Source organism: Floricoccus tropicus, assembly GCF_001832905.1.
Lineage (GTDB): Bacteria > Bacillota > Bacilli > Lactobacillales > Streptococcaceae > Floricoccus > Floricoccus tropicus.
This window is the reverse complement of the sequence record NZ_MKIR01000020.1, coordinates 1-57,671: the sequence shown is the minus strand read 5'-3', so window position 1 is coordinate 57,671 and position 57,671 is coordinate 1. Positions and strand designations below refer to the sequence as shown.

The window sequence follows — 57,671 nt, the reverse complement described above, 5'->3', positions numbered from 1 at the left end:
TTCAGCAAGTCATTCAGAAACTGGTCCGAGTATGTATGAGCCAATTCACGGAAGTGCACCTGATATTGCTGGCTTAGGCATTGCAAATCCTGTTAGCATGATTTTATCAGTTGCCATGATGTTTAAAGAATCATTTAATCTATCAGAAGCTGCTCAGATTATTGAGAATGCAGTTGAAAAGACTTTTGAAAATGGTATTTTTACCAAAGATTTAGGTGGACAAGCTACGACAAAGGAAATGACTCAAGCGATAATTAGTAATTTGTAGGTGAGAAGGAGAAGATATGGGACAAGCGATATTTGATAAACTTTGGGATAGACATGTAATTGAAGGAGAAATTGGTGAGCCACAGCTTCTTTATGTCGATCAACATTATATACATGAAGTGACCAGTCCGCAGGCATTTTCAGGACTTAGGGAAGCAGGACGTAAGGTGAGAAGACCAGATTTGACTTTTGGTACTACTGACCATAACGTACCAACTGTTGATATTTTTAATATTCAAGACTTGATTTCGAAAAATCAAATTGAGACTTTTGCAGCTAATGTAAAGGAATTCGGTATTGATGCGGCAGTTCATGGAAGTGATAAGCAAGGAATTGTCCATATGGTGGGGCCAGAGACAGGAAGAAGTCAACCAGGCAAACTTATTGTCTGTGGAGACTCACATACTGCGACTCATGGAGCTTTTGGGGCAATTGCTTTTGGTATTGGGACAAGTGAAGTAGAACATGTTTTTGCTACACAAACTATCTGGCAGGTTAAACCAAAAAAAATGAAGATTGATTTTACAGGTGTCGCCCCTCAAGGTATTTATGCTAAAGATTATATTCTTGCATTGATTGCTAAGTATGGAGTTGATGCAGGAGTTGGATATGCAGTTGAATTTGCAGGAGAGGCTATTGATGCGCTTGAAATGGAAGAGCGTATGAGTATTTGTAACATGGCTATTGAGTTTGGTGCAAAAATTGGACTGATGAATCCAGATAGTAAAACTTATGAGTATGTTCGTGGACGTGGAAAGGCACCTAGTGACATGGAATCAGCAATTGCTGACTGGGAAACACTTGTAAGCGATGAGGATGCTCAGTACGATAAGATAATTACGATTGAAGTCGATAAACTTGCACCTATGGTCACTTGGGGAACTAATCCAGAAATGGGTGTTGAGTTTACAGAAGAGTTTCCTGAGATTGAAGACTTCAATGACGAAAGAGCTTATTCATATATGGATCTTAAACCAGGCCAAAAGGTGAGTGATATTGACCTAGGTTATGTCTTTATCGGATCTTGTACTAATGCTCGGCTTTCTGACCTTATTCTTGTAGCAGATATTGTAAAGGGAAAGAAAATTGCTTCTTCACTAACAGCAATTGTTGTTCCTGGAAGTAGACCTGTTAAGAAAGCTGCAGAAAAAATGGGTTTGGATAAAATATTTATTGATGCTGGATTTGAATGGCGTGAACCAGGTTGCTCGATGTGTCTTGGTATGAATCCCGACCACGTTCCAGAAGGTGTTCATTGTGCATCTACAAGTAATCGAAATTTTGAAGGGCGCCAAGGACATGGTGCAAGAACACATCTTTGTAGTCCGGCTATGGCTGCACTTGCCGCTATAAATGGAAAATTTGTTGATGCAAGAGAGGTAATATAATGGAAAAGTTTACAGTTTATGAAGGTACAACCGTACCTCTAATGAATGATAATATTGATACTGACCAAATTATTCCCAAGCAATTTTTAAAGGCCACAGACAAAATTGGTTTTGGGAAAAATATGTTTTTTGAATGGCGCTATTTAGAAAATGGCAAGGAAGAAAATCCTGATTTTGTACTTAACAAGCCTCAGTACCGAGGTGCAACTATCTTAATCAGTGGTGATAATTTTGGTTCGGGTTCAAGTCGTGAACATGCTGCATGGGCAATCAAAGATTATGGATTTAAGGTAATCATTGCAGGATCATATTCAGATATTTTCTATAATAATGCTCTTAAGAATGGTCTTTTGCCAATCGTTCTTGCTGAGGAAAGTCGTGAGGAACTGGCTAATCTTTTACCAGACCAAGAAATCATTGTAGATCTTCCGAACCAAACTATTGAAACATCAGAAAAATCATATTTATTTGATATAGATGCAGAGTGGAAAAGGAAGTTAGTTAATGGACTAGATGACATTGGACTTACAATGGAATTTGATGATTTAATTAGTAGATATGAGGAAAATCGTCCAAGCTACTTAAGAGAAGTGGGAATCTAAAAAACAAGCCAATTTGGCTTGTTTTTTTGCTTAAATATTTTGTTGAAGCTTAATAGGTAATATTATTTCAAGTTCAGTTTCCTTACCGTTAATCTTATCAATAATAACATCGACTAGAACTTGTGCAAGCTCCTCAATCGGTTGAACGATGGTTAGAAGTTCAGGATGTAGAGCTTGAATTAATTCTGTCCCGTCATAACCAATAATTGGGCAATTTGTATATTCTTCACAGTAGATTGCTGTTAGATCATCAGTACAGGCTATACCATCAAAATTATTTTCTTCAATAAATTTCTTAATTTTATTTTTCTTGATGCTAATAATTGTCCCTGATGGAATCTCTAAGTGTTTACAAGGAAGGTCAAAAGTAGTCGCCACCTCCATAAATCCTTGGGTTCTATAATCAGAGGGACTACCTGACTGACTAGCACCGGAGATGATGGCTAAATTCTTTGCTCCACGTTCAATTAAAGCATGGGCTGATAGTTTACCTCCCGCTAGATTGTCGCTTGATACAGTAGTGATTTTAGGACTTAGCAGTCTGTCAAAACTTACGATTGGCAAGTTTAGCCTTTCGTACTCATCTATGCCCAAGTTATGACTACTAGAGATAATTCCATCCACCTGATTAGCAGCAAGCATTTGAAGGTAGTATTTTTCCTTCTCAGGATTATTTTCACTATTGCAAAAGATAACCTTGTATTCTCTATCAAATAATTTTTTTTCGAGATATTCGATTAACTCAGCATAAAATGGATTTTTTAGAGAGGGAAAGATTAAGCCAATTAATTGAGTTTTCTTTCCTTGTAGACTTCTGGCAAGATTATTTGGTTGGTAATTGAGCTCTTGCATTGCAGCATGGACCTTATCAATCGTTTTTTGACTCAGATATCCATAGTTGTTGATAACCCGACTGACAGTAGTCGGACTAACGCCTGCAAGTTTAGCAACATCAGTTAGTTTGGCCATTAGAATTCATGTAAGACTGCAGGAGCAGTACCTTTCACTTGGAATATTGTATTACCAGCTTCTGGATAAACCCGACTTGAAGATGCATATTGACCATCATTGAAGAAAATTTCAATAACGCTTGCATCAACGAAGGCATTGATTTTAAGGTCTTTACTATTATCATATTCGAATGTTCTTACATTATCATACTCAAGGGCAAACTGAATACCACATTTAGATCTATCTAGAATAGCTTTTCCATTTTCAAGAATCAGCTTCAATCCTTGTTTATTATCATCTGAACCGTAGAAAGTGATTTCAGCATTTGAAAGGGCTTTTACGATAATTTCAGTTTCATAGGCATTTTTTTCAAATTTAAATTTCTCAGCTTGAAAAGTATTTTTTCTTAATGATTCCACAGATTTAACTGGATATTGATATAAATTACCATCTTTAATAGTTAACTCTTTGACTAGACTCATAGCACCTTGATGTCCTAATTCATCTGTTGGATAGCTAATGTCGGGCAATCCTAGCCATGATGTCATAAGTGCCATACCGTTTGGAGCATTGAATGCTTGGCTGGCATAAACATCAAAACCATAGTCAAGAATTTTCATATCATGTGGATTAACAATTTCAGCAGTTTGTGGATTGAAATTTTCTCCAATCACGTATGCTTGTGGATAAATATTTTTACTATCAATTTTATCCATCCCCTGTGGACAAAGTAGAAGAACTGGTTTTTTATCAACAAATACGAGATTTGGACATTCTACCATGTAGCCAAGATCGAGATCCGTAAATTTTAATTCCTCTACTTTTCTCCAATTTTCAATCTTATTGTCAATAGCTTCATAAAGAACAACTGTGCCAGTTTTGTCTTTTCTCTGAGCACCAAGGATCATGTAGAGCTTGTCTTCGTATTCAAAAATCATTGGATCACGAAAATGATCAGTGTAGTTGTCATCAGGATTTATAAGTGGTTGATCGAACTTTTTGATATCGCCATTAGAATCCATTAATGCCCCTACTTGGTAGGGATGTCGAGTCCAATTTTGATCGCGATGGTTTCCAGTATAGAATAGAAAAAGTTTACCATCTATTTCATATGCACTTCCTGAATACGCACCATGGCTATCAAATTTTGTATCCGGTAAAACCTGTATGTCATCAAGTTGCCAATTAATAAGGTCGTCAGAAGTTACGTGTGACCAAGATTTTAATCCATGAGAAGCACCGTATGGAAAATGTTGATAAAACAGATGCCATTTACCATTGAAATAAGAAAATCCGTTTGGATCATTTAAAAGTCCAGACTGGGGTTCAATGTGAAAACTATTTTTCCACACGGAATTTTCAGCCTTCTTTAAGATATCATCAATATATTCTTGAGGCCATTCATTATAATTTTTATAGCGTAATTCACGCGTCCATTCCATATTATGTTTCCTCCATTTTTTCTTTAATATTATGATAAATGACATGAAATGTCAAACGCTTCCTCCTTGCTATTAAAGCATTTTTAAAAATTTTTATATAAATTTGTGATAAACGTTTGACAGAAAAATAAAATAATTTATAATAGAACTATAAACCGCTTACAAAACAAAAGGAGAATAGGAGAGTTTATGGAAAACAGAGAAATAGCCAAAGCAGTAATTGAAGCTGTTGGTGGGGACTCAAACATTCGTAGCGTTGCACACTGTGCTACACGTTTAAGGATTATGGTTAATGATGAAGCAAAAATAAATCATGATCGTGTTGATGAAATTGACAAGGTTAAAGGATCGTTCTTTACTTCAGGTCAGTTTCAAATTATCTTTGGTACAGGTACGGTAAATAAGATTTATGATGAAGTTGTAAAACTTGGTCTAGCTACTGAATCTGTTTCTGAAATGAAGGAAGAAGCGAAAAAATCAGGTAATCCATTGCAACGATTGATTAGAACTTTCGGTGATGTGTTTGTACCAATTATTCCAGTTTTAGTTGCTACTGGTCTGTTTATGGGACTAAGAGGACTTATAACTCAGCCAGAAATTCTTAAAGTATTTGGAACAACCCCTGAATCAATTGATCCAAACTTCCTAATGTACACACAAATATTAACAGATACTGCCTTCGCTTTTTTACCAGCATTGGTATGTTGGTCAAGTTTTAAGGTATTTGGTGGTAGTCCTGTAATTGGTATTGTTCTTGGTCTTATGATGGTAAGTCCAAATCTTCCAAATGCCTATGCAGTAGCAAGTGGAGATGCGCATGCAATTATGTTATTTGATTTCATTCCAGTTGTTGGTTATCAAGGGACAGTTTTACCAGCCTTTATAGTTGGATTCCTTGGTTCAAAACTTGAACAAAAATTGAGGAAATCAATTCCAGATGCTTTGGACTTACTAGTGACTCCATTTGTAACTATGTTTGTTATGAGTTTAGCAGGTCTATTAGTAATCGGACCAGTTTTCCATTCTCTAGAAACAGTTGTACTTAATGCCACTGAATGGATTTTAGCTTTACCTTTTGGTCTAGCAGGTCTAATTTTAGGATTCTTCCATCAATTAATCGTGGTTACAGGTATCCATCACATCTTCAATTTCTTAGAAGTTCAGTTGCTAGCTAATACAGGTAAAAATGCCTTCAACGCTATTATCACATGTGCAATTGCAGCTCAAGGCGGAGCAACACTTGCTGTTGGTATGAAGACAAAATCTAAAAAAATGAAAGCTTTAGCTTTCCCATCAGCACTTTCAGCTTTTCTAGGTATTACAGAACCTGCAATTTTTGGGGTGAACTTACGTTTTGTTAAACCGTTTGCCTTTGGTCTTGTTGGAGGAGCAGTTGGTGGATGGCTAGCTAGTATCATGCATTTAGCGGGTACAGGTATGGCAGTAACAGTGATTCCAGGAACTCTTTTATATTTAAATGGTCAAGTAGTCAGATATCTTCTTGTTAATATTGTTTCAGTTGCAATTGCCTTTGTATTGACTTATATGTTTGGATATGAAGATAAAGAAATAGTTGATGAAACAGTGGCAAATGTTACTGATGAAGCACCATCTGATGAAGTTATTTTTGCTCCAATCTCTGGTCAGTTAACTCCTCTTAATAAAGTTGATGATCAAGTATTTTCAAGTGGTATGATGGGACAAGGAGTTGCTATTAAGCCTACTGACGATAAAGTATATGCTCCAGCAGATGGAATTATCAGTGTAGCCTTTGAAACTGGTCATGCATATGGAATTAAAACAGAACATGCTGCTGAGATTTTAATCCACATTGGTATTGATACAGTAAGTATGGCAGGTGATGGTTTTGAAGCGAATGTTAAAGAAGGCGATATTGTTAAAAAAGGACAATTGTTAGGTAGCTTTAATCGTGGTAAAATAGAAGCGAAAGGGCTTTCAGACATGACGATGGTTATTGTCACAAATACTAGTGACTATGCGGGTGTAGATACTATCACTGATCGAGATATTGTTACTCATGGTGATGAAATCTTAAGTTTGTCTCAACCATATGAAGCTGAAGCAGCTATTAAAGCATAAATTATATTTATTAAAGGAGTAGACAAATGAGACTATTTGGTAGTATTGAAGCTGGTGGAACTAAATTCATCTGTGCAATAGGTGATGAGGATTACCGTGTTAAGGATCAAGTTTCTATACCAACAACAACACCTGAAGAAACACTAGGTAAGGTTGTGGAATATTTTAAACAACATGACGTTGAAGCTATCGGGATTGCATCTTTTGGACCGATTGAAATTCGTAAAAGTTCTCCTAAGTATGGTTACATCACTAAGACACCGAAGCCAGGCTGGCAAGATACTGATGTTGTTGGAGTTATTAAAGAAGCATTCAATGTACCTATTTCATGGACAACAGATGTTAATGGTTCGGCTTACGGCGAATATATTATGTCTACACTTTCAAATGAAAAAATCGAATCACTTGTATACTACACAGTAGGTACAGGTGTAGGTGGTGGAGCAGTTATTGATGGCGAGTTCCTAGGAGGTATGGGACACACAGAAATGGGTCATACATATCTAAGAAGACACCCAGATGACTTAGAGTTTCCGGGTAGCTGTCCATTTCACGGGGACTGTCTAGAAGGTCTTGTAGCTGGACCAACCTTTGAAGCTCGTTTGGGTATCAAAGGGGAAAATGTTCCACGAACTGACCCTGTATTTGACGTACTAGCATATTATTTAGCACAAGCTGTAATTCAAGTTACTCTGATTACTCGTCCAGAAAAGGTTGTTTTTGGTGGAAGTGTAGTTGACGAAGATTTATTAGTCAAAGTGCGCCAACAATTCAAAGAGTTATTCGATGACTATGTTGAATTACCACCTCTTGAAAAATATATTACTAGACCACTAATTGCCAATAATGGTTCAGCAACCCTTGGAAATTTTGCTCTAGCCTTGAAACAATTAAATGAATAGTGATATTGGTTTAACAGATAACCAATATAAAAAGACCAAAAATCATTCCTAAGATTTTTGGTCTTTTGCTCTATAATTCTTTTTTGAAACAAATGATTCTATTCACTTCCATAAACCCCATTTTAATATGAAAGGCTAAACTGTCAAGATTATCAAGTTCACAATCGCTGGCAAATTCTAAACAGTCAGATTCGCAAGCCCACTCTTGACATGCTCTAAGCAAGTCATGTGCAAAGCCTTGTCTCCGGCGATTTTCTTTAATGTAAATTCCTTCAAGGTAACCAACTGGAGAGGAGTCACAACCTTCAACATAGTCATGTCTAAGTTGACATTGGGCGAAGCCGATAAATTCTCCATTATCTTCTTGGAGGAAAATTGCTGCTTCTTTATCATTTAAAATACCAGTAAATTCTTCTCTTAAGTCATCAAGGTTATTATCTGGCCACAGGGATTTTGCTAGGCTGCTGACAATTTCTAAATTTTCTATATTTGCTTTTTTTATCATGGGAACCTCCTATCTTTATTTTAAACTAGTAAGAAAAAGATGCAATGGAAATATTCTTTTAGTAATTTTAAGTAAAATATTGTAAAATTAGGGGAATACTTTAAAGGAGGCATACATATAATGCAATGGTCTTTGAACGAGATTAGAAAAAGAGAAACAATAAATTTTGATGAGGTGTTAGACTTAGAAAAAAACTTGAAGGAGCGTTATCCGGAGGTAATTTCTTTGACTCCAGTTCATGTTGCAGGATCAGTGAGCTATGAGGATGGTTTATATCTTCTAGACTACCAAGCTGATTATACTTTATCACTTCCGTCAACAAGAAGTTTGGAGCAGGTCGATTTAGTTAATGATATTCCTGTCAATGAGACTTTTGTCACTGAGGATTATCTTAAGGAAGAAAAAAATCTTTTAGAAGATGAAAATGTTTTGATTTTAGAACGCGATGCCATTAGTTTAGATGAGTCGGTTGCTGATAATATTATTTTAGAAATTCCTTTGCGCGTGCTGACACCTGCGGAAGAGGAAAATGATAATTTACCAAGTGGTAATGATTGGGAAATTTTATCAGAGGAAGATTATGCTCTTAAACAAGAGGAAAAGGAAAGCGAAAAAAAATCTCCTTTTGCAAGTCTTGATGGCTTATTTGACTAGTCTGAACTGTGATATTAAATTGATTTTTGGACTAAAAATGTTATAATTTAAAGAATAATGTAAAAATTTTACTTAATGAAATAGGAGAATATAGATGACACAAGCGAATTTTGGTGTAGTTGGTATGGCCGTAATGGGTCGTAATCTTGCTCTAAATATTGAATCAAGAGGGTATACAGTTGCAATTTTCAACCGTAGCCGCGAAAAAACTGAGGACGTAGTTGCTAGTCACCCAGATAAAAATTTTGTACCTAGCTATGATATTGAAACATTTGTAAATTCTATTGAAAAACCACGTCGTATTATGCTTATGGTTCAAGCAGGACCTGGAACTGACGCTACAATCCAAAACTTACTTCCATACTTAGACAAAGGTGATATCCTAATCGATGGTGGTAATACTTTCTACAAAGATACAATTCGTCGTAATAATGAGCTTGCTGATTCTGGTATTAATTTCATTGGTACTGGTGTATCAGGTGGAGAAAAAGGAGCTCTTGAAGGTCCTTCAATCATGCCAGGAGGACAACGCGAAGCTTATGATCTGATTGCACCTGTATTTGAAGAAATTTCAGCTAAAGCTCCGGAAGATGGAAAACCTTGTGTTACTTATATTGGCCCTGATGGTGCTGGTCACTATGTTAAAATGGTTCACAATGGTATCGAATATGGTGACATGCAATTAATCGCTGAATCATATGACCTTATGAAACACTTACTAGGAATGACTGCTGATGAGATGGCTGATGTCTTTACTGAATGGAACAAAGGTGAATTGGATAGTTACCTAATTGAAATTACTTCAGATATCTTGACTCGTAAAGATGATCTTGGAACTGGTAAACCGATAGTAGACGTTATCCTTGATGCTGCAGGAAATAAAGGGACAGGTAAATGGACTAGCCAATCTGCATTAGATTCAGGTGTTCCACTTCCTCTTATCACTGAGTCTGTATTTGCTCGTTACATTTCAACTTATAAAGATGAACGTGTGAAGGCTAGTGAAGTTTTACCAAAAGCAAGCCTAGTTGCAGCTGAAATTAATAAGGAAGAACTAATTGAAAAAATTCGACAAGCTTTATATTTCTCAAAAATTATGAGCTACGCTCAAGGTTTTGCTCAACTTCGTGTTGCAAGTAAAGAAAATAATTGGGATCTACCATTTGCTGACATTGCAAGCATCTGGCGTGCGGGATGTATTATCCGTGCTCGTTTCCTACAAAAAATTACTGATGCTTATGATCGTGATGCTGACCTTGAAAACTTGCTATTAGATGATTACTTTGTTGAAATAACTGAGAAGTATCAACAATCAGTTCGTGATGTAGTTGGCCTAGCTGTTCAAGCAGGTGTTCCAGTGCCAACATTCTCTTCTGCAATTGCATACTTTGATAGCTACCGTTCAGAAGTATTACCAGCTAATCTAATCCAAGCACAACGTGATTACTTTGGTGCCCACACATATGAAAGAACAGATCGTCCAGGTACATTCCATTATAACTGGTATGATGAAAAATAATTTAAAAAGAGTCTCTTAGGAGATTCTTTTTAAATTTCAGTCTTAAGTCTGATGTTCTTAAATATCATTTATATTATTATATATACATAGACAGGTGATAAACCTTCTATAAAAAATGAATTTTAGAGATTATCCAGTGTAAGCAATTAGATAACTCAAAACTTTTTTTCATAAAACTCCGCAAGTCTTATTATTAATAAAACTTGCAAACTCCTTAAAATAAAACTCCAAAAAAAATTCCTACAAGAAAAACGAGCATGCCCGCTCGTTTTTCTTTTGTTGTTTTTAAATATATCATTGAAAATACGAATTAAATCGTATATAATTTAGGTAAATTAAATATAGTTGATTAGAATAGAAATACCTTCGTTTTACTAGGCTGTCGATTACACTTTAATAAGCAAGCTTATTAGTGTGAGTCGCAAGACAAGGAACTCCGCTCCGCTGCCGATTATACTTGAATAAACAAGCTTATTAGTTGATGTATTAATCTATTTTTAAGTGACTATAAATCTTATTGAGGAGTGAAGTTATGATAGAACCAGATTTTGATTACTCACTGGAACAGCAAAGCGATATAGCATTTATTGATATGAAGTCTTTTTATGCAAGCGTTGAATGTGTTGATTTAGGGCTCAATCCACTGGGATCTTCTCTATGCGTAATGAGTCATGCTGGAAATTCAGCTGGCCTAATATTGGCTAGCTCTCCCACTTTTAAACAAATATTTGGCAATCTAAACGTTAGTAGAAGCCGTGAATTACCCTTTCATTTACATAATAGAAAATTTAATTACAATAAGTATTATAAAAGTTGTGAACGAGATTGGAATGGAAGAGCTCTGCCTCCAACTGAAGATTATATTCAACATATCGAAGCTTGGGCGAAGCAAACACATATTGTACCACCGAGAATGAATCGCTATATAGCAGTAAACATGGAAATTCAGCATCTAATCGAGCGTTTTGCTCCTCGAGATGAGATATTTTGGTATTCAATTGATGAAGGTTTTGTTGATTTAACAGGCTCTTTAAATTACTTTTATCCTGATTCAAAGCTTTCAAGGAAAGAAAAATTAGACTTGGTTTCTCGTGATATTCAAGAATTAATACTTAAAGAAACAGGTATCTATTCAACTGTGGGAATGTCAAATTGTAATCCTATGCTAGCTAAGGTAGCTTTAGACCATTATGCTAAACATAATAAAACAATGAGGGCATCAATCAATTATGAAGATGTTCCTGAAAAACTTTGGACGATTGAAGATATTACAGAATTTTGGGGTATTAATCGTAGAACTAAAAAACGATTGGAGAAACTTGGAATTCATACAATATATGATTTAGCTCACACAGATCCGAAAATTTTAAAAGATGAATTTGGTGTAATAGGTGTCCAACTTTTTTTTCATGCAAATGGAATAGACGAAAGCAATGTTAAGAAACCATACCATACTAAATCAAGAGTAATAGGCAATTCTCAAACCTTACCACGTGATTATTATGATAAGGATGAAATAGAGATAGTTATTAAGGAAATGGCGGAACAAGTTGGTGTTAGGCTTCGACGTGATAAGAAAAAAACAACCTGCATTTTTTTATATGTTGGTTTCGCCATGGCTGAAGATAGAAAATCGATTCATAGTCAAGTTAAGATAGAGCCAACTAACCGTACTGATCTTCTAACAGAACATATAATTAGATTGTTTAGAAGTAAATATAAAAGAGGAGCAGTTAGAAGAGTTGGCGTAAGTTACTCAGGATTAACTGATGAATCGTATTCTCTGGTTTCTCTTTTTGATGATTATGAAATTGAAGAAAAAAAAGATAAACTTCAAGAAAGCATCGATCTGATTAGAGATAAATATGGTTATATATCAGTACAAAAAGCTACAGCCCTATCTAAAGGATCAAGAGTAATTGAACGCACTAAATTAGTTGGAGGACACTCAGGTGGTGGAGCGGGAGGACTAGACGGCTTGAGTAAAGATGAAAAATGGTAGATAGATCCTATAGTAAGTTTCCAGAGATTCGTGATTATAAAGATAGAGGTATGAAAAAATGGATGGGTTTTTATTTATCAGAGCATGGGAGTGCCATGAAACGAGATGCCCTCATAGCTAGACAAGAAAAAGTTGATAAAATAGATCTTGAAGAGAAGATACAACTACTTAACCAAGCATATTTGAACAAGCTTTCAGTGGAAATTATCATTTCTGTTGATGATATTATGAGTAAAATGTATGGAACAGTCGTTGAATTTACATCAACAGACTTTGTCTTCTTTAAAGTAGGTGAAGTAAGAAAAATAGATATAAAAAATATATTATCAGTTAAATATCAAGAAGGAGAGGATATGTGGCCTTCTCTCTGTTGTTAAACAAAAGAACTACCAAAAATGGTAGTTCTTTTGATTGTTATTTTAAAGTTCCGATGTTTTTGAATGGCCAAATTCTAAATACAGCTTTGCCCATAATATCTTCTTTTTCAAAAGTTCCGACCTCTCTGCTATCTTTTGAAATGACTCGGTTATCTCCGAGAAGTAAATATTGATTTTCAGGGACGACTATTTTAAATGTTGGACTATCATTTGAATCTACAGTGAAGGCAGGGACTTCAGCAGCTTTTTCTTGGAAAAATTGATCATAAGAATATGTTTCCTTAAGTCTATCTTTCTTAAATTCCTTCTTATATTCATCAAGATAAGGCTCTTCATGAGTTTTACCATTGATTGTAAGTGTATCATTATTGAATTCAACAGAATCTCCTGGAAGACCAATAACTCTTTTAATTATTTTTTTATTTTCTCCGTCTTCAGTTTCGTTGGCAACAACTATATCAGAATAGTTGAGATTTTTACTGTTGATCATAATTAGTCTTTGTCCGTCAGCTAAATTAGGATCCATTGAATGTCCTTTAACATCAACTGGAGCCCAAATAAATACGCGTGTCAGGATGAACAATAAGCTGATGACTATAAATAGTCCCCATTCGCGAATAAACTTCATATATATTTTATACCTTTCTAGTAATTACTTTATTCCAGCAAGCTTTTTAGCTTTCTCAGTATTTTTAAAGTGTAACTTTGCAGTGGTCTGGAGGCCTGTCATACCTTTTATTTTAAGTATGGAAGCAGCTACCTTATCACTTTTACTTCCGGCACCACTAGGTAAACTGAATCCAATTTCTTTAGATAAATTACTCAAATTTTCAAGGAACAAATTACGTGCTATGATTGAGCTTACAGCAACAGCCAAGAATTGACTCTCTGCCTTTTGAATTAATGTCACCTCATTTTGAGGATGATTGCGTTCCTTAGAAACGTATTTTTGATAATTAGCTGGACTAGTAAATGCATCAATGATAACTTTCTCGACCTTATCATTTGAATCTAACTTTTTCTCAAGCAAAAAGATGACTTGATTATGTAGTGCGACTTTAATGCTAACAGCATTGTAGTCTGTTTCAATAACTTCATTGTATTTTGTAGGATTAACAAGTAAAGATACGTGCTTGATTTTTTTCTCAAGAATAGGTGCTATCTGACGAATCTTGGCATCATTTAAGTTCTTTGAGTCATCGACTCCCAAGTCCTTAAGAAATTCAATATCCTGGTTAGACACGTATGACGCTACAACAGCAAGGCCACCAAAAAAACTACCATTTCCAACTTCATCAGTTCCTATAGTATTCTCCTGTTTATCGGAAGTTTTTGTGTCTTCTTTGGAGTAACCAAATTCACTGGCAGCACTTTCTGACTTCTCTCCTTGAAACATTACTTTACCAGAATTGTAAACAGTGATAACGAGTCCTGGTGTTTTAACCATAAATTTAACATATGGACTTTTGGCAGGGACAAAATAACTTTTATACTTATTTTCTATTTTTTTAATTTCTTGCATATTTAATTCTAATACAATATTCATAGCATAATTTTACCATAAAAAAGAAGAAAAGTTTTAAAAAAGGGAGTTTTAGGGTATAATATCAATAAAGTCTATGATATATTTAAGACATTTAAACTATAAGAAATGGGTGTAACATGCTTTCTATTATAATTTTATTATTACTTGCCTGGGCCTTTTATGTAGGATACTCAAGGGGATTAGCTCTTCAAACTTTCTACAGTGTTGGAATGATTGTGGCAGTCGTTTTTGCCATAACTAATTATGAAACTTTAGCAGCGAAAATTTCAATGTGGATACCGTTTGCTAATGCAACACCACAAAGCAAATTACAATTTTATAACCAAAACATAATTTTTCAACTGGATAAGACATTTTATTCAGGTGTGGCCTTTCTGCTAATTGTGATGGCAGTTTACTTGATATTTAGATTTGTAGGTATCTTTTTAGGATTCCTATCAAATATGCAACCATTTGGAAACATTGGTTCTCTAGCTTCAGCTCTGTTAGCTGTGATGGTGACCTACTTTATATTAGAGACAATCTTCACTGTCTTAGCTATGGTTCCGATAAACGCTATTCAAAATAGACTATATGGAAGTGGATTAATTAGGTTTATGGTACTTGATTCACCATTCTATGCAAAATTTTTAATGAAAATTTTATTTGAAAATGTGATACATTTAAGTCCTATTAAATAAAGTGTTTGGTTTATTTATAAGAATGTAATGATTGATATCCTTGGAATAATAGGAAAATCTATCAATTAGGCAGAGTGGAACAACTCATTGATTTGTAAAATCACAATTGAGTTCCACTCTTTTTTAGATATAAAGGAAAAATAATGAACGAAAAAATATTAAATACCTTAGAGTTTAATAAGGTGAAAGAACAGTTCGTGCCCTTCTTAAGAACGGCACAAGGAATAAACGAGTTAAGGGAACTTTTACCAACTGATAAAAAAGAAAAGATTGAAGAACTATTCCTGGAACTTAAAGATTTTGGGAAGGTTGTCCAAGAAAATGGTAGTCTTAACCTAGGTGAAACAAGCGATTTAAGGGAAACTTTGAGACGGCTTGAATTACAAGCTAACTTAAATGGACCTGAATTAGCAAAGATTAAACGTTTTATTCGTGTAATTGCAGAAGTAGAAGATTATTTTGAGAATACTCAAAATGTTGAATTTGAAAACCTTCAAAATTTAATTGATAAATTTGTAGATACACCAAAATTACAAGGTCTTTTACAAGTGGTTGACGATACTGGTCATATCCAAGACAATGCAAGCAATCGATTGTTTGAACTTCGAACTTCAATAAAAAAACTTGAATCAGATGTTCGTACAGTGATGCAAGAATCAATGGTTAATAATGCATCATATTTAAGTGAAAATATTATTACAATTAGAAATGATCGCCAAGTATTGGCTGTTAAGGTTGAAAGTAGAAGTAAGGTACCAGGGATTGTCCATGATATGAGTGCAAGTGGTCAAACAATTTATATTGAACCAAGACAAGCTGTTTCAGTAAATAATAATTTAGCACAAAAGAAAGTTGAAGAACGTCATGAGGTTGAGAGAATTCTTGCCTTAGTATCTGACGAATTGCGTCCATATGTTGATGATATTAGACAAAATGCTTGGCTTTTAGGTCATTTAGACTTAATTAATGCAAAGTATGCATATCAACTAGAACGTAAAGCCATTATTCCAGATTTATCAGATGACAAAAATATAATTTTGTATGGAGTACGCCATCCATTAATAGATGATAAAGTATCTGTTGCAAACGATTTGAAATTTGATTCAACTATAAATACTATTGTAATTACTGGACCAAATACTGGTGGTAAAACTATTAGTTTAAAGACTTTAGGGCTCAGTCAATTAATGGCTCAATCGGGATTACCTATTCTTGCGGAAGATTTTTCTAGTGTAGGTATTTTTAGAGAAATATATGCTGATATTGGAGATGAACAATCTATAGAACAAAGTCTTTCAACATTCTCAAGTCACATGACTAATATTGTCGAAATATTAAATAATGTTGATAGCGAAAGTCTTGTCTTGCTTGATGAACTTGGAGCAGGAACTGACCCTAAAGAAGGTGCAGCACTTGCTATATCAATTCTAGATTTTTTACGTTTATCAAATACAAAAACAATGGCTACAACTCACTATCCAGAACTTAAGGCTTACGGGGTGGAAAATCCTGGTGTGACCAATGCCAGTATGGAATTTGATATTGAGAACCTGAAACCGACTTATAGACTAATAATGGGTGTTCCGGGTCGTTCAAATGCCTTAGAAATTTCTAAGCGCTTGGGTCTCTTTGATAAAATAATTGAACGTGCAGAGGAGCTGACTTCTGACAATGACCATGATGTAAATCTGATGATAGCAAGTCTTGAGCAGAAAAATCACGAGTTGATCGATAGTGTTGCTAATATTAAGAAGTTGGAGCGTGAAAACGTTACTCTTCATAATGATTTAGAGAAGATGTATAAGTCCTTTAATCGCGAACGTGAAGGTGAGTTGAACAAGGCACGTATTGAGGCACAGGATATCGTTAAAATGGCTACTGAAGAAGCAGATATCATTCTTAAGAATTTGCATGAACAGTCTTTATTGAAGCCACATGAGGTTATTGATGCTAAAGCACAACTTGATAAATTGGCACCACAGACTGTTGACTTATCAAAGAATAAGGTACTCAAGAAAGCTAAGAAAGCACGTGGTCTTAAACCAGGAGCCGAAGTCATTGTTAGCGAATATGGACAAAAAGGTACTTTGGTTAAACTTGAAAAGGATGGCCGTTGGCAAGTGCAGATGGGATTAATTTCTACCAAACTTACTGAAGATGAATTTGAAGTTGTCAAAGATGAGGAAAAAACTCCTACTAAAAAAGTAAATATCGTCAAAAAGGCAGGTAATAAGACCCTAAAAAGTCAACTGGATCTTCGTGGTATGCGCTATGAAGAAGCACAACTCGAACTTGAAGAATATATTGATCAAGCCTTGTTGAATAATATGGGACAAATAACAATTGTTCACGGTATTGGAACCGGTGTTATAAGAGAGATGGTTCAAAATTATCTTAAACGTAATAAACAAGTTAAATCATTTGAATATGCACCACAAAATGCAGGTGGAAGTGGAGCAACCATTGCAACATTGAAATAAACAACAATTCAATTTCAAGCATTTTTTTAATAAATTTAGTAGAATAAACGTAGGTCAAAACCTATAAGAATAATATTAACGGAGGAATAATAATATGGTATTAGAAGTTACTGATGCAAATTTCGTAGAAGAAACAAAAGAAGGTTTAGTAATTGTTGACTTTTGGGCAACATGGTGTGGACCTTGTCGTATGCAAGCGCCAATCTTGGAACAATTATCCGAAGAAGTTGATGAAACTGTTCTTAAAATCGTAAAAATGGATGTCGATGAAAATCCAGAAACACCTTCAGAATTTGGAGTTATGAGTATTCCTACCCTATTATTTAAAAAAGATGGTGAAGCTGTCAAACAAGTAGCAGGTGTTCATACAAAAGATCAAATTTTATCAATTCTTAAAGAAGTCTCAGGTGAAAGCATTCTTTAATCTGTGTTTGTTGGAAATCTTGCAAAAAAAAAAAAAATTTGGTAAACTATCAATGAAATGAGGTAGTTATGGCATATCAAGAACGAAACAAACCTAAAAGCTCTTTCCAAAAAATGGTTATAGCAGTTGCATGGGTTATGCTTATCCTAACAGTAGTAGCTGCTGTAGGTGCTGCAATATCAGCATTTATTTAAAACTCGCTTAAAAGCGGGTTTTTCTTTTTGTCTAAATTAAAATATTGTTTATCTTGTATAATAACCATATAAAAAAACTTCTCCAATAGGAGAAGTTAAGTATTAAAAATTATTTTACGAATTCATTGATTTCTTCTTCAATGCTTTCAATTTTTTTAGTTGCTTCTTCATCAGTATCACCAATTACAGCAAGATAGAATTTAATTTTTGGTTCAGTACCACTTGGTCGTACTGCAATCCAGCTGCCATCTTCAAGATGATATTTAAGTACATCACTTGGAGGAGTTGTAAGTTTTTCAACTTTTCCAGTATGAGATGTTGCCGTTTGTTCCTTAAAGTCCTCAGTGAGTAATACTTCTAGACCGGCAAATTTACCTGGAGCATTATCTCTGAAATTAGTCATAATCTCTTTGATTTGTGCGCTTCCGTCAATTCCTTCTAAAGTAAGTGAAATTGTTTTTTCTTTGAAATGACCATATTCAGCATAGATATCTTGGATTCCATCGTAAAGAGTTTTTCCAAGTGATTTATAGTAAGCCGCCACTTCACAAACAAGAAGTAGGGCTTGAATGGCATCTTTATCACGAACAAAAGGTTTGATTAGGTAACCAAAGCTCTCTTCGAAACCAAACATGTAAGTATGACTACCAGTATCTTCAAATTCTTGAATTTTTTCAGCAATGAACTTGAAACCAGTTAGAACGTTGAACATTTCAACATCATAACTTTCAGCAATATGAGCTACTAAATCAGTAGATACGATAGATTTTAAGATAGCAGCATTTTCTGGAAGAGTTCCTGCAGATTTATGTGCTTCTAAAATATATTTAGCAAGGATAGCACCGATTTGATTACCAGAAAGAGGTTGGTAATTTCCATTTGGAAGGAGTACTTCCACACCGATACGATCAGCATCAGGGTCAGTAGCTACAAGCATTTCTGCTCCGACTTCACGACCAAGCTCTTCAGCAAGTTTGAAGGCAGCTTGACTTTCAGGATTTGGTGATTTAACAGTTGGGAAATCACCATCAGGAATTGCTTGTTCTTCGACAACTGCAATTTTTTCAAATCCAGCTTGAGCAAGTCCAGCACGTCCTAGCATTTCACCAGTACCATGAAGAGGAGTATAAACAATATTTAAGTCACGACCAAATCTATCAATTAGATCTTGGTTAATCGTTACAGTTTTAAGGAGTTCAAGATATTTATCATCAATTTCTTTACCAATGATTGTTATCAATCCCTCTTCAATATATTTATCACTAAGTTCTGGATTGATTGAAAAAATATCATCAATCGCTTCAACATATTTTGTTAATGCATCAGCATCATGTGGAGGCATTTGTCCACCATCTTCACCATAAACCTTGTATCCATTATAAGGAGCAGGATTATGGCTAGCAGTAATCATTATACCATTAAGAGCGTTCAGTTCACGAACAGCAAAAGATAATTCTGGAGTTGGTCGCAAAGATTCAAAAACAAAACTAGGAATTCCGTGACTAGCTAAAACAGACGCAGCTTCCATAGCAAATTCTGGTGAAAAATGACGAGAATCGTAGGCAATTGCAACACCACGTTTTTTTTCTTCTTCCCCTTTGCTATCCATTAGACGTGCAAGTCCTTCAGTAGTTAAGCGAACTGTATATTTGTTCATACGGTTAGTACCAACACCAATTAATCCACGTTGTCCTGCAGTACCAAACTCTAAACTTGTATAAAAAGCATCTTCAATTTGTTCCTCAGTTAAATGATTTAATTCTTCAACAAGATGTGCATCAAGATCCTTGTTATCAACCCAAGATTGATATGTTTCTTTGTAACTCATAAGCTTCTCCTTTTTATTATATATGTAAGCAATTACATTTTATCATAAATTAGTAATTTTTTCACTTGTTTTTAGTGAAATGTTACAACAAAGATTACTTGTATTTTAATAGATATTGAGAAAATTAAAATGATTGCTGTCATAGTAAGCTTCTTGGTTTCTTTATATTGAAACAGAGGTATGAAAATGAATGAATTTGAATGAAAATTGTTGAAAATGGTTTCTTTGTTTTTGAAATTATATAAAGAAAAAGACGTGAGCAACGTCTTTTGTATTCTTACTTTTTAATCTCTGATTTTTAATAATGCTGGTACTATAGCAGCTGTTAAAATAGCAGAGATAATAGCTTCAGCTATTGAGTTTGTACCTACAACAGAGGCAAGCACGGTCTTAACTGACCATTTTAGGACATCACCGAAAATTAAATAAATTGCAGAAAGAACTAAAATAGTATTTGTTGCACTTCCAGCAAAACCAGCAATTCCTGCACCGATTTTAGTATTCTTCTTTAAGAGTTGAAATACAAAATAAGGTACAATACCTATAAGGATACGAGGCACAAAAGCAATGAGAATAGCACGCCAGTCACCAGAATTTGTTCCAGGAACAGGTTGTAGTGGGCTAAATAAGAAACTTGTTGGTGTAGTAATAATAGTAGCTGTAACTGTACTGATTACACCCATTATAAATCCTAGGAATGCTCCAATTTTAGGACCTAAAATAATTGAACCAATTATTACTGGTACATGAACTAAAGTTGGCCTAATTGGAAATGGCCAAATAGTAAAAATTACTTGAGTTAAAACGTTGATAACAATCATAATGGCAATGAAAATAGAAATAATAGCTGTATTTGATGCCTTAGATTTTCTCATAAGATAGGGTCTCCTCTATTTTTGTTTTTATATAATCAAGATCTGCTAAAGCTCCACGTCCATAGTCACCGCAAGCAAGCAAAGCTACTTTGGGTTCGATTTCTGTGAAACCAACAGATTTTAAAATATCAATATTATTTTGAGTCAATTTATTTTCATACATATTTGTATTCATAGCAGGGGCTATTATTTTTTTGACTTCTGGTGGTAGTGCGAGTGCTACTGATGTTACTATATCATTTGCTGCACCATGTGCTAATCTACTAATTGTATCAGCGCTAGCAGGGGCAACAATATATAAATCGGTATTTTTTGCTATTTCAATGTGATTAACTACTTTCGGTAAATCCTCATTCATAACATCAAGATGAACGGTATTTTTAGATAGAACCTGCAAGGTTAGAGGCGTGATGAATTGTTGAGCTGCTTTAGTCATTAAAACAGTGATTTTATGACCATCTTTAGTCAGTGAGGATACTAAATCGGCCGCTTTATATGCAGAGATACTTCCAGTAACTGCGAGAGTTATATTAGCCATTAGCTTCTCCTTTTAACTTTTGAAGTGTTGTAGTAAAAATTAAATCAGCAATTTCACTCTTAGTATGAGCGATTTTTTCCCCATTTTCATCAACTAAGTATCCAATGTGTTGGCCATCAAAAATATCTTCTAGGTCATTGGCGAAAATATAATCTGCTTTATTCTTGTTCAAACTAGTTCTTGCTACAGAAAATAATTCTTTTTTAGAAACACCAACCAAAAGTTTAAAACCAACTAGAATCACATCCTGATTGTATTCTTTGATCTTACTAATAATTTTAGGATTTTTTTTCAAAAATAGGACTTGATAATCTGATTTTGAAGAGATTTTCTTGCTGGAATTTTTCATATTTAAAAATTCATTTAAATCGTTGCTAGTAGCAACTTCACCAAAGTCAGTCATATAGATTGGACTATAGTCACTAACAGCCATGGAGTGAATTACAATATCCACTTGTGGCACATATTTTGCCATGTTTTCATCCAAAGATTGGGTGTCTGATATTGATATAATTTTAAGGTTATCAGATGGATCGGGTAGTTTAGCATTTTTTCCTGCTAACAAAATAACAAAATGACCATCTTCAATATATTTTTCGGCAATAATTTTTCCTAGACTTCCTGTTGCAAAATTTGTAATACCACGAACTTTATCAATATTTTCTGTTGTTCCGCCTGAAGTAATTAAAACCTTCATTAGTAAACCTCCTTAATACGTAGCTGTTAACGCTTTCCTATTATATTAAAAAAACAGGAATTTATCAAACTTTCTGGATATATTTGTTGACAAGATAAAATAACGACTGTATAATAAGTTTGTATTGATGAGGTTGATATTCTACGTTCATCTTGGATGTATGTTTAATAGTCTTCCGTATCATATATTGATTTAAAAATAACCGTTATCCTCCATAAAATAACATTATTTTTAAATTATCACAGCTTATCATGTGTTAATGTTAACATCTAATTTTTTTATCCCCCATAATGTAAAAGAATTAGCTAGACATGATAACTGTAAATTAATAAATCTTTCCCCCATTAAAGATTTATCCCCTTGAGAACGGACTTTGGTCCGTTTTTTTATGTTTATATAATAAAATGCAATTCTTTTCTGTAATAAGAATTGCATTTTGAATTACTTAATGGTTGTTTTGTTGCTATTTGAACTAGTGAATAAATATTTGAGAATAAAAGGTGCAATTATTGTTGTAAGGATGATTACAATAACAAGTTCAGAATATATCTGAGTTGATATTATTTTTTCATCTAATCCGATTTGGACAACAATGAGAGCCATTTCTCCACGACTAACCATTCCACTACCAATAACTAAAGAATCTTTTTTACTGAATTTAAATGCCCGACCTGAAATGTATGCAGGCACTATCTTTGTAAGTACAGCAAGTATAGTAAATATAGTTATAGATCCGATTTTACCGACCATTCCATTAAATGAAATTGGAAGTGCAATTGATACAAAGAAAATTGGAATAAAGAATGTATAAGCAACTGTGGATATTGAATGTTCGATATCTTTAGCAAAGCTTGTCTGTCCGATAGCAAGTCCAGCAAAGAAAGCACCGATTACTGAACTCATGCCAACTAAATCAGCTAGTATAGCAAGTGTAAAACATATAATTAAGGCAATTGAAGCATTCTTGGCAAAGACTTGGATTCGTCTTGTATATTTGAAAATACACGGAACAAGGTATTTAATGACAAAAAATAGAAAAACAAGGAATATTACTTGACTTAAAATTTGTAAACTAAAATTGGAAGAATCTCCTCTCGACGAAATAAAGAAACTTAAAATTAATACTGCAAGAATATCATCTGCTACAGCTGCTCCCAAAATCACGGCACCAGCTTTACTTTTTACCTTTCCATACTCTTGAAGCACTTCAACAGTAATTGAAACACTAGTAGCTGCAAAAACTATTCCGTAAAAGAATGCGGTGTTGCTATCGTAACCTAGAGTCTTAGTGTATAAAGTGAAAAATAGTAATGGAACCATCACACCAGAGATTGCAACTAGAAGGCTAGGTTTTAGATATTTTTTTAAAAGTCCCAAATCAGCTTCCAATCCAGCGAGGAACATTAAAAGTATAACACCAATTTCTGACAGAAAGTGAAGTATTTCAGTTTGTTTTACTAATCCTAAAATAGCTGGGCTAACTAATATACCAACAAGTAATTGCCCTACGACGGCAGGTATTCCGAATCTTTTTGAAAAAGTTGTGGCTAGAAAGCTAGCCAGTAAAACTATTGTAATTTGAATTAATTCAGTCATATTTTTCTTCCTATATATATAAAATAAAAAATAATATAGCATAAGCTACATTATTTTCTTTTCATTTCTCCGTGAGGGAAATAAGTTCCTTCTTCCATATCGTTTATAAAAACGTGAATTGCATCAGCAGAAGCACCAGTATTTTTCATAACAACTTCAGTTACTTCTTTGGCAAGATTAATTTTTTGTTCTTCAGTGCGACCTTCAAAAAGATCTATACGTACAAATGGCATTCGTCACCTCCTTATATTTTCTTGGCTATTATAACACGTGTTTAAGAAATAGTAAAAGTGATACGGATATATGAATTATTAAGAGGTATAATACATATTTTAAAAGTAGAGTAAAAAAATAGTTAAAAAAGTTTTTTTTCTTGTAATTATTAACACTATAATATGATAAGCTAAAATAAAGGAGATGAATATGTTGAATAAAAATGAAAATACTATAAAAAGTCAGGACAGTTTATCTGAATTTCAAGGGATAATAGCGGAAAAAGTACTTCCTAACGAGGATGTAAGTAATACATATAGAGTTTTCCTCAATAACATAGAAGCAATTTCTGATGATGAAAATTTATTACCCATTTTAAATAATTTTGGTCTAGTATTAAACTTAATAAAAGAACAGTTTCAAGGTATCAGACCAAACAAATTAAAAATCGGAGATAAAGTAATCTTTTCTCTGAAAGGTATCCCACCAATGACTATGTCTATTCCACCACAAGTAGCAGGGGTAGCTGTAGACTATATAAAACTTGTTGAAGAATAAAATGCCTATATAGAAAAAATTCTCGTACTATGGTAAAATTTAGAGTAACTTTATTCTTGTCCTCTTTGGACAAATGACTATTTGGAAGGATATTTTAGATTAATGGCACAGTTATTTTTTCGTTATGGTTCCATGAATGCAGGTAAAACTATCGAAATTTTGAAAGTTGCACATAATTACGAGGAGCAAGGGAAAAAAGTTGTTTTAATGACAAGTGCTCTTGATACACGTGATGGTGTGGGAATAATCTCTTCTAGAATTGGAATGAGCAGACCGGCAGTTCCAATTACTGATGATATGGATATTTTTGAAATGATAGATGAAATGGTTGAAAAACCATACTGTATCTTGATTGACGAATGTCAATTTTTAAGCAAAAAAAATGTCTATGATTTAGCAAAAATAGTTGATGATTTAAATGTTCCAGTCATGGCTTTTGGACTCAAAAATGATTTCCGTAATGAGATGTTTGAAGGTTCAAAACAATTGCTTTTACTGGCTGACAAGATAGAAGAAATAAAAACAATTTGCTGGTATTGTAGTAAAAAAGCTAATATGATTTTACACTTTGTTGATGGTAAACCTGTTTATGAAGGTAATCCAATTCAAATCGGAGGGAACGAATCATATCTACCTGTTTGTCGCAAACACTACTTTCATCCAGAGCTAGCAGATATAAAGGAGAATAAATAAATGTACGATCAGCTTCAATCGGTTGAGAACCGTTACGAAGAATTAGGGGAGCTTTTAAGTGACCCAGAGGTAGTAAGTGATACAAAGCGTTTCATGGCTCTTTCAAAAGAAGAAGCGAGTATTCGTGAAACTGTAGCAGCTTACAGAGACTATAAAAAAACACTAGAAACAATCTCAGAAAGTGAAGAACTACTTGGTGAGAGCGGGCTTGATGATGAAATGATTGAGCTTGCCAAAGAAGAGCTTAAAGAAGCAAAATCTCATAAAGAAGAACTTGAAGAAGAAATGAAAATTCTTTTACTTCCTAAAGATCCAAATGACGACAAAAATATTATCATGGAAATTCGTGGAGCAGCAGGTGGAGATGAGGCAGCATTGTTTGCCGGTGATTTATTAAATATGTATCAAAAATACGCTGAAAGCCAGGGATGGAAATTTGAAATAATGGAAGCTAATGTTACTGGGATCGGTGGTTATAAGGAAGTTATAGCTATGATCTCAGGTGATTCTGTTTATTCTAAACTAAAATATGAAAGTGGAGCACATCGTGTTCAACGTATTCCCTCTACTGAATCACAGGGTCGTGTTCACACATCAACTGCTACGGTTGTAGTCTTACCAGAAGCAGAGGACGTTGAGATTGATATTCCAGATTCTGATTTACGTGTAGATATCTATCACGCTTCTGGAGCAGGTGGACAGCACGTCAATAAGACAGCGTCTGCTGTACGTATTGTCCATTTACCAACAGGTATTAAAGTTGAAATGCAAGATGAACGTAGCCAACAAAAGAACCGTGAAAAAGCTATGAAAATCATTCGTGCCCGTGTATCTGACCACTTTATCCAAGCAGCACAAAGTGAGTATGATGCAAACCGTAAATCTGCTGTGGGAACTGGTGATCGTTCAGAACGTATTCGTACATATAACTTCCCACAAAATCGAGTAACAGACCACCGTATTGGTCTTACAATTCAAAAGCTAGATCAAATTCTTGCTGGAAAACTTGATGAAGTGGTTGATGCTTTGGTTATATATGATCAAACACAAAAATTAGAAGAATTAAATAAATAAAAAGGATAGCTAATAATGAATTACAAAGAGTTTTTTGATGAAAGAGAAAAGGATGCTCAAAATCAGGAAGATTTAGGCTATGTGTATCGATATATCAAAAAACTTGATAGACTTTCCTACCTTAATTTGTTAAATAAAGAAATTGAAGAAAATGACAGGCAACTTTTGGAAAATATTTCGCAAAGATTAGCTCAGAATGAGCCTGCGCAATATATAGTTGGAGATACTGATTTTTATAATCTTAATCTTAAAGTTGATCCAAGAGCTCTAATTCCACGTCCTGAGACAGAAGAGTTAGTAGACTTGATTTTGAAAGAAAATGAAGTTGAAAATTTAAAAGTCTTAGATGTTGGTACTGGAACTGGTGCGATTGGATTATCTCTAAAAAAAGCACGTCCTTCATGGCAAGTTACTTTAGCAGACATTTCAACTGATGCTTTGGCTCTTGCAAATACAAACGCAGAAGCCAACAATTTATCAGTGGATTTTGTTCAAAGCGATGTCTTTTCTAGTGTGAATGGGTCTTTTGATATCATAGTTTCAAATCCTCCATACATTGCATATGATGAACAAGATCTGATGGATGAGTCAGTAATCAAATATGAACCAGATTTAGCATTGTATGCTACTGAATCAGGTCTTGCAATTTATAACAGATTAGCAGCTAATTCCGAGCAATTTCTAAGTCAGGGTGGTAAAATTTATTTGGAGATCGGTTTTAATCAGGGACAAGCTGTTAAAAATTTGTTCCAAAAATCTTTTCCCAAAAAAGAAATTAGGATACTGCCTGATTTGGCAGGATTAGATAGGATGGTGGTTATTAGTGATAACGGAGAGGTTAGAAAATAATCAAACTGCACATGCCGCTGATATATTGAAGTCTGGGGGACTGGTTGCTCTTCCTACAGAAACTGTATATGGTTTGTTTGCAGATGCTCTAAACGAGGATGCTGTAAGACAAGTTTTCGCAGTTAAAAATAGGAGCTTGGATCATTCCTTAAATTTAAATATTTCTAGTATTGAGGACATATATAAATATTCTCAAAATCAGCCAAGTTATCTTGATCGTATTGTTGAGAAATTTATGCCTGGTCCTTTAACTATAATTTTAGAAGCAAATGACAAGGTTCCTTCATACATTAATGAGGGCAAAAAAACTGTTGGATTTAGAATGCCTGCAAATCCATTTACTTTAAATGTCATCAAAAAAGTTGGTGTTTTAGTTGGTCCAAGTGCTAATATTACTGGACAGAGTAGTCCTACTAAGGCTAAACAAGTCTTAAGGGATTTTGATAAAAAGATAAATGCTGTGAAAGAAGATGATTCTGGTATCAGTGGAGTAGACTCGACGATAGTTGATTTTTCAGGTGAAAAACCAATTATTTTACGACAAGGAGCAGTAATGCTAGAAAGTATTGAGGAGCTATTATGATTTTTGACAAGATTGAATTTGCAAGTTACGATCCAGAACTTTGGTCAGCGGTTAGTGCTGAGGAACGTCGCCAACAACAAAATATTGAGCTTATTGCTAGTGAAAATGTGGCTAGTAAAGCAGTTATGGCTGCTCAAGGTACAGTTTTAACAAACAAATATGCTGAAGGCTATCCAGGACGTCGTTATTATGGCGGTACTGATGTTGTAGATATTGTTGAGAATTTAGCAATTGAACGCGCTAAAGAACTGTTTGGAGCGAAATATGCCAATGTTCAACCACATTCAGGTAGTCAAGCAAACCAAGCAGCATATATGAGTTTGATTGAACCAGGTGATAAGGTGATGGGAATGGATCTTGCAGCTGGAGGACACTTAACTCACGGAGCACCAGTGAGCTTTTCAGGAAAAACATATGATTTTACATCATATGGGGTAGATCCAACTACAGAAGAACTTGATTATGATGCTATTCGTGTTAAAGCGCGTGAAGTTAAGCCTAAGCTTATCGTCGCGGGAGCGTCAGCATATTCTAAAAAAATTGAATTTGATAAGTTCCGTGAAATAGCAGATGAAGTTGGGGCATATTTGATGGTTGATATGGCTCATATTGCTGGTCTTGTGGCAGCAGGAATCCATCAAAACCCTATTGATTATGCAGATATTGTAACTACTACAACCCACAAAACTTTACGTGGACCTCGTGGTGGAATGATTTTGACAAACAATGAAGATCTTGCTAAGAAGATTAATAGTAGTATCTTCCCAGGTATTCAAGGTGGACCATTAGAACATGTAATTGCTGCTAAAGCTGTTGCTTTCAAGGAAGCACTTGATGATGAGTTTGTAGCCTACCAAGAGCAAGTTGTAAGTAATGCTAAAGCTATGGTTGAAGTTTTCGCTCAAGAAGAAGGTCTTCGTGTTATAAGTGGTGGAACAGATAATCATCTCTTTATGCTCGATGTGACTGGACTTGGAGTAACAGGAAAAGAAGCTCAAAATCTATTAGATGATGTCAGCATCACTTTAAACAAAAATTCTATCCCATTCGAACCACTTAGTCCCTTTATTACAAGTGGTGTGCGTATTGGAACACCAGCCATTACTAGTCGCGGATTTAAAGAAGAAGAGTCTAAACAAGTTGCTAATTTAGTTATTAAAGCTTTGAAAAATAAAGATAATCAAGAAGTATTAGATGAGGTAAGGGATGAAGTTGTCGCCTTGACTGACAAATTCCCACTATATTAAAATGATCGATATATATGTAAAAAAAGCAATAATTCACTCGTTTGATCCAGGACAACCAGAAATTAACTTTTCGACAAGTCTCATGGAACTGTCACCTTTATTACTTGATTATGTCACTAAGAAGGTGGAAAAAGTATATTCTGATGATGCTAAACGTGGAACACTCTCTGAGGACAATCAGTTTTTACTCAATATAAATGATGATTTTATCAAGTCATCAGAAAAAGTAGCAAATTTTTGGCGGGAAGAATTTGTTTTGTCAGAAGCTCAAAAAATGAATGACTTACTTTTTGTTGAGTTTGAAAAAGATACACATTTACACTTTGCCTTTATTAGAATGAGTTTAAGAGAAAGTTTCGCTCATATTGATGATGAAGGTAATATCAAAATTAGAAAGACAGAGAAAAATTTACCAGGTGCAGGAAGCGCAGCTGATGAATCTATCGTTATTAATTTAGATACAAAAGAATACCATTTAATTGAAAAAAGAATTAAGTATAATGGAAAAAATTATAATTATTTCTCTGAAAACTTACTCGCTGAAAAACCTGATATTTCTATAAATCATGCCATAAGAGCAATAAAGAAAACTGCACAAGCCGTTGCTAAAGACATGAATAAAGATGACTTCATGTTCTCTTCTAAGATTCAAAATGCAGTTTTTAACTCAATCGAAGAAAAACAAGCATTGGATCCGGAAGAACTAGCTAATCAATTCTTTTCAGATAATCTTACAGCACGCTTGAATTTTCAAGAGAATGTTAAAGAATCGATTCCTGAAACACTTAAATTTTCTGAAGTTCCTACTGAACGAATGGAAAAGAAGTTATCAAATCAAAAACTATCGTTGTCCAACGGAATTGAATTAATGGTGCCACAATCTCTTTATGATGATGCGGATTCAGTAGAATTTATTCAGAATGAAGATGGCACCTATTCAATATTAATTAAAAATATTGAAGAAATAAAAAATAAGTGGTAAAAACCTTGAGATTGGAGGCTGAAAAATATGTTTAAATTCTTACGAAGACTTATAGTTTTTGGCCTTTTGGTTTTTGCTGGTCTTTATTTATATAATGTTCGACAAAATGTGAAACAAGTTATGACTTACAAGGACTATGTTCAAACAACATTAAATGAACATGGGGTGGCAGGTAATAACGATACTGAACTTGCCTTAGCTATTATTTATACAGAGACTAAGGGTCGTGCTGCTGATGTTATGCAGTCTAGCGAAAGCATGTCTGGTCAAACTAACATGATTGATAATGAGCAAGACAGTATAAAGCAAGGAATTATAACTCTATCAGAAAGATTAGAAGGTGCTGCTAAAGCAAATGTGGATGTTTGGACTGGAGTTCAATCATACAATTTTGGTGAAGGTTATATTGATTATGTAGCTAAAAATGGTGGTAAAAACACTTTAGAATTAAGTGAAAGTTATTCAAAAAATGTTATAGCTAAGTCTTTGGGAAATACTGAAGGAAAAACCTATCGTCATCTCACTCCAACAGCTATTTTATTTAATGGTGGAAAGCTTTATGTTAATGGTGGAAATATTTTCTATGCCCGTGAGGTTAGATTTAATTTATACTTGATTAGAATAATGGATTGGTTTTAATAATTAAGTATTGGGTTTAAAAATATTTAGATAATAATGTGGTTAAAAGATAGTTTGTTATAGACTATCTTTTAATTATGTAGAAGAATCTTAATCAAACAGCTCTTGACCCCCTACCATTTCCCCAAAATTTATTTTGTGTTATAATTAAATTTAATGAACTGTACTAGTTATTTAAAAACTAAGGAGAATAATAAATAATGGTTAAAATTTATCTTGTTAGACATGGTAAAACCATGTTTAATACAATAGGAAGAGCTCAAGGTTGGAGTGATACTCCTTTAACAAAAGAAGGTCAACTTGGAATTACAGAACTTGGCTTAGGTTTTAAAATAAATAATATACGATTTGATAGGGCTTATTCATCAGACAGTGGTAGAACCCTACAAACAATGAATCTTATCCTTGAAAATTCCGATAATGAAGGCATTGCATATACAATGGATCCACGTATACGTGAATGGTGTTTTGGAAGTATGGACGGCGCCTATGACGGAGAATTATTTGGTGGAGTATTACCACGTACAGAGGCATTTGGTGGACGAGAAATTGATTCATTAACATATGAAGATATTGCAAATGGAATTATGGAAGTAGATACTGCTGGATGGGCTGAGTCTTGGGATGTTTTAAGTAATAGGATTATTACAGGATTTACAGAACTTGCACAGGAAGCAGAAGATTTTGAATCAGAAGAAATAGTAGTAGTAAGTCATGGAATGACCATAGCTACTTTTATACATTTAATTGATCCTGATCAACCAAGAATTCAGTTGTTAGATAATGGAAGTGTAACAGAATTAGAGTATAAAAATGGTCAATTTGATATTTTGAAAATTGGTGACATGTCGTATCGTCGAGAAGGAAGAAAACTATTAAAGAATGAAGAGTAAAAACGTAATAATTGGTGCTGGAGCTGTGACTGCGATAATCTTGTCAGTATTTGCAATCAGTAGCCTACTGGGAAATAAAGAACATGACTCAGATTTTTCCAAAAAAAATACACAGATATCTGGGAAAAAAGAAGAATCAGCTGAGAAATATGAAGAATCTTCAACAAATAATTCAGATTCATCTGCTGAAAAAGATGAATCAAATTCCCGAGCATCAAAAGACGATTGGAATTTGGTCTTAGTTAATAAAAAAAATGTTTTAGACCACGAAGTTTCTTTTAATCAGGTTTCAATGACTGAGGGTAAGTCAATTATTGTTGATGAGAGAATTGAAGAGGCCTTGCAAAGTTATGTTGATGGTGCAAAGGCTGCAGGATATAGCATACAATATGTTTCGGGATATAGAAGCCGTGCTGATCAGCAAGTTGTATATAATAACTCACTTCAACAAAATATATCAAGTGGTATGAGTGAAGAACAGGCTAAAGAAGCAACTGAGTCTCTAATTAATCCTCCAGGATCAAGTGAGCATATGACAGGACTTGCTGTTGATATAGCGGGAAGTGATGCACTGGCAGCCTATCCGCAATTAGAAGGTGATATGGATAAGTATGAATCACAGCAGTGGTTGATTAATCACGCACCAGATTATGGATTTATTCTTAGATATCCAAAAGATACTAGATCAACTGAAAAGACAATGATTGACTATGAAAGTTGGCATTTCAGATATGTTGGCAAAGACATCGCTAAGTATATTACAGAAAATCAAATTACATTAGAAGAATATCTAGATAAACTACCGGATAAGGAGCAGTAAGAGTTAATGAGACGAAAATTAAAAATTCCTTTTATTGTCCTTTTTTCTTGTTTTATTTTTCTAATTTTATTTTTTATCAGTAGGATTTCAATAGAATATAAAGTTGAAGATACTATCTCAGCAGAAGTGAAGAAAAACAAGGTCAGCAAGAATGAATTTATTAAGGAAATAGCACCCGCTGCACAAAATGTTCAAAGATCATATGGAATACGAGCCTCTCTAATTATGGCTCAAGCAATTTTAGAATCAAATTTTGGTCAAAGTGACTTAGCAAGTAAATATAATAATTTGTTTGGTGTCAAAGCAGGTACTACTGATAAGCATGTTAAGCTTGAAACTAAAGAATACATTGATGGAAAATGGATTACAATCAAGGATGATTTTGCGTGGTACGATTCATGGTCTGATTCAATTATTGCTCATGCAAAACTTATGCGAGAAGGAGTAGATTGGGATAAGAATTTGTATGAAGATGTGATAGCAGCAGATAACTATAAAGATGCGGCAAAATCAATTCAGGAAGCTGGCTATGCAACAGATCCGACGTATGCCGATAAGATTATAGAAGTTATTGAACAATATAAATTATATGAATACGATAGGCAGTGAGATATATAATCTTATTGCTTTTTTATATCAATATTTACTAATTAATAGCATCTATAGAGTATTATATAATCAGTATTTTAATCAACGGAGATCAGTTTTATATTTTATTTTACTAATATATCTAAAAATTAGCACTCGATATAAATAAGTGCTAAAAATGTGTGCTTTTCCCTTGACAATATTTCTTATAGGGTGTATTATATAAATATAGTTAGCAGTCAGGAGGTATGAGTGCTAATGTTGACGAAAAGACAACAGAAAATTTTAAATTTAATAGTCGGTATCTATGGCGAGTCTCAGATACCTGTTGGTTCAAAATTATTAATGGAAAATATTAAGGCCAGCAGTGCTACTATCAGAAATGATATGAATGCTCTTGAAAAATACGGATTTTTAAAAAAAGAACACTTGTCAAGTGGAAGAATACCTTCCGTTGATGGTTATAAGTATTTTATTGAAAATTTCTTAGAGCCTAATAAACTTGATAAGAAAACCATCTTTGATGTCATGCAAGCATTTGACCATGACTTTTATAGAGTAAGTGATATCTTTGAAACAGGAGCTAAACTTTTAGCTAAACGAACAGGATTTACGAGTTTTGTTTTAGGGATTCAACCGAAGGATCAAATTTTATCAAATTTTGATATCGTAATTCTTGATAACCATTCTGCCTTAGCAGTTATGACAATGGCAACGGGAATTGTTAAAACTAATCAATTTGTCTTACCAAGTAGTTTGACAGATAAGAGTTTAAAGACAATTTCAGACATTGTCCACTCAAGGCTAGTTGGAAAACGAGCTATTGATATTCACTATGCTTTGATGACTGAGATACCGCAAATACTAGCTAAATATTTTCAGGTAACTGATGGGATACTAGAGTTATTCGAAGACATATTTTCCGTTTTATATACTGAAGATATACATGTATCTAGAAAGCATGATCTGTTTGACTACACTAGTAGAGATGAAAAGTTATATCAGCTTCTTAGTGATAATCAAAGTTTAACTCATGAATTGAGAAAAGTAATTGATGGAGAATCAATGAGAGTTATTAAGATAGATGAGGCTGGAGCTTTTGAAAATCTAACAGTAATTGCTCAAAAGTTTATTATTCCATATAGGGGTACTGGTACAATTGCAGTAATTACTCCAATTGATATTGATTATGATAAAATTGTTAGCCTAGTAGATTTGATAGCAAAAATTTTATCAATGAAATTAGCTGATTATTATAGATATTTAGACGGTAATCATTATGAAGTTCAAAGATGACGTCAAGACAAGGAGATGAAAATGTCTAAAAAAGATTTAAAAAAAGAAGAAAATGAAGAAGTAGTACCGCAAGAAGATATTCAGGTTGAAGAGGCTATTAATGAACCTACTGAACTTGAATTAGCTCAAGCAAAAGCTGATGATTTTGAAGATAAGTACTTACGAATGGCAGCTGAAATGCAAAATATTCAACGTCGTTCAAACGAGGAAAGACAGACACTTCAAAGATATCGTTCGCAAGATTTAGCTAAGAAGATTCTTCCTAGTATAGATAATCTGGAAAGAGCACTTGCTATCGACGAAATGGATGAATCCGTTCGTAAGGGAATTGAAATGGTTCAAGAGAGTTTGACTCGTGCGCTTTCTGAAGAAGGTGTTGAAGAAATTTCTTCTGATGGAACTTTTGATCCAAATTTCCACATGGCTGTGCAAACTGTTCCAGCTGATGATGAACATCCAGCAGAAACAATTGTTCAAGTCCTTCAAAAAGGTTACAAACTTCATGAACGTGTACTAAGACCTAGTATGGTAGTGGTGGCACAATAATATAATATATTGACCGCAATGTCATAAAACTATAAATAAAATAAACAGATTAGAATTAATAAAGAAAACAAAAAGGAGAAAAACATTATGTCTAAAATTATTGGTATTGACTTAGGAACAACAAACTCTGCAGTAGCTGTACTTGAAGGTGGAAGTGCAAAAATCATTCCAAATCCTGAAGGGAACCGTACAACTCCATCAGTAGTATCTTTTAAAAATGGTGAAATCCAAGTTGGTGAAGTTGCAAAACGTCAAGCAGTAACTAACCCAGATACAATTTCTTCAATTAAACGTCATATGGGTGAAGATTACAAAGTAGAAGCAAATGGAAAATCTTATACACCACAAGAAATCTCAGCTATGATTCTACAATATCTTAAAGGTTATGCAGAAGATTATCTTGGAGAAAAAGTTGAAAAAGCTGTAATTACAGTTCCTGCTTACTTCAACGATGCACAACGTCAAGCAACAAAAGATGCAGGTAAAATTGCTGGTCTTGAAGTTGAACGTATTGTAAACGAACCAACTGCAGCAGCACTTGCTTATGGATTAGATAAAGACCAAGATTCAGATGAAAAAGTTCTTGTATTTGACCTTGGTGGTGGTACATTCGACGTTTCTATTCTTGAGTTAGGTGACGGAGTATTCGATGTATTGTCTACAGCTGGTGATAACCATTTAGGTGGTGATGACTTTGATAACAAGATTATTGATTATCTAGTAGCTGAATTCAAAAAAGAAAATGGAATTGATCTTTCTAAAGATAAAATGGCAATGCAACGCTTGAAAGATGCAGCTGAAAAAGCTAAAAAAGACCTTTCAGGTGTAACTTCTACTCAAATTAGCTTACCATTTATTACTGCTGGAGAAGCTGGACCTCTTCACTTAGAAATCACTCTAACTCGTGCAAAATTTGATGAGTTGACAGCTGACTTAGTGGATCGTACAAAAGAACCAGTTCGTCGTGCTTTGAAAGATGCTGGATTAACATCTAGTGACATTGATGAAGTTATTTTAGTTGGTGGTTCTACTCGTATTCCTGCTGTTGTTGAGGCAGTTAAAAAAGAAACAAATAAAGAACCAAATAAATCAGTTAACCCTGATGAAGTAGTAGCTATGGGTGCTGCAATCCAAGGTGGAGTTATCACTGGTGATGTTAAAGACGTTGTACTTCTTGATGTTACACCACTTTCACTTGGTATTGAAACAATGGGTGGAGTTATGACTAAATTAATTGATCGTAACACTACTATTCCAACAAGTAAATCACAAGTATTCTCAACAGCAGCTGATAACCAACCAGCAGTAGACATTCATGTATTACAAGGTGAACGTCCAATGGCAGCTGACAACAAAACTTTAGGTCGTTTCCAACTTACTGATATTCCAGCTGCACCACGTGGTATCCCTCAAATTGAAGTAACATTTGATATTGATAAAAATGGTATCGTATCAGTTAAAGCAAAAGATTTAGGTACTCAAAAAGAACAAACAATCGTTATCCAATCTAATTCAGGCCTTACTGATGAAGAAATCGATAAAATGATGAAAGAAGCCGAAGCAAATGCAGAAGCTGATGCAAAACGTAAAGAAGAAGTTGATACTCGTAATGAAGCTGATGCTCTTGTATTCCAAGTTGGTAAAACATTACAAGAACTTGAAGGCAAACTTGACGAAGCTGATGTTAAGAAAGCAGAAGATGCTCGTGAAGAATTGACAAAAGCACTTGAAGGTGATGATATTGAAGATATCAAATCTAAATCAGAAGCTTTAAATGAAATCGTTCAACAACTTTCAGTAAAACTTTATGAACAAGCAGCAGCAACTCAACAAGCAGCTAATGAAACTGATTCTACTGACTCTTCAGCATCTAACGATGATGTTGTAGATGGTGATTTTGAAGAAGTAGATAAATAATATTAAGTTCGCCTATACTGCATAACAACAGTAAATAAAAAGGCTCTTTGTTAACAGATGCAGCTATATAAAATATATCTATTCAGTTACTTAGAGTTTAAGTAGCACGATTAATCGTGCTACTTTTTTTGCTTGTACAATCATTATTATTATCATGAAGACTCTCCTTTGGAACATTCTTTTTATTTGTGCTAAATATTTATATTTGTGTTATTATGTCAATTGTAGATACAAATTATGCGGATATATTTATTGCTTTTTTATAAATATATCGTTGACAGATATATCGGAAACTGATATAATTCTTTGTATCGGTAACCGATACAATTATTTGAAGGAGAAAATTATGGTTTTAGATTTAAAAAATGTAACTAAAACTTTTGGGGACAAAAAAGCAGTTGCTAACCTCAATATGACTGTAAATCCAGGACAAGTTATGGGTTTAATTGGTCAAAATGGTGCTGGTAAAACTACAACTTTTAGAATGATACTGGATTTTATCAAAGCTGATTCAGGCTCTATCATCACATGGAAGGGCAAGGAAATAACCCCTCAAGTTAAACAGAAAATTGGTTTCTTACCTGAAGAACGCGGATTGTATCAAAAATTAACAGTAGAGGATCAAATTTTATATTTTGCTGAGCTTCATGGAATGAAAAGATCAGATGCCAAAGAAAAATTAAATACCTGGATGAATCGTTTGGAAGTAGTTGGTAAAGTCACAGATAAAGTTCAAACACTGTCAAAAGGTAACGCGCAAAAAGTTCAATTAATAGCAACAATAATTCATGAACCAGAATTTTTAATATTAGATGAACCTTTTACTGGTCTTGATCCAGTGAATACAGCTCTTATGATGCAAGAAATTAATCGTCTTAAAGAGCAAGGAGCTGCAATTATTTTTTCAAGTCATAACATGGATGGTGTTGAAAAACTATCTGATGACTTAACCATGCTAAAAAATGGTAAAACTGTTTTGCAAGGTGGTGTTAGAGAGATTCGCGATAGTTTCGGTCGAACACAAATTTATCTAGAGTCTGATGATGATACTAATGATTTATTGAATATTCCAGGTGTTGAATCAGTAAATAAGAGTGGTCAAGGAAGAATATTACGTCTTGAAAATGAAGAAGTAGGATTACGTGTTTTCGAATATGTAGCTCGTGATGGATACGTACAGTCATTCATGCAGGCACCACCTACTTTAGATGAGATCTTTAGAGCGGAGGTAGCTATTAATGAATAATCAAACAGCGCTCGTAGCTAAGCAAGTATATAAATCACGAATTAAATCGATAGGTTTTTGGGGAATAGTATTATCTCCTATAATTGTAGCCTTAGTTGGAATAGGAATTACATTTTTAATGGGTAGTATGGCAGATAAAAGCCAAGCAAAATTAGCAATTGTAAATGATCCACAACTAGTAAAGTATATCAAAGCAAGCAAGTCACTTGATGTTGAAATTTCTGAAGTATCAAGTGTAGATACTGCAAAAAATGAGCTTTCAAAAGAAAAAATAGATGGATATTTGAATCAAGATAATGGTAAATTTACTTTGATAATTTCAAGTGAGGCGAATGCCAAAATTGACGAAAATACTATTCGTAATCTCCTTACTCAATATCAATTTACTGAAAGAGCATCTAAGTTAAATCTATCGAATCAAGAGATTGCTTCACTTCAGGCCCCGGCTGACTTATCTGTGCATTCACAAGATAAGAAGGGTGACACAAAGGCTGGTGGTGATGTCGCAAATGGTGCTAATTATGCAATTAGCTCTGCGACTGGTATACTAATCTTTATGCTTCTATCAATTTACGTTGGAATGATAGCGCAAGAAATAGCTAATGAAAAATCATCACGGATCATGGAAATTCTTTTAGCTGCAACTAGTGCAAAAGTTCAATATTATGGCAAATTAATTGGAATATTTGCCTTAGCTTTAACTCAAATTGCAATTTATGTAGCAACAGTATTCATTGCACTATTTTTCTTTAAAGATAACGATATGTTAAAGATGGTAAAAGAAGTCCTTTCAGGAGTTGATCTAGGTTTCTTAGCCGTAACACTTGCGATGGTTCTCGTTGCAATCTTTGGATATCTTGTACTAGCATCAATAGTTGCTTCTCTGGTTAATGAACAAAGTCAAGTTCAACAGGCAGTAGCACCTGTCATGTACCTTTCAATGATTGGATATATCTTAGGATTCACGGTAGCTGGTTCACCAAATAATCTTTTGATAAAAATATTATCTTACGTACCATATATTTCACAATCACTAATGCCATCACGCTTAGCAATTCAATACGCAACCATGAAAGAGGCGGTAATTGCTTTAGTTATTGAAGTTGTAGTAATAGGATTAATTACCAAAGGTGCAGAAAAAGTCTATGCGAAAAATGTTCTATCATATAGTGATGATAAAATATTTAAACAACTCATCAATTCATTTAAGCGCTCATAATTTTATTGATATATTATAAAAACTTCTCTTTCCTTGTTAAGGAAGGGAAGTTTTTTCGTATAAACAATAAAGGAGAAATTAATGAATTTTCAAACAGAAATAATTGAAAAAATAAAGAATCATAAAAAATATATTGCTGTTTTCACTTTCTTATTGATATTACTTAGTATATTTAGTTTTTCTTTTCTTAATAAAAACGAGGGAGAAACAGAAAATCAATCATTCAGTAAACTGTTATCAGATCAAGAAGAGAATAAAATAGACATCCACACTGAAAAGAGTGAAAATAGTATTTCAAACATTGAAAAACAAGAAAATTCATCAATAGTTGTTGATATGAAGGGAGCAGTTAATAAGCCAGGAACATATAAAGTTAGTTCGAATTTAAGGGTAAATGATGTGGTTAAATTGGCAGGAGGAATGACTAAAGATGCAGATAATAAGTCAGTAAATTTAGCACAAAAAATTACTGACGAAATGGTTATCTATGTAGCATCAATAGGAGAAAATATAAATATTGTAGCTGAACCCTCCGAATCAATCAATAATAGTGAAAAAATAAATGCAAGTGGTAATAAAATTAATATTAATATTGCAGATGTAAATCAGCTACAAACTTTATCAGGAGTTGGTGCTAAGAAAGCTCAAGATATTATAGATTATCGTGAACAAAATGGAAATTTTAAAACAATTGAAGAATTGCAGAATGTTAATGGTTTTGGAGCTAAATCAATTGAAAAATTAAAGGAGAATATAACGGTTGATTAGGAGAAAGTATGAAAGTAAATAAAATATACTTAGTCTATCTACTTACATTGACTTATTTCTTGACTTTCTCTTTTAATATGTTGATTTTGAGTGTTTTCCTATTTTCAATAATATTATTTATTAAAAATTTTGGTTTCAAATATATTTTCATCTTAATCTTTTTTGGTATTTATTTTTCTTTTATTAATTATCAGGAAAGTAAACATTTTGAAAATGCACCTGGGGAAGTTACACATCTAAAACCTTCAATTGATAGTTTTCAAATAAACGGCGATAGTCTATCTTTTAAGGCAAAAAGCAAGGGGAAGTATTACCAAGTATTTTACAAGTTAAAAACTAAGGAGGAGCAAGAATACTTTAAAAACTTATCAGAGAATGTATTACTTGAAGTTGAAGCTACAACGGATATTGCGGAAGGACAAAGAAACGAAAATGGTTTTGACTATCAAAAATATTTAAAGACACAAAATATATATAGAGTGGTCAATGTAAATCAAATATATAAAATAAAACCTTTAAAAACTTATAATCCATTCGATATTCTGAGGAGTCAACGAAGAAAATGTATAAATTACATAAATAATGAAATTCCAAAACCAATGAACAATTATATGTCGGTGCTTTTATTTGGTAATATTACCAAAGATTTTTCTGAGATGAGAGATATTTATTCATCGTTAGGAATTGTACACCTGTTCTCCTTAAGTGGAATGCATGTAAACTTTTTTATTGAAAGTTTAAGGAAGTTGCTACTACGTTTAGGGTTTCGAACAGATCAAACTAATAAATTTATTGTTCCTTTATCTTTTATATATGGTGGCTTAACTGGATTTTCTATTTCAGTTAACAGAAGTTTATTTCAAAAAAACCTTTCGAATTTTGGAATTAAAGGTATAGATAATTTTTCAATTACTGTTATGACTTTTATGCTTATTAAGCCTAAATTTTTATTGACAGTAGGTGGAGTACTTTCTTTTTTCTTTTCATTTGTAATTTACATATTGGCAAATAAATTTAAAATAAAAAATCCTCTTTTAGCAAGTTTTTTTCAATCATTTCTTTTATCAACGACAGTTTTACCAATATTAATTTATTATTTCTATCAGTTTCAACCATTTTCAATAATTCTAACTACAGTGTTCAATATTCTTTTTACTTACTTAATTCTTCCGTCATTATTAATAATTTTTATAACAAGTTTGTTGACAGGATATAATTTTGAAATCTTAAACTTTATATTTATAGTATTGGAGCGAATTATTATGTTTGTCAACGGAATTTTTAAAAATCCTATAGTATTGGGCAAACCGTCACTTTTCATTTTGATGACCATGCTTCTTTTATTATTTTTACTTTTCGATTATTTACCTAGAAAAAATACAATTTACATAATCCCAGCATTCTTTCTTCTATTATTATTAAATAAATGGAATTTATATGGGCAAATATCAATGATTGATGTTGGTCAAGGTGATAGTATCTTCTTACAAAATAAGTTTGATAGAAAAAATGTTCTAATTGATGTTGGAGGAAGACTTGATATTAATCCTACAGAGAAATGGCGTGAGAGAATATCGAATTCAAATGCAAGTCGTACTGTAATTCCATATATTAAAAGCCAAGGAGTTGGTAGAATTGATATACTTGTATTGACTCATGCTCATGAAGATCATATGGGTGATCTTTTAGAAGTATCGAAGGAATTTAAAATTAAAGAGATTTGGATAACAGAAGGTGCTCTGAATAGTAAGGCGCTAGTTGAAAAATTAAAGAAAACAAAAACGAAAGTAAAACTTGTTCAAACTGGAGATAAGATTAATATTTTTAGTTCATATATTGAGGTAATTAGTCCGCTGAAAAAGGGAGATGGTGGTAATGATGACTCAATAGTTTTATATGGAAAGCTATTAAATAAATATTTTCTTTTTACGGGCGATTTAGAAGAAGAGGGAGAGAGGGAAATAGTTAATGAGTATTCAAAACTACCAGTTGATGTACTAAAGGCAGGTCATCATGGAAGTAAGACAAGTTCCTCAAAACAATTTATTGAACTTATCAAACCAAAATATGCATTAATTTCCTGTGGAATTAATAACAGATATAAGCATCCAAATCAAGAAACATTAGAAATTTTTGAGAAAAATAATGTAGAAGTTTTTCGTACTGATTTACATGGACAAATAGTATTAAGGAAGAAAGGAAAACAATTAAATATTCAAATGATGAAATAAATAGAAAGAAAAGAAAGCGTCATTTTCAGTAAATGAAAAAAAGACTTTCAAAAACACCTAAAAACATTTGACAAAAGACAAAAATAAGACTAGAATTTCATTGTTCAATTGATATAAAGTTCACTTTATGTCAAAAATAAAAGAAAGAGGTTTTAACACATGGTAGGAATAGGTGTAGGTTTAGCAGCTGGACTTGCAGCATTAGGAGCAGCGATTGGGAATGGACTTATTGTAGCTAACTATTTGCAGTCAGTAGCTCGTCAACCTGAAATGGAAGGTAAACTTAGAACAACAATGTTTATCGGTGCAGGTCTTGTAGAAGGTCTTGCCATTGTTGCCATCGTTATCGCATTCATGTTAGTTGGTAAAGTTTAATCATTAAACTTAATATTGGAGGAATGAAATGAATGGTGAAGAACGTGATCTGATCTTTAATATAGGACCAGTTTACTTTGATGGAACCGTTCTTCTAATGACGATATTAACTTGTACGATTATTTTTGGTTTGGTTTTTTGGGCAAGCCGAAATATGAAATTAAAGCCTCAAGGAAAACAAAATGTTTTAGAGTGGTTTGTAGATTTTACAAATGGAATAGTTAAAAGTAATGCGGGAGCAGGAGAGGTAAAAAACTTTAGTTTATTTGCTTTTGTTCTTTTTACTTTTATATTAGTTTCTAATAATATTGGTTTAGTAACCAAGATTGTCACACCTAATCATGTAAGCTTATGGAAGAGCCCAACAGCGACTCCAGCCGTTACTATGACTTTGGCAATGATGGTTATTCTATTATCGAATTTTTATGGAGTTGAACGCAAAGGATTTAAAAGTTATCTTAAAGGATTCTTCAGTCCAGTTCTTATGACTCCATTGAATATTGTAGAAGAATTTACAAATTTCTTAACACTCGGTTTGAGGTTATACGGGAATATTTTTGCAGGCGAAGTATTGCTTGGGCTCTTGACTGGTATGGGTAATTCAAAACCTATATTAATACCGGTTGCCCTAGTTTTAGAACTTGCTTGGACAGCATTCTCAGTGTTTATTTCATGCTTACAAGCGTACATATTTGTGACTTTAACAATGGTTTATATGTCGCATAAAATATCGGAAGAAGAATAGGAGTATAAAGTATGTTTATTATTTTAGAAACTGCTAGTGAGAATACTCTTTTTGGAGACATAATCGTTTCAAGTGGAGCCTTCTTAATTCTCTTGCTTCTTATTAAAAAATTTGCATGGGGAGCCATTACAAATATTTTTGAGCAAAGAGCTGAAAAAATATCTAATGACATAGACAACGCAGAGGATGCAAGAAAGAAAGCTGAAGAGCTTGCTAAACGACGTCAAGAAGAACTTTCTTCTAGCAGACAAGAAGCTAGTAAAATTCTTAAAGATGCCACAGCAACAGCAAATACGAGTAGCGAAAAGATAATTGCAGATGCTCATGAAGAAGTGAAAAATTTAAAAGCTCGTGCTACAGAAGAAATTGCAAGAGAGCATGATGATGCTCTAGGAAATGTGAAGGATGAAATTGCTTCTATTTCTGTCAAACTTGCTGAAAAACTTATTGGTAGTTCACTTGATGAGAAATCTCAATCTGCTCTTATTGATTCATATCTTGAAAAATTAGGTAACGAGTAGGAGAAAAGTATGAGTTTGATTGTATCAAAAAGGTACAGTAAAGCCTTGCTTGAAGCTTTTGCTGATGCTGGAAAAACAGATGGGTTAGCTGAGGAATCTAATACATTATTGGAAATAATCAAACAATCAAATTTGATGAAATTTCTAACAGATGAATCTTATTCATATAAAGATAAAAAAATTATTATTGATGAATTTGTTAAAAGTTCATCAAGTTTAATGGGTAATTTTTTAATCTTATTAGTTAAGAATAAAAGAGTTTCACAATTAGAGGAAATCCTTCAGCAAACATTATTAGAAATTGAAGATGCAAATGGGCGGGCACAAGTTGAAGTTACTTCTACTATTGCACTAAATGAGCATCAACTTGAAAAAATAAAAGCTATTTCTGCGCAGAAATTTAATTTGAATGATGTAGTTATCATTAATACCATAGACCCTTCAATTATAGGAGGTATGGTAATAAAGAGTCGCGGAAAGATTATTGATTCGAGTATTAAAACGCAATTATCAAAATTGTCACAAGAGATTATGTAGGAGGCGGTGAAAAATTTGGCTATTAATGCTAATGAAATCAGCTCGCTCTTAAAAGAGCAAATTGAAAAATTTACTCCAGATTTTTCAGTTGCTGAAACTGGTGTAATTACTTATATTGGTGATGGTATTGCGCGTGCACATGGCCTAGAAAATGCAATGAGTGGAGAACTCCTTGAATTTTCAAATGGATCATACGGTATGGCGCAAAATTTAGAATCAACAGATGTAGGTATTATTATTCTTGGAGATTACAGTTCAATCCGTGAGGGTGATACTGTTAAAAGAACTGGGAAAATCATGGAAGTTCCAGTTGGTGAAGCCCTTATTGGACGTGTAGTTAATCCTTTAGGTCAACCAATTGATGGAATGGGAGAAATCAAAACTGATAAAACTCGTCCTGTTGAATTTCCAGCACCTGGAGTTATGCAAAGAAAATCTGTTGATAAACCTTTGCAAACAGGTATTAAAGCGATAGATGCTTTAGTTCCAATTGGTCGTGGTCAACGTGAACTTATAATTGGTGACCGTCAAACTGGTAAAACAAGTATTGCAATTGATACAATTCTTAACCAAAAAGGTAAAGATATGGTATGTATTTATGTTGCGATTGGACAAAAAGAATCAACTGTAAGAAACCAAGTTGAAACATTGAAAAAGTATGGTGCGCTTGACTACACTATTGTAATGACTGCTGGTGCTAGTCACCCGGCTCCATTGTTATACTTGGCTCCATATGCAGGTGCGGCAATGGGTGAAGAGTTTATGTATAATGGCAAGCATGTTTTAATTGTTTATGACGATTTGACTAAGCAAGCCGTTGCATACCGTGAACTTTCGTTATTACTTCGTAGACCTCCAGGCCGTGAAGCATATCCTGGGGATGTATTTTATCTTCATTCTCGTTTGTTAGAGAGAGCTGCTCAGTTATCAGATGAACTTGGCGGTGGAAGTATGACTGCTCTACCGTTTATTGAAACTCAAGCAGGGGATATTTCGGGATATATTGCAACAAATGTAATCTCTATTACAGATGGACAAATATTCCTTGAAACAGATTTATTCTACTCAGGTGTACGTCCAGCGATTGATGCAGGTTCATCTGTATCTCGTGTTGGAGGGAGTGCACAAATTAAGGCGATGAAAAAGGTTGCAGGTACTCTTCGTCTAGATTTGGCAAGTTATCGTGAGCTAGAAGCGTTTACTCAGTTTGGTAGTGATTTGGATGCTACAACACAAGCTAAGTTAAATCGTGGTCGTAGAACCATTGAAGTCTTAAAACAACCACTTCATGAACCTCTTACTGTGGAAAAAGAAGTATTGATTTTATATGCTCTAACACATGGTTTCTTAGATGCGGTACCAGTTGATAATATTCTTGAGTTTCAAGACCAACTGTTTAATTTCTTTGATACAAAACATCCTGAACTATTGAAAACAATTGCCGAAACAGAAGATCTTCCAGATCAAAATTTACTTGATGACGCGATTGAAGAATTTAAAAATAGTATCAGCTTATAATAGGAGGGCAGACAATGGGTGCTTCTCTTAATGAAATAAAAACAAAAATCGAATCAACAAGAAAGACGAGTCAGATTACAGGAGCTATGCAGATGGTATCAGCTGCTAAACTTTCTAAATCTGAAGAGAGTGCTAAAAGCTTTCAATTATATTCAAAAAAGGTTAGAAGTATTACAACTGATTTGTTAGCAAGTGAAAATATCAGTGATAGTCAAAACCCGATGCTAGTTAGTCGTCCAGTTAAAAGAACTGGGTATATTGTAATAACTAGTGATAAAGGTTTAGTAGGCGGATATAATTCAACTATACTTCGTACTGTAATGCAAATGTTAACTGATGACCATACAGATCAAAGTGAGTATGTTATTTTGGCCCTTGGAGGTACTGGAGCAGACTTTTTTAAGGCTCGCAATATTGATGTTGCATATGAGCTTAGAGGATTATCAGACCAACCAAGTTTTGATGAGGTTAGAAATATCGTATCAAAGGCTGTCGGAATGTATCAAAATGAAGTTTTTGACGAATTATATGTTTGTTATAACCATCATGTAAACTCTATTACAAGTCAAGTTCGTGTTGAAAAAATGTTACCGATTGTTGATATTGATAATGATGAAGCTAATAGTTACCATGCAACATTTGAATTAGAACCAGATAGGGAAGCTATCTTAGATACATTACTTCCTCAATATGCTGAGAGCATGATTTATGGTTCTATTATCGATGCAAAAACTGCGGAACATGCTGCAGGTATGACTGCAATGAAAACAGCAACTGATAATGCTAAAAATGTAATTGACGAACTTACTATTCAATATAATAGAGCTCGTCAATCAAGAATAACTCAAGAAATTATTGAGGTTGTTACCGGAGCTGCTGCTCTAGATTAAATTGATTATCATCCAAACTCCAAATTTACAAGAGGAGGAAAAATAAAATGAGTTCTGGGAAAATTTCGCAGGTAATAGGACCCGTTGTAGACGTAGAGTTTACTTCAGTTACTGATTTACCTGATATTAATAATGCCTTAGTTGTATACCGAGACAACAATGGTGAAAAACAAAAAATAGTTCTTGAAGTTGCTTTGGAACTTGGTGATAATTCAGTAAGAACTATCGCTATGGAATCAACTGATGGACTTACTCGTGGATTAGAAGTTGTAGATACTGGTAAACCCATTAGCGTTCCTGTAGGTAATGAAACTTTGGGGCGTGTATTCAATGTTCTTGGAGACACAATTGACCTTGAAGGAGATTTGTCTGATATTGAACGTGATCCAATTCATAAAAATGCGCCTGCATTTGATGAGCTATCTACATCTAATGATATTTTAGAAACAGGTATCAAGGTTATTGATCTTCTCGCACCATATTTAAAAGGTGGAAAAGTTGGACTTTTTGGTGGTGCTGGAGTAGGTAAAACAGTTTTAATTCAAGAATTAATCCATAATATTGCTCAAGAACATGGTGGTATATCAGTATTTACTGGTGTAGGTGAACGTACTCGTGAAGGTAATGACTTATACTACGAAATGAAAGAATCAGGCGTTATAGAAAAAACTGCCATGGTTTTTGGACAAATGAATGAGCCACCTGGTGCACGTATGCGTGTTGCCCTTACTGGCCTTACAATTGCAGAATATTTCCGTGATGTACAAGGACAAGATGTTTTACTATTTATTGATAATATCTTCCGTTTCACACAAGCTGGTTCTGAAGTATCTGCCCTATTAGGACGTATGCCTTCAGCAGTTGGTTATCAACCAACTCTTGCTACTGAAATGGGACAATTACAAGAACGTATAACATCAACTAAAAAAGGTTCTGTAACTTCTATCCAAGCTATCTACGTACCAGCAGATGACTATACCGACCCAGCGCCGGCTACTGCTTTTGCTCACTTAGATTCAACAACAAATCTTGAACGTCGATTAACTCAAATGGGTATTTACCCAGCAGTTGATCCTCTTGCTTCAACATCACGTGCGCTTGCACCTGAAATTGTTGGTAAAGAACACTATGAAGTGGCTACAGAAGTTCAAAGAGTACTTCAAAGATATAGAGAGCTACAAGATATTATTGCAATTCTTGGTATGGATGAACTTTCTGATGATGAAAAAACATTGGTAGGTCGTGCAAGAAGAATTCAATTCTTCTTGAGTCAAAACTTTAATGTTGCTGAACAATTTACTGGTCAACCAGGATCGTACGTTCCTGTTAAAGATACTGTTAAAGGCTTTAGAGATATCCTTGATGGTAAATATGATGATATTCCTGAAGAAGCATTCCGTGGCGTAGGACCAATTGAAGATGTAATTGAAAAAGCAAAAACTCTTCAAGTTTAGCCTACTTTTGAAATAAAATGAGGTGAATTCATGGACTACATGACAGTACAAGTTATAACTCCTGCAGGAATTATATATGATCACCATGCCTCTTTTGTGCTACTATGCACTGAATCGGGTGAAATGGGGATTTATCCTAAACATGTTCCAATTATTGCACCATTGAAAATTGAAGAAGTCAAAGTTAGAAGAATTGATGATGATTCTCATGTTGATTGGGTAGCAGTAAACGGGGGTATAGTAGAAGTGAATAATAATAAAGTTAATATTATCGCTGATACTGCTGAACGTGAAAGAGACATAGATACAAGTAGAGCTCAAAGAGCTAAACTTAGGGCTGAGAAAGAACTTGAAGCTGCTAAGGCAGAAAGAAATATTAATGCTGAGAAACGTGCAGAAGTTGCATTGCATAGAGCACTAAATCGTATCAATGTTTCAAGTCACTTAGGCCAATAAAAAGAGTTGATGATTTTTTTCATCAACTCTTTTTATTTTGGAAAAGCAACTGAAATTTCAGTACCCTCATCTAACTTGCTAGTCATCGAAATTTTTGCATCTAAGTATTTCGCATTATGCTTAACAATCGCTAATCCAAGACCTGTTCCGTTAGTTGTATTAGTTCTTGCTCCGTCAACTCGGTAAAATCGCTCAAATATCCTCTCTTGATTTACAAGAGAGATTCCAATTCCATTGTCTTTTACTGTTAAATATGCATTCTTATCATCGTTATTGAGAGAAATGTATATTTTTCCATTATCTTTTGTGTAAAAAATTGCATTTTCAATAATATTTTTAGCAATACCATAAAACAAATCATAGTTAGTAAGCAGATAGATATCTTCAAGCTGCTTTTCAACAAGAAGTTTCTTTTCTTCAATTTGAAAATATAATTTGGATAATATGTCTTCAATTATTTCATTAATTTGAATTTCGTTCTTCTGAATTTTAATATTATTTTTAGTTAGTTTAAGTGTATCATTTACAAGATTTTCTAATCGTCTAGCTTCCTTTTTTATTATTAAACTAAATTCATTTATTTGTTCTTGAGAGATATTATGAGTTGTTATGGCATCTGAAAACCCAATAATTGATGTCAATGGTGTCTTGAGTTCATGAGAAACATTGGCAATAAAATTATCTTGACTTATTTTTGCTTTTATTGGTTCTGAAATGTCTAACATACTGACTATGTAATTTCCTTGAAGGTTATCTATATTTGAAATTTTAACTTGAAAGTACTTATCAATATCTTCAAAATAAAATTGACCTTGGATATCATTTGAACCTACTAGATTACTAACTAAAAAATTTAAAAATTCTATTTGATCTTTAAAGTAACTTATATTCATAGCATAAGGGAATTCCAATTTAAATGAATCATTAGATTTTATAAGACTTCCTTGGTCATCGTAAATAAAAACCGGGAAGTCTAAGGTATTGATGAGTTTAAGGATATTATCTATTTGTTGGTTCTTATCATTCAAAATAGCATATACCTGAGAACTATAATTATTAACACTATCGAGAATTGGATCGCTTTGACTATCAACTCTAAGTTCTTGATAGGGATTTTTATGGAATCTTGTGATAATTTTATTAATCTCAGATATTTCTCTATCATTTGATGATTTACTATTAAAATAGTAAATGAGAATAAATAAATATATTACAGTAGAATATAAAAAGATTAACTCAAATATAGAGGTATTTACATTCAATTTTTCACCTATTCGAATTACTTCTTTTGTTTTACCATTTACTGTTAACGGTGTTGAAATATATAGGTTTCCATTAATTATTGAGTTTGAATGTCCACTGCCTTTAAATACATTTTGGACATCTTCTGGTACATTATTGTCGTCAGTAAAAATTTGTAACTCAGTATAAGTAGAACGTGTGCGATTTCCATCTTTGATTTCTTGAACAATTTGATCAAGTTTCTTTTCTAATGATGAAATTTCGGAATTTAAGAGAGAAGCAGCAATACTTTTTGACAGTAAAATAGTTGTACAAATATATATAATTGAAAAAATTATAAATTTAAAATGTTTTTTCATATTGTATATTGTCTATTCCTCATTTCCTTTGAATACATATCCAAATCCCCTCTTTGTTTTAATATATTCAGGATTCTTAGGATCAACTTCTATTTTTTCTCTTAATTTAGACATATGAACTTCAACTATTCTTGTATAACCTAAATCAGTTGAATCACCCCAAAATTTTTCTAAAATTTCAGCTCTAGATACAGGTGTGTTTTGATTATCAATTAAATATGATAATAGTTCAAATTCTCTTTTTGTTAATGAAATTTCCCTATTAGCTATAAAAACTTGTTTTTTATTAAAATCGACTTTTAAATCATCAATTGTAAAAATTTTACTTTGAGATTGTTTATAATTTTCACTTCTTCTAATTAATGACTTAATGCGTGTAATTATTTCAACTGTTGAGAATGGTTTATACATATAGTCATCTGCACCACCTTCAAGACCTTCAATCATAGTATCAGCATCATCTTTAGCTGTTAATATAAGTATTGGTGTAAAGATATTCTTTTGTCGGAGCTTTTGACTCACCTCTATTCCAGTATATCCAGGCATCATTAAATCAAGTACAATAGCATCAAATGCATCTGTTTTAGCTAATTCATAAGCCATTTTTCCATCTTCGACAGTAATAACCTCAAAATTTTCTTGAGTAAAACTAAATTCTAAGAGAAAACGAATTGATTTATCGTCATCGGCAATTAATATTTTTTTCATACCTTGATTTTAGCAGAAATAAAAGTAAAAAGAAATTTGTCACAAGATATTCTCCTTAAATTTTACATAAAATTTACATTTTATTTATATAAGGTTTACACACAAGAAACAGAGTATGGGGTAGAATAATCAATGTACTAAATAACATAAATTGATTTTTAGGAGAAGAAATGAAAAAACAAGTTAAAGTAGCTACACTTATTACAGCGTCTGTACTTACATTAGCAGCCTGTGGTGGTAATAAAGATAATAGCTCAACAGATACAAGTAAAAAATCTAATGACCAAATTAAATTAACTGTTGCAGGATCTACGGCTCTACAACCTTTAGTTGAAGCAAACGTTGAATCATTTACATCTGAGAATGCAGGGGCTACGGTTACTGTTCAAGGTGGTGGTTCTGGATTTGGACTTTCAAATGTTCAGAGTGGAGCAATTCAAATTGGGAACTCAGATCTATTTGCTGAAGAAAAAGACGGAATCGACGCATCGGCTCTTGTTGACTATAAAGTTGCAGTAGTAGGTATTACACCAATTTCTCATGCTGATACTGGTGTGAAGGATTTAACAACGGATCAATTAAAAGATATTTTTACTGGTAAAGTTACAAACTGGAAAGATCTTGGAGGAAAAGATCAAGCGATTGTTGTAATTAACCGTGCTGAAGGCTCTGGAACTCGCTTTAACTTTGAGAAATATGGTCTTGGAGATGGGGTTAAGGTTATTAAATCTCAAGAGCAGGATTCATCAGGAACAGCAGTTAAGATGGTTGAACAGACTCCAGGTGCAATTTCATATGTTGCTCTATCAAATATTAAGAGTGCAAAAGTAACTCCAATCTCAATTGATAAAATTGAACCTTCTCAAGAAAACATTGAAAAGAATGAGTGGAAAATTTGGGCATATGAGCATATGTATACTTTGAAATCTAAAGAAACAGATGCTGAAAAGAATTTTATTAAATACGTTACTGATAACCATGAATCAATTAAAAAACTTGGATACATCCCAATGGAAGGTATGAAAGTTGAACGTCATGCAGACGGTAAGGTTTCAAATAAATAAAAAGTTCTAAAAATATTTTCAAGCTTTATAAACTTCAAATGAAAATTATTGGAGACAAGGACATTTATTGTCCTTTTTTCCATAAATATATACCTTATCTGTTATTTTTTGGTAAAATATAATTGAAGTCTAAAAAAATGGAGATATTATGAACAAAAAACTTGTAACTTTATGTAGCCTTTTAGGAGTTGCATTTCTCTTAACAGGTTGTGCAAAGTGGATTGACAAAGGTGAATCAATTACAGCAGTTGGTTCTAGCGCTTTGCAACCACTTGTAGAGACAGCATCAGAGTCGTTTTCACAAAAGAACCCTGGAAGATTTATTAATGTCCAAGGGGGTGGTTCAGGAACTGGTTTATCTCAGGTTCAAGCTGGAGCCGTAGAAATTGGTAATTCAGATTTGTTCGCTGAAGAAAAAAAAGGTGTTGATGCATCCAAGCTAATTGATCATAAAGTAGCTGTTGTAGGGATTGCTCCTATTGTTAATAAAAGCATTAAGGTTGATAATCTTACTGTTGAACAATTGAGAAAAATTTTTACAGGTGAAATTACTAACTGGAAAGAAGTTGGTGGTAATGATCAAAAAATAGTTTTAATTAACCGTGCAACAGGAAGTGGTACTAGAGCAACATTTGAGCGCTGGGTAATGGATGGGAAATCTACAAAAGCTAGTCAAGAACAAGACTCATCAGGAATGACAAAGCAAATCGTTTCTCAAACACCGGGAGCAATTAGCTACCTTGCATTTTCAAATATTGATAAATCAGTTAAAGCATTAAATTTAAATGATTACGAACCAAATGATGAAAATATAACAGTAAACAAATGGCCAATTTGGGCATATGAACATATGTATACTAAAGGTGAACCAACAAGTTTGACAAAAGAATTCTTGGAATATATTTTAAGTGATGATATTCAAGGTTCAGTAGTTGAAAAAATGGGTTATATTCCAATTACAGCTATGAAAGTAGAACGCGATGTAGAAGGTAATATAACAAATAAATAATTTTACTTTATAGATATTAAGGAATATTATGGAAAATACAAAAATTCAAGAAAAATTACTATCAAAGTCGAAAAATTCTCGACTTGAAAAATTTGGTAGAGGTATAACATTTGTTTGTATCTCTCTTATAGTTTTTGTCGTAGCAATGATTTTCTTCTTTGTTGCTCAAAAAGGACTATCAACATTTTTTGTTGATAAAATTAATCCATTTAAATTTTTATTTGGGACAACTTGGAATCCTAGTGAACTAGGACCTGATGGTAAACCAATGGTCGGTGCTTTACCGATGATCACAGGTAGTTTAGTTGTGACAATTTTATCTGCGTTATTAGCAACACCGTTTGCTATTGGAGCTGCTATCTTTATGACAGAAATTTCACCTAAAAGAGGTGCGAAAATTCTTCAACCAGTTATTGAGTTACTAGTTGGTATCCCTTCAGTAGTATATGGGTTTGTAGGACTTGCTGTTGTTGTCCCTGCAATCCGTTCAACTTTTGGAGGTACTGGTTTTGGTATCTTATCAGGTGTATTTGTACTCTTTGTTATGATACTTCCTACAGTTACGAGTATGACTGTTGATTCAATGAAAGCAGTACCTCGACATTATAAGGAAGCATCTCTTGGGTTAGGTGCCACAAGATGGCAAACAATTTCTAGAGTATTATTGAGAGCGGCAATGCCAGGAATATTAACAGCAGTTGTTTTTGGTATGGCGCGTGCCTTTGGTGAGGCGTTAGCAATTCAAATGGTTGTGGGGAATGCCGCAATTATGCCAAAAAGTTTAACAACACCAGCAAGTACATTAACAAGCGTGCTTACTCAAGGAATTGGTAATACAATCATGGGTACTGTTCAAAATAATGTTCTTTGGTCACTTGCACTGATACTTTTAGCAATGTCATTAGTCTTTAATATAGTAATGAGACTTATTGCTAAACGTGGACAATTTTAAGACGAAAGATTTATAGGAGATAAAAAAGTGAATCCTAAAAAAGCAGATAGGATTGCAACAGGTGTTTTGTATGCAATCTCAGGAATAATTGTATTAATTTTATCAGCCCTTTTACTTTACATTTTAGTAAGAGGATTACCACATGTTAGTTGGAGTTTCCTTACAAGTCCAGCAAAAGCATATGAAGAGGGTGGTGGTATTGGTATCCAACTCTTTAACAGTGTATTTTTACTCATTGTTACAATGATTATTTCATTTCCATTGTCACTCGGAGCAGGTATTTATTTATCTGAATATGCAAATCAAAAAAGTAAATTAACTGGTCTAGTTAGAACTTCAATTGAGATTTTAAGTTCATTACCATCAGTTGTAGTAGGTCTATTTGGTTTCTTGATTTTTGTTATTCAATTTGGCTATGGTTTTTCAATAATCTCAGGTGCATTGGCACTTACTGTTTTTAATCTACCATTAATGACGAGAAATGTTGAGGAAAGCTTAAAGGCAGTCCACCATACTCAACGTGAAGCAGGTCTTGCACTGGGATTATCACGTTGGGAAACAGTTCTTCATGTAATAATTCCAGAAGCATTACCAGGTATCATTACAGGTGTTGTATTAGCCAGTGGTCGTATTTTTGGTGAGGCAGCTGCACTTATTTATACTGCTGGACAATCTGCACCAGCACTAGACTGGTCAAATTGGAATCCTCTTTCAGTAGCAAGTCCAATAAGTATTTTCCGTCAGGCTGAAACACTGGCTGTTCATATTTGGAAGGTAAACAGTGAAGGAACTGTTCCTGATGGTGCTGCAGTTTCTGCTGGGGCAAGTGCTGTGTTAGTATTATTTGTATTATTATTTAATTTTTCTGCTCGTTTTATTGGTAAAAAATTACATAGTAAACTTACATCTGCGGGGTAAAAAATGGCTGATTATAATTGGAATGACCGTCACATTATAACTTTTGACGATGAAAAAGTAGCATTATCAACTAAAGATTTAAAGGTGTTCTATGGAGATTTTGAATCTATACATGGTATTGATATGCAATTTGAAAAGAATAAAATAACTGCTTTAATTGGACCTTCTGGTTCAGGAAAATCAACTTACTTACGCAGTTTAAATAGAATGAATGATACTATTGATATTGCTAGAGTAACAGGAGAAATTAATTACGAAGGTGTAAATATCAACGATACTAATGTAAATGTTTACGAAGCAAGAAAATGTATTGGTATGGTTTTTCAAAGACCAAATCCATTTTCTAAATCAATTTATAGAAATATTACTTTTGCGCTTGAACGTGCAGGAGTGAAAGATAAGAAAACTCTTGATGAAGTTGTAGAAACATCTCTAAAACAAGCGGCATTATGGGATCAAGTTAAAGATGATCTTAACAAATCAGCACTTGCTTTATCAGGTGGACAACAACAACGTTTATGTATTGCACGTGCAATAGCTGTTAAACCTGATATTCTATTAATGGATGAACCAGCTAGTGCGCTTGACCCAATCTCTACAATGCAGATTGAAGAGACTATGGCTGACTTGAAAAAAGATTATACGATTATCATTGTAACTCATAATATGCAACAGGCAGCGCGTTCAAGTGATTACACTGGATTTATGTATTCAGGGGACCTAATTGAATATGATAAAACAAGTAAAATCTTCACAAATCCTGAGCTAAGATCTACAGGCGACTATGTTTCAGGACATTTTGGATAGGAGAGTGTAATGGCTGAACCAATTTTAAATGTAAAAGACTTTTCCCTATATTATGGGAAGAAAAAATCAATTAAAGAAATTTCAATGGATTTTTATCCCAATGAAATAACTTCATTAATCGGACCTTCGGGATCTGGTAAATCAACTCTTCTTCGTTCAATTAACAGAATGAATGACTTAGTTCCAGGTGTCACAACTACAGGTACAATTACCTACAAAGATCGTAATATATATGGTCCAAGAATGGACACAGTAGAGCTTAGAAAAGATATTGGTATGGTTTTCCAACAGCCAAATCCTTTTCCGTTTTCAATTTATGAGAATGTTGTCTATGGTTTACGTCTTAAGGGTGAAAAAGATAAGGCAGTTCTTGATGAGGCAGTAGAAAATAGCTTGAAAGCTGCTAATATCTGGGATGAAGTGAAAGACATTTTGCATAAATCTGCTTTGGGTCTTTCAGGTGGGCAACAGCAACGTGTATGTATTGCACGCGTGTTAGCTGTTAATCCTGATATTTTGCTTTTAGATGAACCAACGAGTGCATTAGATCCGATTTCATCTGATAAAATTGAATCAATGTTGCTTGAGCTGAAAGAAAAGTATACAATATTAATTGTTACACACAGTATGCAACAAGCTAGCCGTATTTCAGATAAAACGGCCTTCTTCCTTGATGGGGAATTGATTGAATATGATAAGACTAAGTCTATATTCTTGAATCCTAAAGATCAAAGAACGGAAGATTATGTATCTGGTAAGTTTGGATAATTAAAATATTTAATATAAAGAAAGGGATGTACTAATATGTTAAGATCTCAATTTGAAGACGAGCTGAATAAATTACATAACCAATTTTATTCAATGGGAACTCAAGTCAGTGCTCAATTAAATAAAGCGGTTCGTGCTTTTGTTAGTCATGATAAAGAATTAGCAGAAGAAGTAATTGCTTCTGATGAAGAAATAAATTATCTTGAAACAAAATTAGAAACTAAATCACTTGAAATGATTGCATTACAACAACCAGTATCACATGACTTAAGAACCATCATCACAGTCTTAAAAGCTTCAAGTGACCTTGAAAGAATGGGTGACCACGCTGTATCCATTGCACAAGCTGCAATAAATTTAAAAGGTGAAGAACGCATTCCAAGTGTTGAAGAAGATATTACTATTATGGGTGAAAAGGTTAAAAATATTGTTGATGCTTCATTAAATGCATATATGCAAGGTGATGAAGTACGCGCCCGTGAGATTGCTACATGGGATAATGATATTAATTTGATGTTCTCTGAAATTCAAAATAAAGTTTTAGAAGGAATGAAAGACAACACTGATACTATCCACACAGGTAAAGAATACTTAATGACTTTAACTTACTTAGAGCGTATTGGGGACTATGCTAAAAACCTTTGTGAATGGATTGTGTACCTTAAAACAGGTAAAATTGTGGAACTATAGAGGTTGTAATCTCGCATCTTAAGAGAAAGTATTATTTTTCTTGGAAAAAATAAAATCATTTGTACTACTACTAAAAGACATGTCTTGAGTAGTAGTTTTTTTGTCTTAAAGTACATTTTTGACTCCTTAATGATTTGAAAATATAAATCCAAGATATAATCAAATGATATTCAAAGATATTTCATATACTAGAGAAAATAAAGGAGGATTTTAGTATATGGAATATGAGTTTAATAAAGATTTAGAAAATACATTTCAAAAAGTAATACCAATAATTGTTAATGAGATGAAGAGAGTAAGAATAACTATTTGGGAGAAAGAAGATTACTATCAAGAAGGAAGAATAATTCTATCTAGGTTGCTAAAAGAAGAACTAGATGACCTAACATTATTTAAATACTTTAAAACAAAATATAACCAACATTTAACCGACACATACAGGATGCAAGAGGCAGGAAAGAGGAAGTTTAATGAGAAAGCATATTTAGACATCTATGAATATGGAGATGTAGTAAGTAATAATAGTAATCTAAAAATATGTGAACAAGTATCTGCCAATTTAACTTTAGAAAATTATCTAGGTGGATTAAAAGAAAAAGAGTTCCAACTAGTTTTGAAATTATTAAGAGGTGAACAGTGTGAACCAAATGCAAAAAGCAGATTAAAAAAGAAAATAAAAAAATTTTTACAAGATTCATAAATTAAAAATAATTCTATGTTTGAATTATA

At 33.5% G+C, this 57,671-nt stretch carries 60 protein-coding genes (1 of these 60 running past the window's edge); 47 read left to right on the top strand and 13 right to left on the bottom strand.

Annotation, left to right across the window (positions count from 1 at the left end):
* The 3 genes in view from leuB to leuD are tightly spaced (at most 16 nt apart) and all read left to right on the top strand, a layout consistent with a single transcriptional unit that may run on beyond the window.
* Nucleotides 1–268: the 3' portion of a 3-isopropylmalate dehydrogenase gene (gene leuB, locus BG261_RS06145; protein ID WP_070792274.1), read on the top strand. 770 nt of this gene lie to the left of the window's left edge; 268 of the gene's 1,038 nt are visible here — the last part of the coding sequence; the start codon falls outside the window, past its left edge; its stop codon occupies nucleotides 266–268.
* Between the two features lie 16 nt (nucleotides 269–284).
* Nucleotides 285–1,655 carry a 3-isopropylmalate dehydratase large subunit gene (gene leuC, locus BG261_RS06140; protein WP_070792271.1) on the top strand — a complete coding sequence of 457 codons (1,371 nt, stop codon included), beginning with the start codon at nucleotides 285–287 and terminating at the stop codon, nucleotides 1,653–1,655.
* The gene (gene leuD, locus BG261_RS06135; RefSeq protein WP_070792268.1) at nucleotides 1,655–2,257 is read left to right on the top strand and encodes a 3-isopropylmalate dehydratase small subunit; all 603 of its coding nucleotides are present in this window, start codon (nucleotides 1,655–1,657) and stop codon (nucleotides 2,255–2,257) included. Before leuC ends, leuD begins: the two co-directional genes overlap by 1 nt.
* Nucleotides 2,258–2,287: 30 nt before the next feature.
* Here leuD and BG261_RS06130 read toward each other — a convergent pair whose 3' ends face one another.
* Together BG261_RS06130 and BG261_RS06125 are read right to left on the bottom strand one after the other, a co-directional pair.
* Complete coding sequence (locus tag BG261_RS06130; protein WP_070792266.1) at nucleotides 2,288–3,226, bottom strand: LacI family DNA-binding transcriptional regulator; 939 nt, start codon at nucleotides 3,224–3,226, stop codon at nucleotides 2,288–2,290.
* The gene (locus tag BG261_RS06125; protein WP_070792264.1) at nucleotides 3,226–4,650 is read right to left on the bottom strand and encodes a sucrose-6-phosphate hydrolase; all 1,425 of its coding nucleotides are present in this window, start codon (nucleotides 4,648–4,650) and stop codon (nucleotides 3,226–3,228) included. Before BG261_RS06125 ends, BG261_RS06130 begins: the two co-directional genes overlap by 1 nt.
* A 189-nt stretch (nucleotides 4,651–4,839) precedes the next feature.
* Here BG261_RS06125 and BG261_RS06120 point away from each other — a divergent pair, with 189 nt between their 5' ends.
* On the top strand, nucleotides 4,840–6,750 hold the full coding sequence (locus BG261_RS06120) for a sucrose-specific PTS transporter subunit IIBC (protein WP_070792262.1): 1,911 nt from the start codon (nucleotides 4,840–4,842) through the stop codon (nucleotides 6,748–6,750).
* A 26-nt stretch (nucleotides 6,751–6,776) separates the two neighbouring features.
* Nucleotides 6,777–7,652 (top strand): fructokinase ScrK, encoded by an 876-nt coding sequence (scrK, locus tag BG261_RS06115; RefSeq protein ID WP_070792261.1) that lies wholly within the window; start codon nucleotides 6,777–6,779, stop codon nucleotides 7,650–7,652.
* A 70-nt stretch (nucleotides 7,653–7,722) separates the two neighbouring features.
* On the opposite strand, the gene aac(6') is transcribed toward scrK, so the two are convergent.
* A complete protein-coding gene (aac(6'), locus tag BG261_RS06110) occupies nucleotides 7,723–8,157 on the bottom strand; it encodes an aminoglycoside 6'-N-acetyltransferase (RefSeq protein WP_070792260.1) in 435 nt (144 codons plus the stop codon).
* A gap of 120 nt (nucleotides 8,158–8,277) precedes the next feature.
* Between aac(6') and BG261_RS06105 the strand changes: the two genes are divergently transcribed.
* The 4 genes from BG261_RS06105 (at nucleotide 8,278) to BG261_RS06090 (ending at nucleotide 12,709) form a co-directional block, all read left to right on the top strand.
* Complete coding sequence (locus tag BG261_RS06105; protein ID WP_070792259.1) at nucleotides 8,278–8,811, top strand: YceD family protein; 534 nt, start codon at nucleotides 8,278–8,280, stop codon at nucleotides 8,809–8,811.
* Between the two features lie 94 nt (nucleotides 8,812–8,905).
* Nucleotides 8,906–10,330 carry an NADP-dependent phosphogluconate dehydrogenase gene (gene gnd, locus BG261_RS06100; protein ID WP_070792258.1) on the top strand — a complete coding sequence of 475 codons (1,425 nt, stop codon included), beginning with the start codon at nucleotides 8,906–8,908 and terminating at the stop codon, nucleotides 10,328–10,330.
* 532 nt (nucleotides 10,331–10,862) lie between these two features.
* Nucleotides 10,863–12,332, top strand: a complete 1,470-nt coding sequence (locus tag BG261_RS06095; protein ID WP_070792257.1) for a Y-family DNA polymerase — start codon at nucleotides 10,863–10,865, stop codon at nucleotides 12,330–12,332.
* The gene (locus tag BG261_RS06090; RefSeq protein WP_070792255.1) at nucleotides 12,326–12,709 is read left to right on the top strand and encodes a hypothetical protein; all 384 of its coding nucleotides are present in this window, start codon (nucleotides 12,326–12,328) and stop codon (nucleotides 12,707–12,709) included. The genes BG261_RS06095 and BG261_RS06090 overlap by 7 nt, the downstream gene beginning before the upstream one ends.
* 37 nt (nucleotides 12,710–12,746) lie before the next feature.
* On the opposite strand, the gene lepB is transcribed toward BG261_RS06090, so the two are convergent.
* Both lepB and rnhC read right to left on the bottom strand, forming a co-directional pair.
* Entirely contained in the window at nucleotides 12,747–13,337 is a 591-nt protein-coding gene (gene lepB, locus BG261_RS06085) for a signal peptidase I (protein ID WP_070792253.1), read from the bottom strand.
* A 24-nt stretch (nucleotides 13,338–13,361) separates the two neighbouring features.
* Entirely contained in the window at nucleotides 13,362–14,255 is an 894-nt protein-coding gene (gene rnhC, locus BG261_RS06080; RefSeq protein WP_070792252.1) for a ribonuclease HIII, read from the bottom strand.
* 116 nt (nucleotides 14,256–14,371) lie between these two features.
* On the opposite strand from rnhC, the gene BG261_RS06075 reads away from it, so the two are divergent.
* From BG261_RS06075 to BG261_RS11265, 4 genes are all read left to right on the top strand, one after another.
* A complete protein-coding gene (locus BG261_RS06075) occupies nucleotides 14,372–14,935 on the top strand; it encodes a CvpA family protein (RefSeq protein ID WP_070792251.1) in 564 nt (187 codons plus the stop codon).
* Nucleotides 14,936–15,078: 143 nt separating this feature from the next.
* Entirely contained in the window at nucleotides 15,079–17,415 is a 2,337-nt protein-coding gene (locus BG261_RS06070) for an endonuclease MutS2 (RefSeq protein ID WP_070792250.1), read from the top strand.
* A gap of 94 nt (nucleotides 17,416–17,509) precedes the next feature.
* Nucleotides 17,510–17,839: a thioredoxin gene (gene trxA / locus BG261_RS06065; RefSeq protein WP_070792249.1), complete on the top strand. Its 330-nt coding sequence runs from the start codon at nucleotides 17,510–17,512 to the stop codon at nucleotides 17,837–17,839.
* Nucleotides 17,840–17,907: 68 nt separating this feature from the next.
* Nucleotides 17,908–18,033 carry a DUF4044 domain-containing protein gene (locus BG261_RS11265; RefSeq protein ID WP_083318287.1) on the top strand — a complete coding sequence of 42 codons (126 nt, stop codon included), beginning with the start codon at nucleotides 17,908–17,910 and terminating at the stop codon, nucleotides 18,031–18,033.
* Nucleotides 18,034–18,142: 109 nt separating this feature from the next.
* On the opposite strand, the gene BG261_RS06060 is transcribed toward BG261_RS11265, so the two are convergent.
* The 6 genes from BG261_RS06060 to BG261_RS06035 form a co-directional block, all read right to left on the bottom strand.
* Nucleotides 18,143–19,861 carry a phospho-sugar mutase gene (locus BG261_RS06060; RefSeq protein ID WP_070792248.1) on the bottom strand — a complete coding sequence of 573 codons (1,719 nt, stop codon included), beginning with the start codon at nucleotides 19,859–19,861 and terminating at the stop codon, nucleotides 18,143–18,145.
* 284 nt (nucleotides 19,862–20,145) lie between these two features.
* Nucleotides 20,146–20,736 (bottom strand): ECF transporter S component, encoded by a 591-nt coding sequence (locus tag BG261_RS06055; RefSeq protein ID WP_070792247.1) that lies wholly within the window; start codon nucleotides 20,734–20,736, stop codon nucleotides 20,146–20,148.
* Complete coding sequence (coaC, locus tag BG261_RS06050) at nucleotides 20,723–21,274, bottom strand: phosphopantothenoylcysteine decarboxylase (protein WP_070792246.1); 552 nt, start codon at nucleotides 21,272–21,274, stop codon at nucleotides 20,723–20,725. Before coaC ends, BG261_RS06055 begins: the two co-directional genes overlap by 14 nt.
* The gene (locus BG261_RS06045; protein ID WP_070792245.1) at nucleotides 21,267–21,971 is read right to left on the bottom strand and encodes a phosphopantothenate--cysteine ligase; all 705 of its coding nucleotides are present in this window, start codon (nucleotides 21,969–21,971) and stop codon (nucleotides 21,267–21,269) included. The genes coaC and BG261_RS06045 overlap by 8 nt, the downstream gene beginning before the upstream one ends.
* A 441-nt stretch (nucleotides 21,972–22,412) precedes the next feature.
* Nucleotides 22,413–23,567, bottom strand: coding sequence for a cation:proton antiporter (locus BG261_RS06040; protein ID WP_070792244.1), 1,155 nt, complete (start codon nucleotides 23,565–23,567; stop codon nucleotides 22,413–22,415).
* Nucleotides 23,568–23,617: 50 nt separating this feature from the next.
* Nucleotides 23,618–23,800 (bottom strand): 4-oxalocrotonate tautomerase, encoded by a 183-nt coding sequence (locus BG261_RS06035; RefSeq protein WP_070787315.1) that lies wholly within the window; start codon nucleotides 23,798–23,800, stop codon nucleotides 23,618–23,620.
* 190 nt (nucleotides 23,801–23,990) lie between these two features.
* Between BG261_RS06035 and BG261_RS06030 the strand changes: the two genes are divergently transcribed.
* From BG261_RS06030 to BG261_RS05905, 26 genes are all read left to right on the top strand, one after another.
* Entirely contained in the window at nucleotides 23,991–24,338 is a 348-nt protein-coding gene (locus tag BG261_RS06030) for a hypothetical protein (protein ID WP_070792243.1), read from the top strand.
* Nucleotides 24,339–24,440: 102 nt separating this feature from the next.
* Nucleotides 24,441–25,031, top strand: coding sequence for a thymidine kinase (locus tag BG261_RS06025; RefSeq protein WP_070792242.1), 591 nt, complete (start codon nucleotides 24,441–24,443; stop codon nucleotides 25,029–25,031).
* Nucleotides 25,032–26,105, top strand: coding sequence for a peptide chain release factor 1 (gene prfA / locus BG261_RS06020; protein WP_070792241.1), 1,074 nt, complete (start codon nucleotides 25,032–25,034; stop codon nucleotides 26,103–26,105).
* 15 nt (nucleotides 26,106–26,120) lie between these two features.
* Nucleotides 26,121–26,954, top strand: a complete 834-nt coding sequence (gene prmC / locus BG261_RS06015) for a peptide chain release factor N(5)-glutamine methyltransferase (protein WP_070792240.1) — start codon at nucleotides 26,121–26,123, stop codon at nucleotides 26,952–26,954.
* Nucleotides 26,929–27,537 (top strand): L-threonylcarbamoyladenylate synthase, encoded by a 609-nt coding sequence (locus BG261_RS06010; RefSeq protein ID WP_233278907.1) that lies wholly within the window; start codon nucleotides 26,929–26,931, stop codon nucleotides 27,535–27,537. The genes prmC and BG261_RS06010 overlap by 26 nt, the downstream gene beginning before the upstream one ends.
* The gene (gene glyA, locus BG261_RS06005; protein WP_070792239.1) at nucleotides 27,534–28,784 is read left to right on the top strand and encodes a serine hydroxymethyltransferase; all 1,251 of its coding nucleotides are present in this window, start codon (nucleotides 27,534–27,536) and stop codon (nucleotides 28,782–28,784) included. The genes BG261_RS06010 and glyA overlap by 4 nt, the downstream gene beginning before the upstream one ends.
* Nucleotides 28,785–28,788: 4 nt before the next feature.
* The gene (locus BG261_RS06000; RefSeq protein WP_070792328.1) at nucleotides 28,789–29,766 is read left to right on the top strand and encodes a nucleoid-associated protein; all 978 of its coding nucleotides are present in this window, start codon (nucleotides 28,789–28,791) and stop codon (nucleotides 29,764–29,766) included.
* Nucleotides 29,767–29,793: 27 nt separating this feature from the next.
* Entirely contained in the window at nucleotides 29,794–30,405 is a 612-nt protein-coding gene (locus BG261_RS05995; protein WP_070792238.1) for a lysozyme family protein, read from the top strand.
* A 200-nt stretch (nucleotides 30,406–30,605) separates the two neighbouring features.
* The gene (locus tag BG261_RS05990; protein ID WP_070792237.1) at nucleotides 30,606–31,298 is read left to right on the top strand and encodes a histidine phosphatase family protein; all 693 of its coding nucleotides are present in this window, start codon (nucleotides 30,606–30,608) and stop codon (nucleotides 31,296–31,298) included.
* Nucleotides 31,288–32,118, top strand: a complete 831-nt coding sequence (locus BG261_RS05985; protein WP_070792236.1) for a M15 family metallopeptidase — start codon at nucleotides 31,288–31,290, stop codon at nucleotides 32,116–32,118. Before BG261_RS05990 ends, BG261_RS05985 begins: the two co-directional genes overlap by 11 nt.
* 6 nt (nucleotides 32,119–32,124) lie before the next feature.
* Nucleotides 32,125–32,727: a glycoside hydrolase family 73 protein gene (locus tag BG261_RS05980; protein WP_070792235.1), complete on the top strand. Its 603-nt coding sequence runs from the start codon at nucleotides 32,125–32,127 to the stop codon at nucleotides 32,725–32,727.
* A 237-nt stretch (nucleotides 32,728–32,964) separates the two neighbouring features.
* Nucleotides 32,965–34,002, top strand: coding sequence for a heat-inducible transcriptional repressor HrcA (gene hrcA / locus BG261_RS05975; protein ID WP_070792234.1), 1,038 nt, complete (start codon nucleotides 32,965–32,967; stop codon nucleotides 34,000–34,002).
* Between the two features lie 21 nt (nucleotides 34,003–34,023).
* Complete coding sequence (grpE, locus tag BG261_RS05970; protein WP_070792233.1) at nucleotides 34,024–34,548, top strand: nucleotide exchange factor GrpE; 525 nt, start codon at nucleotides 34,024–34,026, stop codon at nucleotides 34,546–34,548.
* Between the two features lie 87 nt (nucleotides 34,549–34,635).
* A complete protein-coding gene (gene dnaK / locus BG261_RS05965) occupies nucleotides 34,636–36,465 on the top strand; it encodes a molecular chaperone DnaK (protein ID WP_070792232.1) in 1,830 nt (609 codons plus the stop codon).
* Nucleotides 36,466–36,811: 346 nt separating this feature from the next.
* On the top strand, nucleotides 36,812–37,711 hold the full coding sequence (locus BG261_RS05960) for an ABC transporter ATP-binding protein (protein WP_070792231.1): 900 nt from the start codon (nucleotides 36,812–36,814) through the stop codon (nucleotides 37,709–37,711).
* A complete protein-coding gene (locus BG261_RS05955) occupies nucleotides 37,704–38,930 on the top strand; it encodes an ABC transporter permease (RefSeq protein ID WP_070792230.1) in 1,227 nt (408 codons plus the stop codon). Before BG261_RS05960 ends, BG261_RS05955 begins: the two co-directional genes overlap by 8 nt.
* Nucleotides 38,931–39,011: 81 nt before the next feature.
* Nucleotides 39,012–39,698 (top strand): helix-hairpin-helix domain-containing protein, encoded by a 687-nt coding sequence (locus BG261_RS05950; protein WP_070792229.1) that lies wholly within the window; start codon nucleotides 39,012–39,014, stop codon nucleotides 39,696–39,698.
* 8 nt (nucleotides 39,699–39,706) lie between these two features.
* A complete protein-coding gene (locus BG261_RS05945) occupies nucleotides 39,707–41,929 on the top strand; it encodes a DNA internalization-related competence protein ComEC/Rec2 (RefSeq protein WP_070792228.1) in 2,223 nt (740 codons plus the stop codon).
* Between the two features lie 159 nt (nucleotides 41,930–42,088).
* Nucleotides 42,089–42,304: a F0F1 ATP synthase subunit C gene (gene atpE / locus BG261_RS05940; RefSeq protein WP_070792227.1), complete on the top strand. Its 216-nt coding sequence runs from the start codon at nucleotides 42,089–42,091 to the stop codon at nucleotides 42,302–42,304.
* A 28-nt stretch (nucleotides 42,305–42,332) separates the two neighbouring features.
* Complete coding sequence (gene atpB, locus BG261_RS05935; RefSeq protein WP_070792226.1) at nucleotides 42,333–43,049, top strand: F0F1 ATP synthase subunit A; 717 nt, start codon at nucleotides 42,333–42,335, stop codon at nucleotides 43,047–43,049.
* A gap of 11 nt (nucleotides 43,050–43,060) precedes the next feature.
* The gene (gene atpF / locus BG261_RS05930; RefSeq protein ID WP_070792225.1) at nucleotides 43,061–43,570 is read left to right on the top strand and encodes a F0F1 ATP synthase subunit B; all 510 of its coding nucleotides are present in this window, start codon (nucleotides 43,061–43,063) and stop codon (nucleotides 43,568–43,570) included.
* Between the two features lie 9 nt (nucleotides 43,571–43,579).
* On the top strand, nucleotides 43,580–44,107 hold the full coding sequence (locus tag BG261_RS05925; RefSeq protein WP_070792224.1) for a F0F1 ATP synthase subunit delta: 528 nt from the start codon (nucleotides 43,580–43,582) through the stop codon (nucleotides 44,105–44,107).
* 15 nt (nucleotides 44,108–44,122) lie between these two features.
* The gene (gene atpA, locus BG261_RS05920) at nucleotides 44,123–45,625 is read left to right on the top strand and encodes a F0F1 ATP synthase subunit alpha (RefSeq protein ID WP_070792223.1); all 1,503 of its coding nucleotides are present in this window, start codon (nucleotides 44,123–44,125) and stop codon (nucleotides 45,623–45,625) included.
* 14 nt (nucleotides 45,626–45,639) lie between these two features.
* The gene (locus BG261_RS05915; RefSeq protein ID WP_070792222.1) at nucleotides 45,640–46,515 is read left to right on the top strand and encodes a F0F1 ATP synthase subunit gamma; all 876 of its coding nucleotides are present in this window, start codon (nucleotides 45,640–45,642) and stop codon (nucleotides 46,513–46,515) included.
* Nucleotides 46,516–46,562: 47 nt separating this feature from the next.
* Nucleotides 46,563–47,969 carry a F0F1 ATP synthase subunit beta gene (gene atpD / locus BG261_RS05910; protein ID WP_070792221.1) on the top strand — a complete coding sequence of 469 codons (1,407 nt, stop codon included), beginning with the start codon at nucleotides 46,563–46,565 and terminating at the stop codon, nucleotides 47,967–47,969.
* Between the two features lie 30 nt (nucleotides 47,970–47,999).
* A complete protein-coding gene (locus BG261_RS05905; RefSeq protein ID WP_070792220.1) occupies nucleotides 48,000–48,425 on the top strand; it encodes a F0F1 ATP synthase subunit epsilon in 426 nt (141 codons plus the stop codon).
* A 32-nt stretch (nucleotides 48,426–48,457) separates the two neighbouring features.
* On the opposite strand, the gene BG261_RS05900 is transcribed toward BG261_RS05905, so the two are convergent.
* Together BG261_RS05900 and BG261_RS05895 are read right to left on the bottom strand one after the other, a co-directional pair.
* Nucleotides 48,458–50,026 (bottom strand): sensor histidine kinase, encoded by a 1,569-nt coding sequence (locus BG261_RS05900; protein ID WP_070792219.1) that lies wholly within the window; start codon nucleotides 50,024–50,026, stop codon nucleotides 48,458–48,460.
* Nucleotides 50,027–50,038: 12 nt separating this feature from the next.
* A complete protein-coding gene (locus BG261_RS05895) occupies nucleotides 50,039–50,734 on the bottom strand; it encodes a response regulator transcription factor (protein WP_070792218.1) in 696 nt (231 codons plus the stop codon).
* Between the two features lie 170 nt (nucleotides 50,735–50,904).
* Here BG261_RS05895 and BG261_RS05890 point away from each other — a divergent pair, with 170 nt between their 5' ends.
* From BG261_RS05890 to BG261_RS05855, 8 genes are all read left to right on the top strand, one after another.
* Nucleotides 50,905–51,798, top strand: a complete 894-nt coding sequence (locus BG261_RS05890; protein WP_070792217.1) for a phosphate ABC transporter substrate-binding protein — start codon at nucleotides 50,905–50,907, stop codon at nucleotides 51,796–51,798.
* Between the two features lie 148 nt (nucleotides 51,799–51,946).
* Complete coding sequence (locus BG261_RS05885) at nucleotides 51,947–52,807, top strand: phosphate ABC transporter substrate-binding protein PstS (RefSeq protein ID WP_070792216.1); 861 nt, start codon at nucleotides 51,947–51,949, stop codon at nucleotides 52,805–52,807.
* A gap of 28 nt (nucleotides 52,808–52,835) precedes the next feature.
* Nucleotides 52,836–53,759, top strand: coding sequence for a phosphate ABC transporter permease subunit PstC (pstC, locus tag BG261_RS05880; protein ID WP_070792215.1), 924 nt, complete (start codon nucleotides 52,836–52,838; stop codon nucleotides 53,757–53,759).
* Between the two features lie 27 nt (nucleotides 53,760–53,786).
* Nucleotides 53,787–54,677, top strand: coding sequence for a phosphate ABC transporter permease PstA (gene pstA / locus BG261_RS05875; protein WP_070792214.1), 891 nt, complete (start codon nucleotides 53,787–53,789; stop codon nucleotides 54,675–54,677).
* A gap of 3 nt (nucleotides 54,678–54,680) precedes the next feature.
* Nucleotides 54,681–55,484, top strand: a complete 804-nt coding sequence (pstB, locus tag BG261_RS05870) for a phosphate ABC transporter ATP-binding protein PstB (protein WP_070792213.1) — start codon at nucleotides 54,681–54,683, stop codon at nucleotides 55,482–55,484.
* 9 nt (nucleotides 55,485–55,493) lie between these two features.
* Nucleotides 55,494–56,252, top strand: coding sequence for a phosphate ABC transporter ATP-binding protein PstB (gene pstB / locus BG261_RS05865; RefSeq protein ID WP_070787283.1), 759 nt, complete (start codon nucleotides 55,494–55,496; stop codon nucleotides 56,250–56,252).
* A 36-nt stretch (nucleotides 56,253–56,288) separates the two neighbouring features.
* Nucleotides 56,289–56,942 (top strand): phosphate signaling complex protein PhoU, encoded by a 654-nt coding sequence (phoU, locus tag BG261_RS05860; RefSeq protein WP_070787282.1) that lies wholly within the window; start codon nucleotides 56,289–56,291, stop codon nucleotides 56,940–56,942.
* Between the two features lie 217 nt (nucleotides 56,943–57,159).
* Nucleotides 57,160–57,642, top strand: coding sequence for a hypothetical protein (locus BG261_RS05855; RefSeq protein WP_070792212.1), 483 nt, complete (start codon nucleotides 57,160–57,162; stop codon nucleotides 57,640–57,642).
* Nucleotides 57,643–57,671: the final 29 nt, after the last annotated feature.

Bases quoted from the DNA above. Each gene is read 5' to 3' on its own strand.
- leuC (WP_070792271.1), top strand. From the start codon at position 285: ATGGGACAAGCGATATTTGATAAACTTTGGGATAGACATGTAATTGAA.
- leuD (WP_070792268.1), top strand. From the start codon at position 1,655: ATGGAAAAGTTTACAGTTTATGAAGGTACAACCGTACCTCTAATGAAT.
- BG261_RS06130 (WP_070792266.1), bottom strand. From the start codon at position 3,226: ATGGCCAAACTAACTGATGTTGCTAAACTTGCAGGCGTTAGTCCGACT.
- BG261_RS06125 (WP_070792264.1), bottom strand. From the start codon at position 4,650: ATGGAATGGACGCGTGAATTACGCTATAAAAATTATAATGAATGGCCT.
- BG261_RS06120 (WP_070792262.1), top strand. From the start codon at position 4,840: ATGGAAAACAGAGAAATAGCCAAAGCAGTAATTGAAGCTGTTGGTGGG.
- scrK (WP_070792261.1), top strand. From the start codon at position 6,777: ATGAGACTATTTGGTAGTATTGAAGCTGGTGGAACTAAATTCATCTGT.
- BG261_RS06105 (WP_070792259.1), top strand. From the start codon at position 8,278: ATGCAATGGTCTTTGAACGAGATTAGAAAAAGAGAAACAATAAATTTT.
- gnd (WP_070792258.1), top strand. From the start codon at position 8,906: ATGACACAAGCGAATTTTGGTGTAGTTGGTATGGCCGTAATGGGTCGT.
- BG261_RS06095 (WP_070792257.1), top strand. From the start codon at position 10,863: ATGATAGAACCAGATTTTGATTACTCACTGGAACAGCAAAGCGATATA.
- BG261_RS06090 (WP_070792255.1), top strand. From the start codon at position 12,326: ATGGTAGATAGATCCTATAGTAAGTTTCCAGAGATTCGTGATTATAAA.
- lepB (WP_070792253.1), bottom strand. From the start codon at position 13,337: ATGAAGTTTATTCGCGAATGGGGACTATTTATAGTCATCAGCTTATTG.
- rnhC (WP_070792252.1), bottom strand. From the start codon at position 14,255: ATGAATATTGTATTAGAATTAAATATGCAAGAAATTAAAAAAATAGAA.
- BG261_RS06075 (WP_070792251.1), top strand. From the start codon at position 14,372: ATGCTTTCTATTATAATTTTATTATTACTTGCCTGGGCCTTTTATGTA.
- BG261_RS06070 (WP_070792250.1), top strand. From the start codon at position 15,079: ATGAACGAAAAAATATTAAATACCTTAGAGTTTAATAAGGTGAAAGAA.
- trxA (WP_070792249.1), top strand. From the start codon at position 17,510: ATGGTATTAGAAGTTACTGATGCAAATTTCGTAGAAGAAACAAAAGAA.
- BG261_RS11265 (WP_083318287.1), top strand. From the start codon at position 17,908: ATGGCATATCAAGAACGAAACAAACCTAAAAGCTCTTTCCAAAAAATG.
- BG261_RS06060 (WP_070792248.1), bottom strand. From the start codon at position 19,861: ATGAGTTACAAAGAAACATATCAATCTTGGGTTGATAACAAGGATCTT.
- BG261_RS06055 (WP_070792247.1), bottom strand. From the start codon at position 20,736: ATGAGAAAATCTAAGGCATCAAATACAGCTATTATTTCTATTTTCATT.
- coaC (WP_070792246.1), bottom strand. From the start codon at position 21,274: ATGGCTAATATAACTCTCGCAGTTACTGGAAGTATCTCTGCATATAAA.
- BG261_RS06045 (WP_070792245.1), bottom strand. From the start codon at position 21,971: ATGAAGGTTTTAATTACTTCAGGCGGAACAACAGAAAATATTGATAAA.
- BG261_RS06040 (WP_070792244.1), bottom strand. From the start codon at position 23,567: ATGACTGAATTAATTCAAATTACAATAGTTTTACTGGCTAGCTTTCTA.
- BG261_RS06035 (WP_070787315.1), bottom strand. From the start codon at position 23,800: ATGCCATTTGTACGTATAGATCTTTTTGAAGGTCGCACTGAAGAACAA.
- BG261_RS06030 (WP_070792243.1), top strand. From the start codon at position 23,991: ATGTTGAATAAAAATGAAAATACTATAAAAAGTCAGGACAGTTTATCT.
- BG261_RS06025 (WP_070792242.1), top strand. From the start codon at position 24,441: ATGGCACAGTTATTTTTTCGTTATGGTTCCATGAATGCAGGTAAAACT.
- prfA (WP_070792241.1), top strand. From the start codon at position 25,032: ATGTACGATCAGCTTCAATCGGTTGAGAACCGTTACGAAGAATTAGGG.
- prmC (WP_070792240.1), top strand. From the start codon at position 26,121: ATGAATTACAAAGAGTTTTTTGATGAAAGAGAAAAGGATGCTCAAAAT.
- glyA (WP_070792239.1), top strand. From the start codon at position 27,534: ATGATTTTTGACAAGATTGAATTTGCAAGTTACGATCCAGAACTTTGG.
- BG261_RS05995 (WP_070792238.1), top strand. From the start codon at position 29,794: ATGTTTAAATTCTTACGAAGACTTATAGTTTTTGGCCTTTTGGTTTTT.
- BG261_RS05990 (WP_070792237.1), top strand. From the start codon at position 30,606: ATGGTTAAAATTTATCTTGTTAGACATGGTAAAACCATGTTTAATACA.
- BG261_RS05985 (WP_070792236.1), top strand. From the start codon at position 31,288: ATGAAGAGTAAAAACGTAATAATTGGTGCTGGAGCTGTGACTGCGATA.
- BG261_RS05980 (WP_070792235.1), top strand. From the start codon at position 32,125: ATGAGACGAAAATTAAAAATTCCTTTTATTGTCCTTTTTTCTTGTTTT.
- hrcA (WP_070792234.1), top strand. From the start codon at position 32,965: ATGTTGACGAAAAGACAACAGAAAATTTTAAATTTAATAGTCGGTATC.
- grpE (WP_070792233.1), top strand. From the start codon at position 34,024: ATGTCTAAAAAAGATTTAAAAAAAGAAGAAAATGAAGAAGTAGTACCG.
- dnaK (WP_070792232.1), top strand. From the start codon at position 34,636: ATGTCTAAAATTATTGGTATTGACTTAGGAACAACAAACTCTGCAGTA.
- BG261_RS05960 (WP_070792231.1), top strand. From the start codon at position 36,812: ATGGTTTTAGATTTAAAAAATGTAACTAAAACTTTTGGGGACAAAAAA.
- BG261_RS05955 (WP_070792230.1), top strand. From the start codon at position 37,704: ATGAATAATCAAACAGCGCTCGTAGCTAAGCAAGTATATAAATCACGA.
- BG261_RS05950 (WP_070792229.1), top strand. From the start codon at position 39,012: ATGAATTTTCAAACAGAAATAATTGAAAAAATAAAGAATCATAAAAAA.
- BG261_RS05945 (WP_070792228.1), top strand. From the start codon at position 39,707: ATGAAAGTAAATAAAATATACTTAGTCTATCTACTTACATTGACTTAT.
- atpE (WP_070792227.1), top strand. From the start codon at position 42,089: ATGGTAGGAATAGGTGTAGGTTTAGCAGCTGGACTTGCAGCATTAGGA.
- atpB (WP_070792226.1), top strand. From the start codon at position 42,333: ATGAATGGTGAAGAACGTGATCTGATCTTTAATATAGGACCAGTTTAC.
- atpF (WP_070792225.1), top strand. From the start codon at position 43,061: ATGTTTATTATTTTAGAAACTGCTAGTGAGAATACTCTTTTTGGAGAC.
- BG261_RS05925 (WP_070792224.1), top strand. From the start codon at position 43,580: ATGAGTTTGATTGTATCAAAAAGGTACAGTAAAGCCTTGCTTGAAGCT.
- BG261_RS05915 (WP_070792222.1), top strand. From the start codon at position 45,640: ATGGGTGCTTCTCTTAATGAAATAAAAACAAAAATCGAATCAACAAGA.
- atpD (WP_070792221.1), top strand. From the start codon at position 46,563: ATGAGTTCTGGGAAAATTTCGCAGGTAATAGGACCCGTTGTAGACGTA.
- BG261_RS05905 (WP_070792220.1), top strand. From the start codon at position 48,000: ATGGACTACATGACAGTACAAGTTATAACTCCTGCAGGAATTATATAT.
- BG261_RS05900 (WP_070792219.1), bottom strand. From the start codon at position 50,026: ATGAAAAAACATTTTAAATTTATAATTTTTTCAATTATATATATTTGT.
- BG261_RS05895 (WP_070792218.1), bottom strand. From the start codon at position 50,734: ATGAAAAAAATATTAATTGCCGATGACGATAAATCAATTCGTTTTCTC.
- BG261_RS05890 (WP_070792217.1), top strand. From the start codon at position 50,905: ATGAAAAAACAAGTTAAAGTAGCTACACTTATTACAGCGTCTGTACTT.
- BG261_RS05885 (WP_070792216.1), top strand. From the start codon at position 51,947: ATGAACAAAAAACTTGTAACTTTATGTAGCCTTTTAGGAGTTGCATTT.
- pstC (WP_070792215.1), top strand. From the start codon at position 52,836: ATGGAAAATACAAAAATTCAAGAAAAATTACTATCAAAGTCGAAAAAT.
- pstB (WP_070792213.1), top strand. From the start codon at position 54,681: ATGGCTGATTATAATTGGAATGACCGTCACATTATAACTTTTGACGAT.
- pstB (WP_070787283.1), top strand. From the start codon at position 55,494: ATGGCTGAACCAATTTTAAATGTAAAAGACTTTTCCCTATATTATGGG.
- phoU (WP_070787282.1), top strand. From the start codon at position 56,289: ATGTTAAGATCTCAATTTGAAGACGAGCTGAATAAATTACATAACCAA.
- BG261_RS05855 (WP_070792212.1), top strand. From the start codon at position 57,160: ATGGAATATGAGTTTAATAAAGATTTAGAAAATACATTTCAAAAAGTA.